Raw genomic sequence first — 57,671 nt, 5'->3', positions numbered from 1 at the left:
TACGCAGCAACTATTCCGCAGTGCCGCTTTCGGTTCCATACGATGCCACGGGTGCCGCGACCACGTGGTGATATCGATCGATATAGATGGCGCGGGCACCCAGGCGTCGCACCAAATCCTGATGATGCGTGCTCATCAAGACCGTCTTACCGGCAGCAACATAGGCCAGTAGAAAGTTGACCACGATGTCGCACGAGTCTTCGTCAAGTCCGTTGGTAGGCTCGTCGAGCACCAGGATATCGGGGTTCATCGACACGATGGCAGCCAGCGCAACGCGCTTCTTTTGCCCGCCCGAAAGCTGATAAGGCGAGGCATCGACCAGATCGGCCACCTGGAACAGCTCCATGGCATCGCGGACGCGGCGCTCGAGCTCGTCTGCCGGCAGCCCCATTTGAGCCGGGCCAAACGCAACTTCCTCGCCGACCGTGGCACAAAAGAGCTGCGCATCGGCGTTTTGGAACACAAAGCCCACGCGCTGATGGAACCGCTGGGCCGTCGCAGAATCCTTGAGATATGCCGCATCGACCGCATGCCCGTCAAACAGATACGTGCCCGCGTCCGCGAGCTCAAGGCCGTTGATAAGGCGCATGATCGTCGTCTTGCCGCAGCCGTTGGGACCCAGCAGGGCAACGAGCTCCCCACGGCCCACCTGCAGCGAAACGCCATCGACCACCGTATGGCCCGCATAGGAAAACACCACGTCGCGAAACTCGATGAGCGGCGTTGTCTCGGCGCCAGCAGCACCGCTCGCGTCCATCGCGTCATTCGTATCGTTTACCAAAACGTCGCCCTTCCCTATTCACATCGACGGATCGACCGCCCGCGCTACAGCACCGCGCACAACACGGCGAGCAGCACCACAACGGCCGCATAAACCGCATCGCGCCAGCCAAAAGAGCTGCGAGCGGGCGTCGGATACGCGCCGGCAAACCCACGGCAAAGCATGGCCTCGTCCATCGCGCGGCTGCATTCCATCGCCTTAATAAAGGTCATGCCCATGATACCCGCGATCGAATCGGTACGCGAAAACCCCTCAGGCGCACGGCCAACGCTGCGCAGCATGACCGATTCGGTCAGATCGTGCGCCGTTCGGCCCAGCACCTCGATGTGCTTGAGCGCCATATCAAACGTAAAGATAACCTCGTCGGGCAGGCGCAGCATCTTGAGCGCCGCCGACATGCGGCTCCACGTGAGGGTCCACGAAACGCCCAGTACCAGCGACACGTTAATGAACGTTTTGAGTGCAATCTTAAGCATGGCACCCGTGGCAGAAGCGCCCAGCAGCAGGGCAGGCAGTGCCAGAACCACGGCAAACCCCGCAGCAGCCAACGCCGGCATAAAGGTAGCGCCCAGCCCGCGTACGGGGCGCACCGCGACCAGCACCAACGCGATCGCCGCCATCAACATGAGGTACAGCGGGCTCTGCGTCAGACACACGCACAGAACGCAGACGAGCATCCCCACCAAACGCACCGGCGCCGAAACGGAAGAAAGGGCGCGGTCGATCATCGACCCGCCCTCGTGTGCGCCGCCGCCCAGGCGAACCCGCTCAAGCAGGCTCGCCAGGTGCAGGACGTTCTGTTGCATTACGCGATGCCGAGCCCCCACGGGCTCATATCGCTCCTCGGCCGCAAGCCAACTAGGCAGCTCGGCTATTGCCATGAGCACCGCTTTCCTTAACCGTCAGCGAGATCAGACGGAATGCGATGGTGAGCACCGCCACGCCAATCACACCGGAAAGGATATACATGGCAGCCTGACCGGCAAAGCCAAGACCCTGCTCCTCGGAATAGGCCTGCAGGTAATCGCCCGTGGGCAGCGCATCGGCAAAGGTCGGGGTATCGAGACCGACCGAAGCCTGCAGGCTGTTGTCACCAGCCTCCTGAACGGCGGTCGCGGCGCCCTCAGCGTCCCACTCACCCCAGGCGTCACCCGTGGCCAGCAGGCCCAGCGGCGTGGCCACGACAAGCACGGCAACCAAGATGAGCGTGGGGACCAGCGAGGTCTTCTTGGCAGCAGCGCCCTCGGACTCCAGCAGGCCGTCGGAAGCCTCGGGGCCGACGATAAAGCTCGGCGCCGTCTTCTTGATAAAGCCGTAGATAGCGGCGGTCGCCACGCCCTCGACCACACCGGCTACCAGCATATGCGGGATCAGCATGGCCGGAATGGAAACGGACAGCGGGAAGGGGCAGTACAGCGGAGCACCCGAGGCGTTGGTGAAGAGCATCGGCTGAATACCAAACTCGATTGCCGCGCACAGGGCCGCCAGGCACAGGCCGACCCAGCCGCTTACGATGGCCGAAACCGAGATGCCCCAGCTCTTGTCGTGCAAACGGCTGTTGAGCGCACGGAACACGATAGCAGCGGCAAACGGCAGCACGAAGGCCATGTTAAAGCAGTTGGCGCCAAAGGACAGGATGCCGCCGTCGCCAAACAGCAGCGCCTGCAGCGCCAGCGCGACCGAGACGGCAATGGCAGCAGCCTCGGGGCCTAGCAGCAGCGCGATGAGCGCGCCACCAACGGCGTGACCAGTGGTACCGCCGGGCAGCGGCACGTTGAACATCATGAGCAAGAAGGAGAATGCGGCGCAGATGCCCAGGAACGCCATGTGCTCGCGATCGAGCGTGGCGCGCACCTTCTTGATGCAGTGAACCCAAACGGGCACCATCGCCACTGCCATGACGGCATCGGTCTGCGGGGACAGATAATTATCTGGAATGTGCATGTACGCCTCCCGGTTGTCGGCGCACGGAATTGCAACGCCGCCTGAATCACCTTGTCAGTGTTACGTATTGTCAGATTCGTAACACGCCGCGGGCTATCATAGCAAAACGGCGCGCTGCCGACAAAGCAGCACGCCGTTATGTAATGCGCGTGTCATATATGCAGGCTCAGCAGTGCCTTATACCGAGCATAGCGGTCACGTAGGACTCGGCGGCAGCCACCGCTGGCCTATACCCAGCGCAAGCCCTATCCGCGGACCTCGCCGTTTACGCCCTTGCACACCTTGGTGACGATCTTCTGGTGCGCCTTCTCGACCTCTTCGCTGGTGAGCGTGTGATCGTCGGAGCGATACGTAAGCGCAAAGGCCATGGACTTCTTGCCCGCTCCGATGCGGATGGGATCGCGGTAGACGTCGAACAGGCGCACGCCCTCGAGCAGCTTGCCGCCGGCGCTGGTAATGCGGCGCTCAAGATCCTCGCAGGTCACGGAGTTATCGACCACGATAGCAAGGTCGTGCTCAACGGCAGGGTACTGCGAGAACTCGCGGTAGTTCTCCTGGTTGCGGGCGCCCTTGATCAGCTTGTCCAGATCGAGCTCAAAGGCAACGACGACCTCATCGATGCCCATCGCCTCGCGCGCCTCGGGGTGAATCTCGCCGACCCAGCCCAGCACGGTGCCGCCGGACAGAACCTCGGCCGCACGACCCGGCTGCAAGAAAGCGTAGCCCTCGCCCTCGACGGGACGGAAGCGGACCTTCTCGATGCGCAACTGGACAAGCAGCTCCTCGACAATGCCCTTGCCAAAGAAGAAGCGCAGCTTGCGGTACTTCGTGTTCCAGGACTGCTCGCTCCACTGGCCCGAGAGCACACCCGCCACGGACTTGGTCTCCTTGGGCAGGCTGGCGTTCTCGCGACCGTGGAACAGGCTGCCGACCTCGTACAGGTGCACGTTGGGCGTGCCGTGGGCCTCGTTATAGGCCACAGACTGCAGCAGACCCGGCAGCAGTGAGCGGCGCATCTCGGTCTGCTCGGCCACCAGCGGGTTCATGAGCACGACGGGGCAGCCGCGGCCCTCGGTGGACATACCGATCTTCTCCAGGTCGCCCGGGGCGGCAAAGCCAAAGGTCGTGGTCTCGTTGAGGCCACAGGCGCGCAGGATCTCGCCGACCTTGCGGGTGAGCTTCTGCTCGCGGGTCAAGCCGCCGATATGGTTCTTGGCAGCCGGGATGGTCGCCGTCACACGGCCCATGCCCCACAGGCGCAGGACCTCCTCGATCAGGTCAATCTCGCGCGGCAGGTCGGGGCGGAAGCTCGGCGGGGTGACCATAAAGTCCTCGCTGTCGCGCTCGACAGTGCAGCCCAGGCGGGTGAGCGAGCGCTCGATAAAGTCGGGCTCGATGTCGGCGCCGCAGATGGCGTGCACGCGGGCCAAGCGCAGCTTGATGCTGTCGATGGTCTTGGGCGCGGGGAACACGTCCACATAGCCGGGGGCGACCTCGCCGCCGGCAATCTCCTCGATGAGCGCGCACGTGACGTTGGCGACGTCCACGCAGCCGGTCTCGTCGACCTGGCGCTCAAAGCGAATGGAGGCATCGGAGATCAGCGACAGGTCGCGGCTGGTGTGCGAGGTGCGACCGGCGTTGAAGCAGGCGCTCTCGACCATCACGTCGACGGTGTCGTCCTCGATCTCGGAATCCATGCCGCCCATAACGCCGGCCAGCGCCACGGGACGCTCGCCGTCGGTGATGAGGCCCATGCCGGCGTCGAGCGTGCGCTCCTCGCCGTCGAGGGTCGTGAACTTCTCGTCCTGTTGGGCGGCGCGAACCACCACGCGGCGATGGCCATCGCGCTCGGCAAAGGTGTCCAGGTCAAAGGCGTGCAGCGGCTGACCGGTGAGCATCATCACATAGTTGGTGATGTCGACGATGTTGTTGTGCGGGCGCACGCCCAGGGCGTTAAGGCGCTTGACCATCCAGTCGGGCGAGGGGCCGACCTTCACGTTGCGCACGATGCGGGCGACATAGCGGTCGCACAGGCCCTCGTCGGCGATCTCGACGGAAAGCTCGTCGTCGGTCGCGCGGCCGGTCTCGGCCTTGATGGCGGGCAGCTCCACGTGGAAATCGCGGTCGAAGATGGCGCCGGTCTCGCGGGCCATGCCGATCATGGACAGGCAGTCGGGGCGGTTGGGCGTGATCTCGCAGTCAAGCACAGTGTCACTCGAGCCCACGTACTCGGCAAACGGCATGCCGCAGGGCGTGTCCTCGGGCAGAATCATGATGCCGGAGTGGTCGCCGCCCAGGCCGAGTTCGCGCGCGGAGCAGTTCATGCCCATGGACACGACGCCGCGAAGCTTGCTCTTCTTGATCTTGACGTCGCCGGGAAGCACGGCGCCGATCATTGCCGTGACGATGTGGTCGCCAGCCTCAAAGTTCTGCGCGCCGCAGACGATCTGCAGCGGGGCGGGGTTGCCGTCGGCGTCGAGATTCTTGTCGCCCACGTCGACCGAGCACACATACATATGGTCGCTATCGGGGTGCGGGGTCTTGGTAAGCACCTTGGCAGTCACCACGTGGTCGAAGGACTCGCCCACGGTGTCGATCGCCTCGACCTCGGTGCCGGTACGGATATATTCGTCCGAAAGGGTCTTGGGATCCTCCGGAATATCGATCATGGTCTTGAGCCAGTCGTAAGAAACGCGCATGTAGCTCTCCTAGTTCTTAATCTCCGCAAAGGAAGGATTATCAAATGAAGACGTTCGCCTTAGGGTTGTCCAGGTGCCCCAGGTTGGCGTGAAAGAGGAGCGACGCGTACTAAAGGTACGCGAGCGACGGTTTGAACGCCAAGATGGGGTGCCTGGGCAAGCCTAAAATTGGTTCAGGAAGCGCATATCGCCAGTCATCAGGGTTCGCAGGTCGGGCAGGTCGTAGCGCAGTGCCGCGACGCGCTCGGCGCCAATACCAAAGGCGAAGCCGGTGTACTTCTCGGGGTCGATGCCGCAGTTGATAAGGACGTTGGGGTCGACCATGCCACAGCCCAAGATCTCAATCCAGCCGCTGTGCTTGCAGAAGTTGCAACCCTTGCCGCCGCACACGTGACAGCTCACGTCCACCTCGCAGGAAGGCTCGGTGAAGGGGAAGAAGTGCGGGCGGTAGCGCGTCTTGCGGTCCTCGCCAAACATGCACTTAACAAAATAGTCGAGCGTGCCCTTAAGATCGCCAAAGGTGATGCCCTCGTCGACGACCAGGCCCTCGATCTGGTTGAACTGCGGCAGGTGGCAGGCATCGGCCGTGTCGGGACGGTAGACGGTGCCCGGGCAGATCATGTAGATGGGCGGCTTTTGCGACTCCATGGTGTGGATCTGCACGCCCGAGGTCTGGGTGCGCAGCAGCACGTCGGACTCGCCGTGGGCGTGAGCCTCGGGGTGCGCGACGCTGCCGGGGTTGTTATCGACCACGTAGAAGGTGTCGCGGGCCGAGCGGCTCGGGTGATCCATGGGGGCGTTGAGCGCGGTGAAGTTGTAGTAGGAGGTGTCGACCATGGGACCGGACTCGACGGTGTAGCCGATGCCGCAGAAGATGTCCTCGGCCTCCTCGATGATCTGCTTGATCAGGTGCTGGTGGCCGACCTGCGGACGGATGCCCGGCAGCGTGATGTCGACGGCCTCGTGCTCGAGTGCGTGCTTGAGGGCGGCGGCCTTCATCTCGGTGGTGCGCTCGTCGAGCATGCCCTCAATCAGCTGGCGCATCTCGTTGGCGCGCTTGCCCATCATGGGACGATCCTCGGGGGCGAGCTTGCCCATCATACGCATCAGGCCAGTGATGCGGCCCTTGCGGCCGAGCAGCTCAACGCGCGCGGCCTCGAGCTTTGCGGCGTCATCGGCGCCTGCGACGAGCTCCTTGGCCTCTTCCTCGAGTTTGACCAGATCATCAATCAGACTCATGTCTTCCCTTTCGTCTCTCGCGCATTCGCTTGCCGGGGCAACCGATGCCGCTTGGCGCTGCGAAAACGCGGCCCGGTTCGGTAACAAAAAACCGCCCTCGGGCATGTACATTGCCCAAGGACGGTTGAATTCCGCGGTACCACCTTGTTTGACCCGGCGGATGTCTGGCCCGCCGAGCCCACTCTGCGCCCCTTGTCGCGAGGCTCACGGCTTCCCTACTGGGGCTTCGCCGCCGCTGGCCGCGCACCCGTTGAGGTTGCTGCTCGGGAGTGAACGCTTGGCCCTTGCCACCGCAGGAAGGCTTGCAGCCCATGACCTTCCCTCTCTTGCCGGCGACGCGGCGGGCAAAACCCTCTCCGTCAACGCATTGGGCTATAGGATAACACATTCTGCGAGCATATCGCCGTGTTCCGTTTTGTTCGTGCTGGGTACAAGGCGGGTAGCTGTGCAAACTGGCCGCGCGCCCACCCGAGGCGCTCGGCTCACGAGATCAAGGATATGGTATGGGAAATAAGCACGATAAGAAGGCCAAGGCCGCAGCGGACAAGACGCCCAAAGGCATAAAGGTCGATAAGGCCGTCAAGAAGCTCCGCAAGCTCGAAGGCAAACTGTGGACCCGCGAGTACCTGCTCAAGATTGCCGAGTTCGACGGCGCAACGATTGCCCCCGCCAACGGCGCCACGGCCCGCGCCGACGCTATGGGCACCCTTGCCGGCGAACATCACAAACTCCTGACCAGCAAAAAGTCCGTTGAGCTCGTGCGCTCTCTCGCGCGTGAGACAGTCGCGGGCGGAAAGATCGACGACCCGCAGCTGCTCGACGAGATCCGCGTGCTCGGCCGCGACCAGCGCGAGGCAAGCGTCATCCCCACCCAGGAGGCCGAGGCCTGGACCAGGCTCACCTGCGAGGCAGACGCCGTGTGGCACAAGGCCAAGACGGCCAATGACTGGGCGAGCTTTGAGCCCTATGTGGATAGAATCGTCGGCCAGCTTAAGCATCAGGCCGAGCTCATGGATCCCAAGCGCGACCCATACGATGTTTGGCTCGACCAGTACGAACGCGGCCTTTCCGCCAAGAGCTTCGACGCGTTTTGCGACGAGGTCAAAGCCACCGTCGTGCCGCTCGTGCACGCCATCGGCGAGCGCGGCCAGCAGCCCGCTGCCGACTTTTTGCATGCCCGCGTGCCCGAGGCCGCCCAGCGCGCCATGAGCTTCGACCTGATGAAGCTCGTCGGCCTGGACCTGGACGACACCACGCTTGCCTTTACCGAGCACCCGTTTAGCGAGGGCTTCTCGGTGGGCGATGCGCGCATCGCGACGCACATCTATGAGAACGACTGCATCTCCAATGTCTACAGCATCATCCACGAGGCCGGTCACGCCATGTACGAGCTGGGCGTCAATCCCGCCTATGCGCGCACCTGCCTGGAGGGCGGCACATCCATGGGCATCCACGAGAGCCAGAGCCGCTTTTTCGAGAACACCGTGGGCCGCAGTCGCGCCTTTATGGGACCGCTGCTCGAGGTACTGCGCCGTCACGCGCCCGAGGTTTACGGCAGCGTGGACGAAGACACGCTCTATCGCGCCGTGAACATCGCGCAGCCGTCGCTGATCCGCACCGAGGCCGACGAGCTCACCTATCCGCTGCATATTATGGTGCGCTACCAGATCGAGCGCATGCTGTTTGCCGGCGAGGCCACGGCCAAGGACATCCCTGCGCTTTGGAACCGCCTTATGGACGAGTACCTGGGCATTCCCGTTCCCGACGACACGCGCGGCTGTCTGCAGGATACACACTGGAGCGGCGGCTCGTTTGGCTACTTCCCCACGTATGCGCTGGGCAGCGCCTACGATGCCATGTTTTTGCCGGCCATGTGCCGCGACGGTGTCGACCTCAATGGCGCCTGTGCGAGCGGCGATTTGGCGCCCGTTCGCGCCTGGCTGGGCGAGCACATTTGGCAGTGGGGCCGCGCCAAGGACGCGCCGGAGCTCATCAAGGGCGCATGCGGCATGGCGTTCGATGCCCGCTACTACTGCAGCTACCTGCAGGACAAGTTCACCACGCTCTACGAGCTGTAAAGCTTAGGCAACACGCCAACGCAAAGGGGCGCCGCAGGATCTATCCGCGGCGCCCCTTTTTTCATCTAAGCCAGAGACCCGGCACTTGGGGCCGTTTGCAGCGTCGAGCCGTTACGCGGTTTGGCAAAACCGCGTAACTACAGGGCCTCCAGTGCGGCGGCGATGCGCTTCATGGCGGCGTCGGCAGCTGCCTGGTCGGGAGCCTCAGCCAGCACGCGAATCACCGATTCGGTTCCGCTCTTGCGCACCAGCACGCGGCCCTCGCCCGCCAGCGATGCCTCGGCCTCGGCGATCGCATTCTGCACGCCCACGTTGCCCAGCGCGGCGTCCTTATCCGCCACGCGCACGGCAACCTGCGCCTGCGGCAGCAGCTTGCACGGAGCCGTGAGCTGCGAGAGCGTCTCGCGCTCGGCACGAATCACTTCCATCACGCGCAGCGAGGTCATAATGCCGTCGCCCGTGCGCTCGATATCGCCAAAGATCGTATGACCCGTCTGCTCGCCGCCCAGGCTGTAGCCGCCCTCGCGCATCTTTGCATACACGTGACGGTCGCCCACGCCGCTGGTCACGGCGCTCAGGCCGGCAAGCTCCAGCGACTTGACCAGGCCAAAGTTGCTGGCAATCGTCGGAACCACGGTACCGCCCGAAAGGCGCCCGTGCTTGTTCAGGTACACGCCGCACACGTACAGGATCTGGTCGCCGTCGACCACACGGCCGCGCTCATCCACGGCCAGGCAGCGGTCGGCATCGCCGTCGTAGGCAAAGCCCACATCCAGGCCCTGCTCAACCACGTGGCGCTGCAGGCGCTCCATATGCGTGGAGCCACAGTCCACATTGATGTTAAAGCCATCGGGCGCGGCGTTGATCACGCGCACGTCGGCGCCCAGCGCGTCGAACACCGGCTTGGCCACCGAGGACGCCGAGCCGTTGGCGCAGTCGATGCCGATCTTGACACCCTGCAACGAAAAGTTCGCACTTGCGATGAGCGAGGCAATATAGCGGTTGCGGCCCTGCATATAGTCCACCGTGGCACCGATCTGGTTGCCCGTGGCCAGCGGCACCTCGCCCTTGCCATCGATATAGTCCTCGATGAGCTCCAGCACGTCCTCGTCCATCTTGAAGCCGTCGCTGTTAACGAGCTTGATGCCGTTATCGCAAAACGGGTTGTGGCTCGCACTGATCATGATGCCGCAATCGAAGCAGCCCTCCACGGTCTGATGCGCCACGCCCGGCGTTGGGATCACGTGCAGCATATATGCGTCCGCACCGCTCGCGACCAGGCCACTCACCAGCGCCGCCTCGAACATGTAGCTCGAACGACGCGTGTCCTTGCCCACGATCACGTGTGCCTTGCGCTCGCGGTTGGCACCGTAATACCAACCCACAAAACGGCCGATCTTATAAGCGTGCTCTACCGTCAGCCCAACGTTGGCCTCGCCGCGAAATCCGTCGGTGCCAAAGTACTTCATAAGAGGTCCTCTCTATAGACAAAGGCGCGCCGCCAAAGCAACGCGCCGCCAGCCCATTATCCTTTAAAGCAACCGCACCCGCTACACCGTGAGGAACATCATCACGATGATCATGGCAAAGCCGATAAGGTCGGTCGGCAAAAACACCGTGCCCAGCATAACGGCGCTGGTAATGGTTGCCGAGACCGGCTCCGCAGTTCCGATAAGACTCGCACGTACAGAACCGATATCCTTGACGCCCTGCATATAGAGCATATACGCCAGGAAAGAGCCTACGATCACAAACACCGCGAGCGCTTCGACGCCGGCAGCATCGAGGGCCGGCATATGAGCCCACGGCTGCACAAAGACGCTCGAAACGGCACCCGCCGTAAGCATAGCTGAGCCCGTAACAATAGGGCTGCCGTATTCGGACAGAATCTTGGCGGGAATCACCGCCATACAGGTGGCGCTGACCGCACACATAAGGCCTGCGACCAGGCCAAGCGGCGATATGCTCAGGCTGGTCGGGTCGCCGCCGGTAGCGATTAAAAAGGTGCCGCCTAGGGCCAACCCAATGCCAACGGCCTCACGCACGCGAGGCATGCGATGGTCGACCACGCAGGTGTAGCCCATAATGATGACCAGTTGCAGGCACTGGAGCACCGTCGCAGTTCCGGCGTTGGTCAGGCGCACGGCCGAAAGATAGCAAAACTGGTTGAACAGCAGGCCAAAGGCGGTAAAGAGCAACAGCTGCTTGCGGTCGGCGGGCGTGGTCCAGAGTTTAACCAGACGCTCGCGATCGCGCGTGACCACCACGGCCATAAAGAGCAGACCGGCGAGAATCTGGCGCACACTCATAAGCCACAGGGTATCAACGTGATAGGTATCGAACAGGAAGCTCGCGCTGGTGCCCGAGAAGCCCCAAAACGAACCGCCCACCAGCGTAGCCAAGACGCCCAATGCCATCTTGCGCGACGACGCATCGTTGAGGCGATCGCGCCATGCACGGCGGGTGCTGCGACTGAGCTCGTCGGTGCCCTCGGGCACATCAATGTTCGATATATCGGTCATCGGCACCGAAGCCCCTGCGCCTTCGACCTGCTCGACACACTCTTTGCTCATTCCACTCCCCCGAAACAGCCTGGAAACAATTCGGCTTACCTTACCACGGCGAAGGCATCAGCTAGAGGCTTGTCCGCTTATCGGTAGGACAATTCCGCAGGCGTCTTTCCATAGCTCGATACCGCAATGGCCTTGCATTATGCGACAGCCAAATCGCGGCAGCAGGCTCTTTTGAAATGGATATAACAAAGCCCCCGAATTCCACAATGTAAGCGATTTTTAAAAATGTTCTTGCCACCGAGTTCAGGCTCCGTTATATTATCCCTTGCGCGCTTGCGCACCCTTGATCGGGCGTTTAGCTCAGGGGGAGAGCGCTTCCCTGACACGGAAGAGGTCAGAAGTTCAAATCTTCTAACGCCCACCAAATGTTCAACCGGTCTACCTGCGGAAATGCGGTAGACCGGTTTCTTGTATATAGCGCTGTATCCCAAATGTATCCCAAAAGGCGGCGCGCGAGCACTCGCTGGAGGCGGCGATGAGGGACATCGCCAGAAACGACCTGGTCATCCTGGACGAGTTCGGCTACGTGCCGCTGGACCTCGACAGCGCGAGGCTGCTGTTCCAGGGGGTGTCGGACTGCTACGAGAGGCACAGCCTGGTCATCACCACAAACATTGAGTTCAGCAAGTGGGGCACGGTCCTGGGGGACGACAAGATGGCGGCGGCGATGATCGACCGCATCGTCCACCACGGCCGCCTGGTCGAGTTCACCGGCGCGAGTCACCGTATGGAGGCGACGCTCATGCTCGGCAAGGCGGTGGGATAGGTTAACGCGGCGTGTTTGCCAAAGTGCTCAATTTGGTCGCGCCACAATGTTCAGCTTGTCGTCGACACAAACAGCGGCTCCCGCGTTTGGCAGCCCCGTGGTCCCAGCGGGCGCGGGGAGACCGAGAAGAGTCAGGGCTCCGCCTCCTTGAGCGCGCCCACGTCGCCCCCGTGTTCGTCGAGAAGGGCACGCGCGGCCTTGACGCTCCGCGCCCCAGCGAGCCTGAGCTCAGTACTCCACGCGCTCGTCGGCTGCTGCGCCCTCCACCGCTTCGATCCCCGAGCGAAGGGCGTCCGCCACCTCTGCCGACCTCGCGTCCTCTTGCCCTTCCGCGAGCTCGACCTTCGCCGCCTCGTCGCCATGAGTCTCACCGTCCATGTATCCTGCTTTCAAATCGCGGCAGGCACAACAAGGCGCCCGCCCAGTTACTCGATACGAGCAGCCTAGACGGGCGTCACAAAGTGGCAGAGGGGCACGACTCTAATGCCAGGCATCTGCTGGTATCATTAGAGTGCAGCATTGGTTATGGGAGAGGGCTTCACATCCCACAGCCAGTCAGACCTAAGTTGGCTTCGTCCTGCTATAGATTGAGGTGAAGGCGATTGACTGATCAACAAAGTGAGACGATCGAGATTTCCGAACAGATTCGCGACAAGAAAAAGGATGTGCGATTCAGCACTCGCGAATACGTTGCGGAATACCTCATCAATAAGTTCAATGCTGATGCATTCTACATTCCGCTTGACTATCAACGGAACTTCGTCTGGACAGACGTTGACTGCAGCTACTTTATTGAGTCTGTGCTAATTGGCCTGCCCATTCCCTACATGTTCTTTGCCGATGCTGAAGATGGCAGAACGGAAATCGTTGATGGAGCGCAAAGGATGAACGCCTTGGTGAACTTTGCCAGAGGCGATTTAACCTTGTGCAATCTAGACATCCTTACATCTGTCAACGGAAAGACCTATTCAGAACTTCCCATAGAAGTACAAAGAAGATTCGATAACGCGAGCTTTCGAGTGGTTTACCTTGAGGAAGGGACCACCTTTGACGTCCGACAGGAGATTTTTCGTCGTATCAATTCATCGGGCAAGCAGCTCAAATCGCAAGAAATTCGCCGTGGCTCCATGGGCGGCGATTTTACAAAACTAGTAAGCGAGCTCTCCAAAGATCCGCTCTTTATAAAACTTGCCCCGTTAAGCGAGACGGCGCGCAAACACTACGATGACATGGAACTTGTCACTCGTTTCTTCGCCTATGCAGACGGCTACCCAGATTTCGAGGGTTACAAAGACCGCGTTGCTAGTTACCTGGATGAATACACGAATCGCATGAACATCGAGCTTGCCGAGTCACCTGACAAGCGCAATGAACTCGTCGCTCGCTTCAAAGAAATGTTGGAATACGTTGAGAAGTGCTTGGGAGACAGGGGTTTCAAAAAGACACCGACAGGAAAAACGACTCCTCATGCGCGTTTCGAAGCTATTGCGGTCGGCGTTGCCGTGGCGTTGTCGGAGGACAAGGACCTTTCGCGCAAAGACATGTCTTGGGTTGATTGCGAAGAGTTCCAGACCCTTGTGCGGTCAGACTCGGCAAACGTAAAGGCCAAGTTGAAAGCTCGCATTGATTTCGTTGCCAACAAGCTGAAGGCGGAGCGGTAAACCTTATGGATTCCAATGACTTTAACTTGGGGTACGAAGAGGTCTACAACGACCGCCTTGGTGAGACCAAGAGCATGATTACGCTCGCGACCCTGCTCGATTCGCTTGACCAAGGTGCAGAGGGCGTGCGCTACAATGCTGTAATGCGAGGAGCGTACGAAATCGCTGAAAAGGCAAATCCCAGTGGCCTGCCCTCATCGACACCAGATGTGACCCTCGTTTCCAGTGTCATCCGCTCCAACGTCAAGCTTATGATCTACAACATCATTGAGTACTCAGTCACTAATCTCATGCAGGCGATTTACGACAGAGTAAAGGACGAGGGTTGCGGCTACGCAGAGGTTTCCGAAAAGCTTCAATCGATTTGGCATCATACCCAAATGTATAACGGGTTGAGCGACCCAAAAGCCAGCAATAGTACTGCCGAGTCCATAAGCAAGAGGTTGCTTGATCATGCTGTTAAAAATAACGTACTTCAATTCAGCGTTCGGAACACCATCGCCGGTGGAAATCTAGATGCAGACAAAATCCTCAAGCTCTTTGATGACCACGGAATATCGATTCATGATGATATAGCGAACTGCAAGAGGGATGAGATTAAGAGCGAGCTTAAAGACATCAAGAATCGACGGAATGACCTAGCTCATGGATCAATTTCGTTTGCAGAAGCAAGCAATCAGGTGACAACATCGGAGCTTGCGGAGCTAGTCAATCATGTTGACTCATTTTTGATGCAGCTCCGCAAGGATGTTTCGACCTACCTCAACGCCGGTGAATATCGGCGCGGTATGACCGAATCAGAAGAGGGCTAGTGTACGCAAGCGGCAATTATGCTTTTGCCAACCGCTTCGCCGAGCTTTGGTGGCACGGCGTTTCCAATATGCCGTGCCACAGCTTTCTTGCTGATCTTCTCGCCAGGCCTAATGAACTTGTAATCCTGCGGGAAGCTCTGCAAGACGGCACCCTCACGCAAGGTTAGGGCTCGATTTTGCTCTGGATGCCCAAACCGGCCCGTACCGTACATATAGAACTGCGTAGTTATAGTTGGGGACGTCTCGTCCCAAGCCATCCTCCCGTAGACCGCAGGGTACGTTTGGCCAGCAGCCTTTTTATGACAATCAAGCCTCAGATCCTCAGGCCAATCTCGCCACGTGCCATTAGGCGTCGAAGCCTTAATGCGCTTCAAGTTTAGTTCTGATAGCGCCGACGCCGTTTGCAGAGAGTCCCCCCTGCAAGAGCCGCCAGCGCTCACGGCAGGCAGCGCACCTATTGCCTGCCGAACCGTAACAGCATGAGCGTTATCATTCGTAGGGTCAATCAAGCTGATGGACCCATTTCTAGAAGCTAGCAGAATCAATCGCCGCCGATGCTGGGGCACACCGTACTCCTCAGCCTTTACGACGCTGTATTCCACCGAGTATCCGGACTCCTTAAGCGTGTTCAAGAAACCAGAGAAGATGCTCTCCTTCTCGAGCTCGGGCACGTTCTCCATGGACACGTAATCTGGCTGCACTTCACGTACAAGCCTCCCAAACTGCGCAAGCAACCCCCAGTCTTTGTGCTTCTCGCGATGCTTCTTGTCCTTGCGGTGCTTCGAGAAGGGCTGGCAAGGAGCGCACCCTACCAAGACTTTGATGTCAAAGTCCTTCAGGAGCTCCTTGACTTCCTCCCCGGTGACCTCGGCGATGTTCTTGCAGATGAACTTGTCCTTGCCGTTGTTCGCATCGTAGGCGTACTGGCAAGAGGAATCGAGGTCAAACCCAGCCACCACATCGATGCCAGCGGTGCGTAAACCGTAGGTCAGGCCCCCGACCCCGCAAAACAAATCCACAGCACCAATGGAGGCGCTCTGAGCCTTATCCTCCGTGGAACTATCAACGCTCATCGCAATCACCCCTTCGGCGTCCTAGAATGACCGTATGCGAGCGTCACAAACTCGAAAAGAATTCAACTCGCTAACTTTATAGATTAGCAGCAATCAGAGGGATTGGAGACCTAAGCTTGAAAACGTCACCGAACGGCTGTTTGCTTCCCGTAAACAGCAGAAGTGCAGGTAAAACGCCTTGGCCTCGATTTGCTTGATCGCCTGCTCCAAGTACGGCAATCCGGAGAGGTCCTGGCCGCCGGAGGCCGTGCAAAGCGCTCCGCTTGTATGGTCGCCCGTACTCTTTCAGCCTGCGTTCGCCGCATGCCAGAAGAGCGTGCCCGCCGTGATCCTACCGCCCTCGTCCACATGCTTGAAGAGCTTGCGGGTAACGGCCTCGTCGTACTTCTCGGGGTCGTGGGAGCACCAGCTAAGGAACGTGTCGTGGTCGCCTCCAGCGGCCTCGTAGCTGATGCCGATGTTCTTCCAAGTCTCGTAGTTCTTGGGCGGCTCCATAGAGAGGAACGCCAAGTCGGCCTTCTCCTTATCGTTCATGCTGGCTCACCCCGCAATCGAGCTGCGAGGCGGCGCTCCCCGTGACCGAGCTGTAAGATGCAGCCACGACAGGCCCCCGGCCTGTCCACTCGCCGCCGGTGGCCCCGCCGCCAAGTATACGGCCACCGGTGTCATTTTCCTTGAATGCTTCCATAGGCATCGCTAGTCCTCAATGCCGAGCATGTCGCAGATTTTCTGCCCGCTGATCGCCCAGGTGCCGCCGATCATCATCGCGGGGAGCGTCCCGTCCGCGCACCACTTCTGGACTTGGCGCAGGCTCCACCCGCCAATCTCGGCCACGTGCTTAGGGGGTCTCGCACACCTTCACGTCCGCGCGCCGGATTTGCGAGCAGCCGAGCGGCTCCTTCCCATGCCCTGTTCTCGCCTTTGTACCGAGCCATTCAGTCACCGCCCTAACCTCTGAGCTACTAATGACGTGTGATCACGGTTAAGACTGTACAAGAGCGAATTGCCGCGTTTAACTGTGGTTATGTAGTGCAGCAGTGGCAAAACTGCTTGACGGCGCGGGACTTCCATTTTGCTTTGCGACTGCTTGGACGGCCAAATTGCTCATTTGCTGACTTATAGCAATGCCCCAACGGCACCGTCGCGTTTGCAACCAGCCGCGGCCAACAGCAAGAACATCAGCAATTCCGTCGGCATGCATCGGACGTCCGCCGCTGGGGTATCCTTGGAGCACATGCACCGCAAGCCGCACAAAGGAGCCGCCATGCGCACCGAGCTCGATGTTCCCTTTTCGCACAAAGACCAGGCCAAGGCCCTGGGCGCCAAGTGGGACCGGGTCAAGAAGATCTGGTACGTGCCCGATGGCGTCAACCCCGAGCCCTTTGCCGCGTGGCTGCCCGGCGTGGATCGTTCCGACCCCAGCGCGCCCTACATCTATCTGGTGCTTGGCAAGCGCGAATGTTGGAAGTGCCACGAGCAGACGACGGTCGCGGCCTTTGGCATTCCGTATCGGGTGGCCGAGGACTCGGGCAGCAAGGCCGCGCCCGGCGCTGCGCCCGCCATGGACGACGCGGGCCACATCGCAATCGACACCGCCCGCGCCAACGCCATAGCCATCGTTCCCGCGCTGGGCTGCGTGCCGGCCGAGATCCGCGACTACCTGCGCGAGCGCTGCGGCTACAAGCCCGTAACGTCGCGCACCACCAAAACCGTATCGCTCGCCAGCACCTGCACCGCCTGTGGCGCGCTGCAAGGCAGCCATTACCTGTTCGAGGAGCCCATGTCGCCGTTTGCGCTCACGGCTATCAACAAGCTGCCCGCGCTGGAGTTCGTGCGCGTGGAAGTCGCCGGCGTCTTTGGCATCCACGCCAGACAGGGCAACTTTGACCAGGCACTTTTTACCTGGGCACGCGACCACCACACCCAGTTCCACAAGCCCCTGTGCGAGGGGATCTACCTGTAAGATATCTTAGGTACCGGCGAGCGCTCCTGGCGGCAAGGTATCGCCCAAAGGCAGAAGCACCCGACAGACAATTAGGTGTCCGCATCGTCATACACGACATCGATACCACAGCCGGGACAGCGTCCGGGGCGCACCAGCATGTGAAGACGGTCTTGTTACAGTCCCAAAATATGCTCCAAATAGCCCTTGTTAAACCAGAACGATTGCCTGGTCATCCAACGTCCGTCGGGCAACTCGTAGGCGTTCCTCGCAATATCGCCGATTTCGGTTCCGTCGGCGAATCTGTACGCAGCTTTTGAGGTATGCGGGCGGACGTGAACGATCGGGTTGTCTGCCATACCGGGCAGGTTGTTGGTCACTTTGAGCTTTCCGCTTGCATCCCGATACGGATTGAGCTCAACGCCCTCGCGAATGACCTTTCGTGTCTCATCCCAACAAGCCTTTGCGGGGCCTTCGATTTCGTTTGCCGGCATTGCCCAGAATAGGCAGCGGTCAAGGCGCCACTCCCCCTCGTGGTCCTCACGGAACACGACAAAGAAGAAACGACTGGTCTCAAGGCGCGCACGGAAGGAAGACGTTTCCCAATCCTCATTGATTAGCTGCTTAAACTCAAACGGAGGGAAGGACATTGCTTGCTCGATGTGCCCCCTCTTATTAACGCGACAAGCGCGGACGTTAATCCCAGCCTTAACGAACTCCTCGGCAGCATTGTTTTTTATGCCGAGCATGCGATAAACGAGTGTCGTCCATTGCGCCTTGTTTCCTGTGTATTCCAAGCCGTACTGCTCCGCAATCTGGCGATCAGTTTCGCCATAGTGTTGCTCGATCAGTCCAGTTACGTAGCTTTCGAAATCAATGGACTCGTCGTCGCCTCGAACGATGCTCTCGCCGATACGCGGGGCACCGAGAACATAGGCGTGAAGCACATAGTCCATGTACGAGCGTTTGAGAGAAAAGGCGCGACGTTTCGCGCGACGGCGTTCGATCTCGCCCGTATCGGTATTGAAGTACTCGTAGTACTGGTCGACCCACATTGTCGCTTCGGTTGCGCCCTTTGTGCAGGCGCCCAAGTAGGTGGTCATGCCCTCCGACAGCTCGTCTGCGCGACCATCCTGAATGTACGAAATGATTTTCTCGTAGTCGGCGCGAATGATTTTCATGTCCTCTTCGGGCAGACGAACCATGACCGCACGCTCAATGCGTTGGTCGTATTTATCGATGGAACGATCTCGGCCGTAGTAAATCAACAGGATATTGCTGAGCTTGGTCTTGAGATGAGAACTGTCGTAGTCGAGCGAAACAGGTCGGTCATAAGGAATCATGGTCAGGACAAGGCGCTCGCCAGCAGACTTCCGGCCGTTCTTGAGCACATCAAAACACGTTGCCTTGAGCTCAACGCCCGCCTCGGGAAAGTCGGGGCGATCGTCACTATTGGCCTTGTAGCCAAAGTAACGTTCTTCGATAAGAGTGCCCATACCGCCTTTGTACTTCTTGGAGCCAAAGTCCTTGGGCGCACTCTCCCCCTCCGGAGCAATACCGAGCTCGAGAATATCGCGGAACGTCATGCCATCGAGATTGGCAGCATAGCGCTCAATACTTGAGGGGTCAGAAAAATCAGTATCGTCAAGCATGCGCTTGAAATCGAGGCGCTTCTTAGACACGGGATACCTCCGAAACTCGCAACTAACCTCATGGTAGTTCAGAGCAACTACTAACGCCCAGAAAATTGAGGTCTTGATTGTCCCCTCGATCGGTTATTGTTGTGACCACCATAACCGGACACAGCAGCGATTGGAGAAACGTGTCTGAGATTAATATTGCCGAGCTTTTTGCGGGCGTCGGTGGATTTCGTTTGGGTCTCGAAGGCTATGCCGACCCTCGCCATCCCGAGTTTTATATGAAGCCCGCCGGCCCCTTCCGCACCATTTGGGCCAATCAGTGGGAGCCGCCCGGAACCAAGGCGCGTCAGTTCGCGGCCCGTTGCTACATGGATCGCTTCGGCAATGATTCCGTCGTCAACGAAGACATCAATAAGGTCCTGGAGCAGGCCGAGGCGAAAGAAATCGAAATCCCCGATGTCCAAATGGTTGTTGGCGGTTTCCCCTGCCAAGACTACTCTGTCGCGCGTCCGCTCAATCAGGCACACGGCATCGAGGGCAAGAAGGGCGTCCTTTGGTGGGACATCTATCACTTCCTCGAAATGAAGAAGCCCAAGTTCGGTCTCTTTGAGAACGTCGACCGCCTGCTCAAGTCGCCCGCGTCTCAACGCGGTCGCGACTTCGCCATCATCCTAAGCTGTCTTGCCGACCTCGACTACACGGTCGAATGGCGCGTGGTCAACTCTGCCGAATACGGTTTCCCCCAGCGTCGCAAGCGTGTTTATATCTTCTGCGAAAAGGACGCTGGCAAGGTTGATCTCGTTAATCGCATGCACAACGGCGTCATGGCTAAAGCCTTCCCCGCCATCTATCCCGACGAGATGTCCGAGCTCGACGTTTTGCCCGACCCCTACGAGAACTCAACTCGTTTTGGCGTCGGCCAAAAGACCTCTCAATTCAAGAATGCTGGCGTCATGCAGGGCTGTCATGTTCTGACCTGCGACTTTGCCGAGGACTATCACGGTGAGCGCCACGTGCTTGGCGACGTGCTTGTCGACGAGGCTGATGTCCCGGAGCAGTTCTACATCTCCGACGAAAAGCTTCCCGACTGGCGCTACCTTAAGGGCAGCAAGCGCGAAGAGCGCACTAACAAAAAGACAGGCTTTACGTACACGTATTCCGAGGGAGCCATGAGCTTCCCGGATGCCACCGACAAGCCGAGCCGCACCATCCTCACAGGAGAAGGCGGCACGGGAGCGAGCCGCTTCAAGCACGTCATCGAATGTCCCGATGGCCGTTTCCGCCGTCTTGTTCCCGACGAGCTCGACCAGCTTCAGGGATTCCCGAAAGGCTGGACCGATACGGGCATGACTGACGGCCATCGAGCCTTCTGCATGGGCAACGCACTCGTCACCGGCGTGCCCCATCGCATTGGCGAAGCTATGGTCGAAGTGTACGGCCTCTAAGGCAAGCAATCCGGAGCCGGCAGTTCACGCTGTCGACCCCGTTTTTCCACCCCACTCCCCTGTATACTGATGTAGCACGTGTTTCATCCGGGCTTGTTGGGCCGGATTGTTCATGGGAGGGTCTTATGGCTGCTTCGAATCCGCCTAAGGGGAGCGTTTCTTCTTCGTCCATCAAGCCGGTAACGCGCAAGGCCGTGCGCTGCCAGCGCGAGGTCGCTTGGCTTGTCACGCAGGCGGCGGGCAGGCTTGTGGCGACCACTCAGGACGTCAATGCGCCTACGCCGAGCTTTGTGTTAGCGACGGCGCTGGATTTTGTGCGCCAATTGGAGCTTGCCGAACAGGATGCCAGCGGCCACCTCGACTACCAAAATGTTATGGCGCCCGACCTGCAAACGTTCTGCCACATGGCCAAGTTGCCCGCCGCGCCCAATGCGCTTTCGGACGCAGGCTACATGTTTACGCTTTCGGGCGCGGACCTTATCCGCGACATCTATGCATACTGCAGCGAGCTCGCCGAACGCCACGTCTTTGACGCGGCTGAAGTCAAACCGGGATATGTCATCAAACTGGTTCTTAGGCTGTTCTTGATGGACGGGTTCGGGGCCATGCCGGCGTAAGCCGAGTCTTTAGCATCACCGTTGACTGAGCAACAACCGCTTTATCTTAGTGGGCGCCAATTGAGGGTCGATTATTGGTTCGCCTCGTCCACTAACGCATTTATTCCACGCGCTCTGACAATCGATACTTGCGGTTGCGGCTCGTCGCCGGCGCCGTGGGCTCAAGCTCGCCTTGAGCAATGAGCGCGTTGACGCGCGACCTAACCTGGGAAATTGTAAGCCCCGTGCGTTCTGCCAGCTCACGCGTCCCCAGCTCGCCGTAGTGTTTGAGTGCCGTCACAATTAAGCCCCCGCCATGATCGACCGGCTCGATCTTTGAACGGTAAAGTACGACCTTGAACCGATCGAACCCCGGGCAGAACAGGGGCTCGGCCAGACCATGCGCGCGCATGGCATCGATCATCATCGGGATGCCCGAGCCATTGCCCTCAGCCGGCGAACCTGCGCCATCCGGCAGCGGGACAATCGACATGAGTTTCACGAGCGTCGCGTTACGGCATCGGGAGCTGCCGTCAAACAAGTTCTCGCGAGTCTTTCCCCCGTAAAGGCCGCCAGGATTCGTCACCTCGACACGATCGTCAAAGACGTCGACGGCAATCGATTGTCCACAGAACCGATCCCCGTATTCTCGATGGATTACGGCGTTGGCGATTGCCTCGCGCAGAACATCCTCGGGAATCTCCAGCGAGTCGACACGCGAGACGCCTTGGACGGTCGAGGTTCGCCGCAAATTCTTGGCGACGGCCGCGACAGCATCCGAAATCATCTCGCCTAGGGTGCCCTCGCAGACTGTGCGGTCCATAAACCTTAGTGGCCCCGCAGCTCCCTTTTGAGTTCCCATGTGGACAGCCACATCAATGAAGAGCTTGGGATAGAACTGCTGAGGGTAAACGCCCGCGGCAAGGAGGCCGGCCTTGGTAACATTGCCCTGGAAGTCGAGGAAATTCAGACGCTCCATCTTTGTCTTCTTGTCCGCCGCACCGCGCATCGCTCGAGACGTCAACGAATAGGCACGATCTATCGTACGGTCGACCAGCGTCTCGTCGAGATCGTCCGCGCCCGCGCCCACCACCGCGTCGCGATCGCTCGGAGTCGCTCGACCGTATGACGCCAATGCGAGCACCTCGGTCGATGAAAGCGGCACATCTTTGTCATCGATGCGCTTGTAGCTGCCACCCTGGGCGCCCCGCTCTATGACATAGCAAGGCTTGCTCGACGGGTCGAGCTCCTCAATCGTGATGACCAGAACCACGGTGCCCTGGAGCTCCACGCGCTCAATGGTGTATTTGGGCGGATTGGCCAGCTTTCCGCGACCGCCGGCATCGCCCATGCCTGACACAAATTGGTTGAGCACTTTCTCGGTCTCGAAGTTCTCAACCGGGACAAAACCTGCGCGCTCACTCACTCCGAGCACGATGATTCCGCCGGCAGTGTTCGCGAATGCGCTCACCGTTTCCCACACGTCGCGGGAAAGCGTCGTGGCGCTCTCCTTCACTTCGACGTTAAGATCATCCGAGCCCATACGCCTTAAAGACTCAAGCAAACCGGTCAGCTCGTTTTCGTTCATCTGCACGTCCTTTCGCTCGGTCCTGCGGAGAATGCCGCGGATAGATTTCCCTCGTCTCTCAGTTATCTCTCGTAATTATCTCTCATCTATCTCTCTATCTCTCGGCTTAGAGATAGAGAGATAGATGAGAGATGGAATGTCTACCATTTGCTTCATTTATACATATTTTTGCTGGTAGAACAATCGGTATTGAGACAATACCATGATTGCCTGCCTCTTTACTGCTCAGTTATCTCTCATATTTTTCTCTCATCTTCCTGTCATCTCTCATATTAGAGACGAATGAGAGACGAGAGATACGCGAGTGATGGACGAACGAGGATTTTCGGACGGTCGGATATCGAGAGTGGATATTTGGACGGTTTTTGGGGCTTTTGCGGCAGATTCCGTCCAAATATCCACTCTCGTTCAATTTGCGTCCAAATATCCACTCTCGTCAGTCCGATTTTCCACGCCCGTTCGGTCGGCGTCCGAAAATCCACGCTCGTGTGTCCGAATTTCCACTCTCGTTCGACAGGCGACCAGGACGCATCGACTTCCCATCGGTATAACCGCCAGTTCGCCGCAGAACCGCAGCCCCATATGGGTATACTCTCGAGGATTCGACTCGATTCGCCCCCGCTGGGGCGTCAAAGGAGACTGCATATGCCCACCACCTCAACCGACCCGCGCGCCGCTGCCGCCGCGCTGCTGGTGCCCGGCACCACCTGCCACGGCTTTGCCGTCGAGCGCTGCGAGACCGTGCCCGAGCTCGACTCGGACGCTTACGTGCTGCGCCACACCGCCTCGGGCGCTCGCCTGCTGTACCTGGCGTGCGACGACGAAAACAAGGCCTTTGCCATTGGATTTAAGACGCCGCCGGCCGATTCCACCGGCGTGTTCCATATTCTTGAGCACTCGGTGCTGTGCGGATCGGCCAAGTTCCCCGTCAAGGAACCATTTGTCGACCTGATCAAGAGCTCCATGCAGACGTTCCTCAACGCCATGACCTACCCCGACAAGACCATCTACCCCGTTGCCACCACCAACGAGCAGGACCTGTACAACCTGATGGACGTGTACCTGGACGCGGTGTTCAACCCGGCCATCTACACCAAGCCGACCATTTTTGAGCAGGAGGGCTGGCACTACGAGCTGGACCTGCCGGAGGGCGCCGAGGGCGAGGGCGACGACAGCTCCGCGAGCCTGCGCGAGGGCACGCTGCGCTATAACGGCGTGGTGTTCAACGAGATGAAGGGCGCGCTGTCCGACCCCATGAGCGTGCTGGACGATGCTGTTAACGCCGCGCTCTATCCCGACACCGCCTATGCGCACGAGAGCGGCGGCGATCCGCGCGCGATTCCCGCGCTCACCTACGAGCAGTTCCTGGACACGCACGCGCGCCACTACAATCCTTCCAACTCCTACATCACGCTCTATGGCGATCTGGACGTGGACCGCGCCCTGGCCTTTTTGGACGAGCGCTATCTGTCGCAGCCGAGCGCCGCGAGCCGCCGCATGGACGCAGCCGTTGCCGCCGGCGAGGACCCGTCCACGCTGGCGCCCAATCCGCTGGGCGTGCAAGCGCCCGTGACCTGCGAGTATAAGCGCGTCGAGATGGCTACCACGCCCGAAAACGCCCTGGTGGGCCTGGGCTTGGTGCTGGGCAGTGCGCTCGACCGCAAGCGCACGATCGCGGCGGACATCCTGTTCGAGGCGCTGCTGGGCTCCAACGAAGCGCCGGTTAAGAAGGCCATTCTGGCCGCCGGCCTGGGCGGCAACGTGGTGAGCTACACCGCGGCCGAGAGCCTGCAGCCCTACGAGCTCATCATGCTGCAAAATGCGCAGCCCGGCGTAGCGCGCGAGCTGCGCCGCGTGTTCCAGGACGCCTGTCGCGACCTGTGTGAGCACGGCGTTCCGCGCGAGCGCCTGGAGGCCATCATCAGCAGCAACGAATACGACCTGCGCCAGCGCGACTACGGTATCGCCGACGGCGTGGCCATTGCGTGCGACGCGCTGAGCACGTGGCTCTACGATGACGACGCTGCGACGCTGGCACTCAAGTACGGCCCGGTGTACGAGGAGCTGCGTGGCGAGCTGGACGGCAGCTATTTTGAGGACCTGCTGCGCGAGCTGGTGCTGCAGAACGACCACATGGCGCTGGTCGAGCTGGTGCCGGTGGACGCCGCCGAGGGTTCGGAGGGTGCCGAAGCCGCCGAGCTAGTAGCCAAGCGCGACGCCATGACCGATGCCGAGCTGGCCGACGTGGTCGAGCGCACGGCTGCGCTGCGTGCCGCGCAGGAGGCCGAGGACACACCCGAGGCCAAGGCCACGCTGCCGCGCCTGCGCGTGTCAGACATTGGCGAGGCGCGCCCCGAGCCGCCGCTGGTCGTGGACACGGCTGCGCCCATCCCCTGCCTGCGCCATGGCGTCCCCACCAACCGCCTGGCCTACGCCATGCAGTATTTCGACCTGAGCTGCGTCGCGTTTGAGGACCTGCCCTATGTGACGCTGCTCTGTCGCCTGCTCAAACAGCTGCCCACGAGCGAGCACTCGGCCGAGGAGCTCGACAACTTGCTCGCCGGCAAGCTGGGCTTTTTGAGCTTTACGACCGAGGTCATGACGCAGCCCGACGTGGACGGCGTGCGCCCCTATCTGCTGGTAAGCGCCGGTGCCCTGTCCGAGAAGATCGATGCGCTGGCGAGCCTGCCGCGCGAGGTGTGGTCGAGCACGCTGCTGGCGGATGCCGACGCTGACCGCGTACGCGACGTGCTCACGCAGATTCGCATTGGGCTTGAGCAGGGCTTTATCAACAACGGTCACTCGGCGGCGCTCGGTCGCGCGATGAGCTACAGCTCACCTTCGGCCGTAGTGCGCGAGCAGCTTTCGGGCGTGGACTTCTACTTGTTCCTGCGCGATCTGCTCGACCACTTTGACGAGCGCCTGGACGGCCTGCGTGCCAAGCTTGCCGAGCTGGCAGGCCGCATCTTTGTGGCCGACGGCTGCCTGGCGAGCTTTACCGGCAGCGATGAAGACTTTAACGCATACTGGGCCGCCGCGGGCGACCTGGGGCTGGACGCTGGCGACAGCGCCGATGCCGGCCGCGACGCGCTCGTGGTGCCGACGCCGTGCGACCGCCACGAGGCTTTTGTTATCCCCAGTGACATCTGCTTTGCGGCAAGCGCGTGCGACCCGCGTCGCTTGGGGCTCGACGTGACAGGCGCCTGGGCGGTTGCCGCCAACGCACTCTCCTACGACTACCTGTGGAACGAGATCCGCGTGAAGGGCGGCGCGTACGGCTGCGGATTCCGCGCGGCCGGCGAGCGTCAGACGGCGTTCTACACCTACCGCGACCCGGCGATCGACCCCTCGATTGAGCGCGTTGCGCACGCAGGCGAATGGCTCGGCAGCTTTGAGCCCAACGAGGCCGCCTTTGAGGGCTTTATCGTGAGCTGCGTGAGCGGCATGGACGCGCCGGTGAAGCCGTATGCGCTCACCAAGCGGCGCAACACGACCTACCTGGCCGGGCTCGATCCGCACGCGCGCGAGGAGCGTCGCGCCCAGATGCTCGCCGCCACGCCCGGTGAGCTGCGCTCGCTCGGCGCCGATGTGACGCGCATTGCGGCTGCCTCGCCCACCTGCGTCTTTGGCGGACGCGACGTCATCGCCAAGAGCAACGCCGGCTTCAACGTCATCGACCTGCTGGGCTAACGCACAAAGGTAGATTTTTGGGATATGCCTGAAAATCTACCTTTTCTTTTGCCGCTGCTTGGGCGGGGCAGCTCAGCCCATCCCACCAGTTTGTCCCGATCTGTAACGCCAAGGCGGCAATATTGGCTCCAGATGTTATAAATCGAGACGTTTTCGGATGACGCCGGCCCTTTGTCTCAATCTGTAATATCTGGAGCCGATTTTGCCGAGCTACTGTTACAGATCGAGACAAACCGCCGCAAACACCCGCCCTTCGTCAAAACCGCCACGAAGGTGTCCATGAACTGCCCCCTTTGCGATGGTTTATGTGGTGGTTTGGGTGTTTGCCCAGATAAAACCTGCCAAAATAAACCTGTCCCTTTTTGGCAGGTTTGCTAGAGGAGGTTGGGATGGACAAGGCCGAGTTGCGGAAGGCGGTGATTGCTCGGCGCGACGCTCTTGATTTGGATGTGCGGGCAGCGAAGTCTGCCGTTATCTGTGCGCGGCTTGTTGAGCTGTTGGATCACTTGGGTACCGCAGCGCCGCACACCGTTGCCGTCTATGCCGCGATGGGTTCCGAGGTCGACCCAGCCGCGTTTGCCGCTGCGGCCGCCAAACACGGCTGGCGCGTGGCCTATCCGTGCATGTTCTCGGCAACAGACGCCGCAGCTTGTGGCCAGCGCATGTGCATGCGGGCAGTTGCCGCCGACGATGCGTCCGCGGCGCCGTTTATCGCCCACCCCACGCGGGCCTTCGCGGCCACAGACATCGACAGCGGCCGCTTCCCTATCGTGCCTGCCGAGGCTCTCGACATGATTATCGTGCCGCTCGTAGCATTCGACCGCGCCGGCGCGCGCCTGGGCTACGGCGGCGGCTGCTATGACCGCTACCTGCCCATGCTCTCGTCCGCATGTCAAATCATCGGCATAGCCTTTGACGAGCAGCGTGTCGGCCACGTTCCCACCGACGCCCACGACCTGCCGCTACCCCACATCATCAGCGCCTGATCGCCGCTGTATCGCACCCGCAAGTTGAGCGTGGAAAATCTCCCACTTTGAGCCCCCTTACGAGCCAAAAACGGGAGATTATCCACGCTCATTCAACAAGCGTCCAAAAATCCACGCTCGTGTGTCCGAAAATCCACGCTTAACCAATGCGCGTCCAGATTTCCACACTCGTCCGTCCGGATTTCCACGCTCGTGCGGCTCAACGCTCTGCAACCGCCTCAGCACACACGCGGCACGCCGGCAACCTTGAGTTTGCGATCGAGCTTTGACGGGTCCCTCAGATCATCCCAGCACAAGCGCACGATCTTACAGTTATCAAGTAGCGAAAGCCTCGACTCGCGCTGACGCTCATCAAATTGCGCCTTTGCGAGCTTGCCCTCCTCCGCCGCCTTCTCGCTTTTAACGAATCCGTCGAACTCACCGATAATCAGCCGGTCGCCCACGCGCCACAAGTAGTCAACGCGATATGGCCGTCCCGGCTCAACTGGGTCGAACAGCTCAACTTGCAGCTCCGGCGTCTGCCAGCCGCGCTCAATCATCAGCGCGCGTGCCTTGGACTCGCCACCGCTTTCCGACAGGCCATCGGCACACCGCGCAACCCTGCGCGCCGTCACAACACCGCGACGATTCAGGCCAAGCTTGTCGACCATCTCAACGAGATGCTCCTTTGACAACAGCCGCTCATGAAGCGCCGAGTCCGCAATGATCAGTCCCTCGACAAACGACGCATCGACCAGGCAATCCGCAATCGTCTGATCGATATCGGTCACGGCAATATCCATCTGGATTGCCCGCGTTTGACGAGCATAACGATGTCGAATCACCTGAGAGCCCGGCGTCGTCGATTGCGCCGGCGCCGCGGCGATATGGATGTGCTTCAAATTGGCATGCGAAACCGAAAGGCCATAGATAACAGCCGCCGTATAGGAGCAAAACGTCCAGTCGGGATGCTTTTGCGCAAGGGCCCGCACCCGGTGCAGATAACGCTGCCGAAACTTGAGCTCGGACCAATAATCCGGACGCGCATACAGCCCCGGCATGACCGCCTCTAGACTTCCCGCCGCCACCCGCCGCTCAATCTGCTTTGCCTCCGCCGCCGTGCGTGCGTACACGCAGCTCAGCTGCTGTTCGCATGCTTTAATGTGGCTTGTAAGTCTTTGATTCGCCGTCATGTTTCCCATGTCGCCTCCCAACTCTTGGAACGGCGCAAACGTACCAGACGGTTTCATGCGAAGTCTGACCAAATGCTGTCCAGGCGCTGACCAAATGCTTGACGGTTTTGGACGTTTTAGGCTGATGACTTATATCTGCAGGTAGAAGCCTTACCGAGAGGTCCCTGTCTCCACATTTAGATGCCTGTGTCCATCGGATTATCAGAAAGAAAAACCCGTCGAGATACGAGACTACGCCGAATGCGACTTGGTCTCTTCACGCACCGTCTCTTAGCCGAGCCATCGGCATCTACATACCTAAAAAAATGAGCGTGGATAATCTCCCGCTTTGAGCCCGTTCCTCGGACAAAAATGGGAGATTATCCACGCTCGATTTGTAAACGTCCGAAAATCCACGCTCGTGTGTCCGGATATCCTCACTCGTCACGTCACGGCAGCAGCCACAGCCGTAGCCTAGTGCTCCTCGCCGGCGCGGGCCAGGTCGTAGGGCGTGGTCTGGTAGACGTAGTAGTTGAGCCAGTTGGTGTAGAACAGCTGAGCCTGGCTGCGCCAGACGTTGCGCGGCTCGGCGGTGGGGTCGTCACCCGGGAAGTAATGCGCCGGCACCTGAGGGTTGAGCCCGCGCTTAACGTCGCGCTCGTACTCCAGACGCAACGTGTCGGTATCGTACTCGGGGTGACCAAATACAAAGAAGCGACGGCTGTCGGTCGACTTGACGATGTACAGGCCCACCTCGTCTGACACGGCCACGACCTCAAGCTGCGGCTCGGCCTCCACGTCCTCACGGCGCACATCGGTGTTGCGCGAATGCACGGCATAGAAACGGTCGTCAAAGCCGCGAACCAGCGGGCTTTGCGGCTTCACCAGATAATGCTCAAACACGCCACTCGCCTTTGCCGGCAGGTCGTACTTCTGGATACCGTAATGATGGTAGAGCCCCGCCTGCGCGCCCCAACAAATGTGCAGCGTGGAGTGCACGTGCGTGGTAGACCAGTCCATGATCTGGCAGAGTTCGGGCCAGTAGTCGACCTCCTCGAACGGCATCTGCTCCACCGGCGCGCCCGTGATGATCAGGCCGTCGTAGTGGATGTCGCGGATGTCGTCGAACGTGCGGTAAAACGTCTCCAGGTGGCCGGCGCTCACATGCGTGGCCTCGTGCGTCTTGGTGCGCAGCAGGTCCACCTCCACCTGCAGCGGCGTGTTGGAGAGCTTGCGCATGATCTGCGTCTCGGTGGCGATCTTGGTGGGCATGAGGTTGAGAATGAGCACGCGCAGCGGGCGGATGTCCTGATGCAGTGCGCGGTACTCGGTCATGACAAAGATGTTCTCGCTCTCGAGCTGCGCGGCGGCAGGGAGGGCGTCGGGAATGCGAATGGGCATGGATGCTCCTTACGAGTCAGTTGCAGCTATGGTACAACGACCGGCCCCATCCGAGCGAGCACATCACCCAGCGATGCCGTCAGCGGCCCAAATCACCCCAAAAGTAGAGATTAGGGCATGTCCCAAAAATCTACGGCGCTTTAGTCTAGCAAAGTGGCAGCTGGACGCTACAATGGTTCGACGCGAAAAACTCGGCCGAAAGGATACTCATATGTACCAGACGCGTAAGATCGGTGTGGTCGGCCAGGGCCACGTAGGAGCACATGTCGCCAACAGCCTGCTTATGCAGGGCATTGCCGACGAGCTGTACCTGTGCGATATCAACGAGGCCAAGGTGACGTCCGAGGTCCAGGACCTGCGCGACTCCCTTTCGTTTGTCCCGTATAACACCAAGATCGTCAACTGCTACGACCACTTCGAGGAGCTGGCCTGCTGCGACGTCATCGTCAACGCCGCCGGCAAGGTCGCGCTGGCCGCCGGCAACCGCGACGGCGAGCTGTTCTTTACCACCGACGCCGCCCGCACCTTTGCCAAGCGCATCGTCGACGCCGGCTTCGACGGCATCTTTGTGAGCATCTCCAACCCCTGCGACGTCGTGTGCACCGAGCTGTGGCACCTGACCGGCTACGATCCCAAGAAGATCATCGGCTCGGGCTGCGGCCTGGACTCCGCCCGCCTGCGCACCGAGATCTCCAAGAAGGTCGGCGTGAGCCCCAAGTCCATCGACGCCTACATGATCGGCGAGCACGGCTTTAGCCAGCTGGCTGCCTTTAAGGCTGCGACCATCGCCGGCAAGAGCCTCAACGAGCTTCAGGCCGAGAACCCCGACAAGTACGCCTTCGACCACATGGAGGTCGAGGAGCTCGCGCGCAAGGGCGGCTATGTGACCTACCAGGGCAAGCAGTGCACCGAGTACGCCGTCGCCAACTCCGCCGCGCGCGTCTGCGCCGCCGTGCTGCACAACGAGCACGCCGTGCTTTCCGCCTCCACGCTCATGACCGGCCAGTATGGCGAGGAGGGCATCTTTACCTCCCTGCCGTGCGTGATCGGCGCCGGGGGCGTCGAGGAGGTCTACACGCTCGACCTGTCCGAGTACGAGCTCGAGGGCTTCCACAAGAGCTGCCAGCACATCCGCGACAACATCGCCCAGCTCGACTGGTGGGACGCCGAGGCCTACGACGCAAAGTAGGCCGCTGGCTGCCGCAACCTTGCGAATCTAAACGCGATGCCAAGCGGGCCGCGCCGGAAATCCCCGGCGCGGCCCGCTTTTTTGACTCACGCAGTGCCCTTGCGAATCGAAGGTGAATACTTTTCCCGGTGCCTAGTACTGCTCGATGCCCATGTAGCGACGGACCTCGGGGCTGTGGTCGAACACCTTGCCGCGGGCGGCGCGCAGCTCGCAGCTCATCGCATAGAAGAAGATCGGCTCCAGGAACGAACGCACGCTGGCGGGCACCTCGCCCACGCCGTACTCGAGCGCATCGAGCACCATAACCGTATCGGTGTGCGTGTTGAGGAACGCAAGTGCACGCTCCTCCATGGGACGGCACTCGCCCGATCCGAGCTGTACAAAGTAGAACACGCCGGGCTCGGTGGCTTCGAACGGGCCGTGGAAGTACTCGCCGGAGTGGATATAGCAGCAGTGCTGCCACTGCATCTCCATGAGCGAGCAGATGGCCATAGCGTAGGTCTGGCTAAAGTTGGGGCCGGATCCCAGGATATAGAAGAACTTGTGCTGCTGGCAGAGCTCGGCAAAGCGATCGCCCAGCTCGGCGTTGACCTTCTCGCGGGCAGCGGGCAGCAGGGCATCCATCTGCTTAAGGCCGGCGTACATGTCGGCGAGTGCCTCGTAACCCTCCTGCTGGTCGAGCAGTTCGGCAGCGATCAGAGCGCCGATGCCCTGCGGCACCTCGGCCTGCGGCACGCCCTCGCCCCACGGATAGACCCAGGTAGTCCACTTGCCGTTATCGATCTTGGAGCCTTCGCAGTCGGTCATGGCCACGACCTCGGCGCCGGCTGCCAGCGCCATCTCGCAGCCGTCGACGACCTCCTGCGTGTTGCCGCTGTGGCTGCAGGCGATGACGAGCGACTTCTCGCCAAGACTCTTGGGAGCCATCAGGCAAAACTCGCGCGCCGTGTAGACCGTCGAGGTAAACGTGGTTGCCTCGCGCTTGAGCAGCTCGTTGGCCGGCATCAGGTCGATCATCGAACCGCCGCAGGCGATCCAAAAGACGTTCTCAATCTTGCCCTTGCGCTCGATAATTTCCTGAATCAGATCGTGTGCGTTCATGGTGATGCCCCTTCTTGTGTGGCGGTTTTGAACGACGTCAGCTCGTACCTGCGGTCGTTCTATGTTGTCCTATTTATAGCACGCATGACGACGCCCGTGAAGCCATCTCACCAAATTTGTTCTATATCGTTCTATCTGTGGACGTTAGATGTCGAACACGTAGCGCGAACCCACGATCTTTTGGCGTCCGAGCAGCAAGGGCCGCTCGTCCTCATCGGTAAAGTACGCCTCCATATAGAAGAGCGGCTCACCGACCGGCACCTCCAGCAGCGAGGCCGCCTGAGCATCGGCAAGCGCAATCTCCACAGTACAGGGGTCGGACTTGAGCGGCGCGCGGCCCGAATGCTCGGCAACGAGCGCAAAGATGGAATTGTCCGTGAGATCCTTGTCGGCAAGCGTCTGCAGATAGGGATGGTCAGCCAGCACAAAAGCGTTGTTTTCGAGCATGACGGGCACGCCGTCTGCCGTGCGCACGCGCTCGACAACGATGAGCTCGCAGCCGGGTTCCACCCCAAAAAACGCCGCGTCCTCGCGCGTCGCCGCAACCACCGTGCGCGACACCAGGCGTGCTCCGGCCGCCATGTCGTTGGCAGCGCAACCCTCGGAAAAGCTCTGAACGTCACCCTTCTGGACAATCTTGCGCTTAAGCTTGGGCGCACACACAAACGTGCCCCTCCCCTGCTGGCGGTTGAGATACCCCGCGCGCGACAGCTCCTCGATGGCGCGGCGCACGGTGATGCGTCCCACGCCGTAGTACTTCGCGAGCTCCATCTCGGAAGGAATGCGCGAGCCGGATGCGTACACGCCACGCGCGATCTCACCTTTTAGGTCGTCCATAACCTGCTGGTACAGCGGCACGGCGGACACCTCAGTGCGCTCGGTTTTATTGTCGGATGCCATCGTTATGCTCCATTCCGTGCATGCTCGGACTCAAATTCTTCAATCGCCGCCATAAACTGCTCGCCAAAGGCGTCGGCCTTTTTCTCGCCGATGCCGTTGACCTGGATAAGCTCGTCGAGCGTCTGCGGGCGCAGGCGGCACAGACCGCGCAGGGCCTTGTCGGAGAAGACCATGTACGGCGCCATCTCCAGCTCGGTCGAAATCTCCTTGCGCAGGGCACGCAGGCGCTCGAACAGCTCGACATCGTCACCCACGCGCGGGCGCTGATCCAGCTCGGCCTCCTCGCGCAGCAGATCAACCGCACGGCGGGCACGGGCCGAGGCCTTGCGCTTGGACGCGCGACGCTTAACGGTAAAGGCAAACGCCTCGTCCTCGACCTCGCCGGCGCGCGGGCCCAGCCCCACGACCGGGTACTGCCCCTGCGAGGTAGCCAGATAACCGCGGCCGTACAGCTGGCCGATGATGTCCTTGATGCGCCCGACCGATTCGCTCGACAGCTCACCATAGCCGCGGTCCTCGTCCAGATGCATCTGGCGAATGCGCTCGGTGTTGCCGCCGTGAAGCACGTCGGCGATGAGCGACTTGCCAAAGCGCATGGGTCGCGTGGCCACATAGCGCACGGCAGCGCGGGCCATATCGGTGACGTCCTCGACCTCGAACTGCGTGAGGCAGTTGCTGCAGTTGCCGCAGCCCTCGGCCTCGTCCGTGGCGGTGCCGCCCGTACCGGCCGCGACATGCTCGGCCGCGGCCTCGTCGCCAAAGTAGCGCAGCATGTATTCGCGCAAGCAGCCGGTGGTATTGCAGTAGCCCTCCATCTGGCTGAGCAGGCGATATCGATTCTGGAGCGCCCACGCGCGCTGCTCGTCGTCGAGCGCCTCGTCGGCAGCATCGCCGCGGTCGATCAGAAAGCGGCGCATGCGAAAATCGTTACCGTTCCACAGCAGGTGGCAGCTGGCCGGGTCGCCGTCGCGGCCAGCGCGGCCAGCCTCCTGGTAGTAGGCCTCGATACTCTCGGGCACGTTGTTGTGAATTACGTAGCGCACGTTGGGTTTGTCGATGCCCATGCCAAAGGCGTTGGTGGCAACCATCACCTGGATATCGTCGTCGATAAAGGCGCGCTGGCTTTGGCGGCGGGCGTCGTTGCCCATGCCGGCATGGTAACGGCCAACGCGAATGTCACTGGGGCCCAGCGCCTCGGCAAGCTCACCTGCCAGCGCATCGACGGTCTTGCGGGTCGAGCAATACACGATGCCGCTCTCGCCCGAATGCGCGATCACATAGTCGCGCACCCACGCGGCCTTGGCTTTGTCGCCCATCTCCTCGCAGCCAAAGTAGAGGTTCTTGCGATCGAAGCCCGTCACCACCGTCGCGGGGTTTTGCAGGCCGAGCATCTGCTGGATGTCCGCACGCACGCGCTCGGTTGCCGTAGCGGTAAAGGCCGCCACAATGGGACGCTGCGGAAGCGATTCGATGAACTCGCGAATCTGCAGGTAGGCGGGGCGAAAATCCTGGCCCCATTGGCTCACGCAGTGCGCCTCGTCAATGGCCACGAGCGGCACGCCGATGCCGCCGTCGGCCGCGGCCTCCTGTGCAAAGGTTAAAAAGCGTGGCTCGAGCAGGCGCTCGGGCGCCACGTACATAAGCTGGTAGCGGCCCTCGCACGCCCGCTTGAGCACGGTGTTTTGCTGAGCCGGGGTAAGGCTGGAGTTGAGATAGCTGGGTCGCGCACCCGCCGCAAGCAGCGCACGGGTCTGGTCCTCCATAAGCGACAGCAGCGGACTCACCACAAAGGTGATGCCGGGCAGCATGAGCGCGGGCACCTGGTAGCAAATGGACTTGCCGGCGCCCGTGGGCATAACGCCCAGCGCATCGCGACCGGCAAGGATCGCATCGACCATGCGGTCCTGTCCCGGGCGAAACGAGGTGTAGCCAAAATAGGCGCCGAGCGTGTCGAGCGCCATCTGCTGCATGCTATCGGCCATGGTTTCCTAACGTTCAAGTCATCTGCCGCCGATTATACGCCGCCACGCGGACCGGTGCCGCGCCGCTGCCGGCCACGGGCGATGCAATCCGAAGGGAACGAGCGCGGATTTTTGGACACTTTCCGGATGAGCGTGGATAATCTCCCACTTTGAGCACGCCGTTGAGCCAAAAACGGGAGATTATCCACGCTCATTCTGCAAATTGCCGCTCTGGCGGGCTTGCAGCGTCGAGCCGTTGCGCGGTTTGGAAAACCGCGCAACTAGAGCTACATGACCATGACGTAGCGCGATCCCACGTAGTACTGCTTACCCATCAGGACCGGCTCATCGTTGGGACCGGTAAAGCCGGCGCGCAGGTTGAGCAGCGGATCATGCGGGGCAATGTCCAGCTCGGCCGCCTGCTCGGCATTAGCTCGAACGGCCTCGACCGTACGGTAGCCAACCGAGACAATCGGGATTCCGCCAACACGCTCGACCTCGGCAAAAATCGACTTGTCCTCAAGATCGGCCGTCAACAGCTCACGGTAGGCATCAAACGGCACAAAGATGTTCTCCTCAAAGATGGGCTCGCCGTCGGCCGTACGCACGCGCTTGATATGCAGCAGCAGCGCATCCTTCTGCAGGCCAAAGAACTCCATCTCGTTTTGGCGCGCCGGAACGATCTGGCGATCGATCACATGCGCACCGGCCTTCATGCCGTTGTTGGCACACAGCGCGGTAAACGTCTGCAGCGTCGAGGCGTGAAACTGGCGATTGATGTGCGGCGTGGAAACAAAGGTGCCGCGGCCCTGCTGCTTAACCAGGTAGCCATCGGAGCACAACTCCTCGACGGCGCGGCGCACCGTAATTCGGCTCACGTCGTACTGCTCGGCTAGCTCAAGCTCGGACGGAATACGCTCCTTGGGTGCATAAACACCTTTCTCGATCGCATCTTTGATTTCGTCATAAATCTGCTGGTAAAGCGGTGCATTTTTGGGTGCAGGCATATCTGATCACTCTTATCGAAATATCGAAATAACTAATACGTATATAACGTCTAGTTTCATATTATCTCATATTGATAAAACGATACACCATCCCTACCAAAAAGCGACAGCTTCATTTTGGTAGGTTTTATCTGGGCGAACGAAAGTCCCTCGAAAGCAACGGGGCTTTCGAGGGGCTCATGCGGAAGGGTTGCGCCGGGCCGGCAAAATGCCAATACCCTACTTGCCGTCGTCCTGCTGCAGGCTGTCCTGCTCGCTGAGGCGCGCCTGCCTGCTGGCCATGCGCGCGGGCTTGTCGGGATCGGGTACGGCCGTGGGCATGGGCTCGTCGACATGACCGCCCCACCAGCCGCCCACAAAGTTGAGCGTGTGGAACACGTTGATCACGGCACCGGGATCAATGTCGCACACCAGCTTGATAATGTCCTGGCTCTCGTAGGTCGAGACAACGGCGTGCAGCAGGTACATCTTTTCGCGGCTGTATCCGCCGATGACCTCGGCACAGCTAATGCCGTGCTGAAAATGGTCAACATAGGCGGTCATGACCTCGTCTGCCTTGCGCGTCGTGATCTGCAGCGTCACGCGGTCGTAGCGACGATAGAAACTGTCGATGGTCTTGGTCGAAATAAACTGGAACACGATGGAGTACGCCGCATTGTCCCAGCCAAACATAAAGCCAAAGATCGCCAGGATAAAGCAGTTGAAACCAAAGATGACGCCCCAGATAGTCTTGCCCGTGTGGTTGGAGACCCACAGCGCGATAAAGTCGGTGCCGCCGGTGGATGCGCCGGACTTTAGCGCGATGGCAGCGCCCAGACCCGAGACCACGCCGCCAAAAATGATGAGCATGATCTTGTCGCCCAAAAACGGAGCAAAGTGAAAGATGTTGAGGAACAGCGATGAGAGCACGACCTGCATCATCGAGAAGATGACGAAGCGCTTGCTGATGCCGCTCCAGCATAGGAGCGCCACGGGGATGTTGAGCGCAAGCATACCGAGCGAGATGTCGATGTGGACGCCGCCCAGCGAGGTAACGCGATCGAGTAGGACCGCGACGCCGGTGAGACCGCTCGGAAGCAGGTCGGCGGGTTGAATGAACGCCTGGATCAGAAATGTCTGGAGAACGGCAGAAATGGTGACCGCCACGGCGGTGATGGCGCGGCGGACGATGGTGAGGCGGCCGAGCACGAGCACGCGATCCGTGAGCTGTTCGATGGCGTTCGCCACGTAGGCTCCCTTCGAAGGCAGATGTAGTTGTGGGGCATGCCCGCGATTGTAGCATGGAGCGTGCGGGGGCGCTTCAATTCACCCTCTCTCGACAACCAAAACGGGACCAGCAACCCCCACGACCAAAGGGCTAAATTCCAAGTGAGTAGACTTTTTACGATCTGCCGAGCACACCCAAAACAGCCACCTCTGTGACCTGCGGTTTTACAAAGGAAGATATGCATTGTGCTCGGCCTGCGCCAAAAAGTCTACTCACTTAGCCCGAATCGAAGCCAAACGAATCAAAATCGAAACCAAATTGAGCCAGTCCACCGCAAAAAACGTTTGAACCCGTGCTTCTCGCGGCGGATTGACATTACAAAGCGGCCAAAATGTCGGTCAGATTATCGATAACGGCATCGGCTCGCGATTGGTCGAGGTTGACGCCCTCGTGCGGACGCAGTGCCAGGACGCGGGCGCCGGAGCGCTTACCGGCCTCGATGCCCAAAGGCGAGTCCTCGATAACCAGGCACTCGGTAGGCTCCACCCCCAGCGCCTCCATGGCACGCAGGTAGATCTCGGGGTCGGGCTTAAACGCACTGCACTCGTGACCGCTGATGGTGTAGTCCAGCACGTCGGCAATACCGGCAATCTCCACTAGCTCGTCGATCAGCTCGCGATAGGACGAGCTCGCGATGGCGCACTTCACGCCGCGCTCGTGCAGCTCACGCATCACCGGCTCCGTCTGCTCGTTGAGAAGCTCGGCATACGGAACGGGGTGGTCCGGGCTATAAACCTGCTTGTACTCCACGCGCAGGCGCTCGCGCAGCTCAACATCGTCGGGCACCAGCGCCTTCCAGATGGCGGGCTCGTTAGACCCCGAAAGATCGGGGATCTCGTCAAAGTGGAAGCCCTTCTCTTCCATAAATGCCACGCGGCGACGGTTGTAGAACCACTCGGTATCGACCAGCACGCCGTCCATGTCAAACAGCACTGCCTTGATCATACGCATCTCCTTTCGATAGCAAAAAAAGGGGACGGGGCGCAAACCCCATCCCCTCTCAATCAACCCGTAAGGTCTACTTACTTGTGATTAGTAGGAAAGCTTCCACATGTAGCGACGCATGGTCAGCGGGTGCTGACGGGCCTCGGCGATCTGGTTGCCGTACTCACGCATAACGGCGAGGTGCAGCAGCGGGTTGAAGTAGGTGATGACGCTCGCGGGCACGGCGTCAGCCAGGCCGTAGTCCTTGGAGTCGATCAGAGCGACCTTGGCGCCCATGCGCTCAAGGAAGGTGAGGGCGCGGGCGTCCATCGGACGGGTAGCGCCATCGGACATGAAGAAGACGTAGGGCTTACCCTCGGTGGAAACCTCGAACGGGCCGTGGAAGTACTCGCCGGTGTTGTAGGCGGCGGCGTCGATCCACTGCATCTCGGTGAACAGGAAGGCGGCGTGAGAGTAAGCCATCTTCTCGGAGGCGCCGGAAGCCATGAAGTAGATCATCTTGTCGTCCTTGAAGTCCTCGGCGAACTTCTTGGCGAGCTTCTTGCAGTGCTGAGCGGCGTTCTCGCAGAGATCGAAGACGTTGGTGAGGCCGGTGATCATGTCCTCGTAGTGGTCATAGCCCTCGGTCTGCTGAAGGATCTCGACAGCAAGAGCGATGGCGTAGCCGGGCTTCTCGCACTTGGCAGCGAAGTTGGCGTGGAAGCCGTGAACGATGACGTAGTCAGCGTCGACGGTCAGAGCGGAGCCAGCCTTGTTGGTGAGGGAGACGACCGGGCAGTTGTGCTTCTTGGCGGTCTTGTTGGCCTCGACGGTCTCGGGCGTGGAGCCACCGAGGGAGCAGGTGATCACGAAGGTGTGCTCGTTGACCCAGGAGGGCGTGTCGTAGTTGAACTCGTTAGCGGTGAAGATCTGAACGTTCAGCTTGTCCGTGTTGTTGGCCAGGAAGTACTTGGCGGGGTAAAGGTCGGACATGGAAGCGCCGCAGCCGACGAAGGCGACGCTGTGGATCTCGTGGTTGGACAGGACGTCAGCGACGATCTGCTTAGGGAGGTTAAGGTCGATCTCGTACATCTGACACATTCCTTTCGATTTTTGCGGCGCCACATTGCCGGGCGCTCGCAGGGTTACCGTGATTTGGACCGAGTCGCCGGCCCGTTGAGGATGTGACAAAGGAACTGTCCCTTTGACACATTTAGGGATGGAAGCCTGCCTGGGGTATGGGATGCCAGGCAGGCCCCCGGGGGAAAACGATTAGGCGCTTGGTCGCGACTAGGCCAGGATGCCGGCCGCGGAGAGGGCGATGCCGCCCACGATGGCGATCACGAGAAGCCAACCGGTGTTGACGTTCTTCTTGATGAGCCAGTACATAAGGCCAGTGAGGCCAAGGGAAATCATCTGGGGCATCATGCCATCCAGGATGTCCTGAATCACGACGGTGCCGTCAGCGAACTGCAGCGGGGTGGTGGCGCCGATCAGCGTGGCGATCATGCCGCCCACGGACATAAGACCCACGATGCCGCAGACATACATGAGCTTCTCCATGAGGTCGCCGCCCTGAAGCTTGCTCAGGTACTCGTGGCCGCCCTGATAGCCCATCTTGGCTGCGAACCAAGTAATCAGCACGGAGGGGACGATGGAGATGAGAAGGGCCAGGATTGGGCCCATGATGGAGCCCTGCTGAGCCAGCTGAACGCCCAAGCCAAAGGCGATAACGCGGATGGTGCCCTGGAAGAAGGAGTCACCGATGCCGGAAAGCGGGCCCATAAGGGAGGTCTTGACCGCGTTAATCGAATCGGGGTTGAAGTTCTCGGGATCCTTGGCGTACTCCTCCTCCATGGAGGCAGCGAGGCCCAGGATGAAAGCGCTCGTCTGCGGGGTGCAGTTGTAGAACGCCATGTGACGGTGGTAAGCCTCTTTCTTAGCAGCAAGCTGCTTGGGGTCGGACTCGTCCGGATAGAGGCGATCGAGCGTGGGAACCATTCCGTAGAGGAAGCCCATGTTCATCTGACGCTCGTAGTTCCAAGAGGCCTGGATGGCCCAGGAGCGCCAGAAGAACTGGCTGACCTTCTTGTTCAGGGACACGTCCTTGGTTGCGGTTGCCATAGTGTGTTCCTCCTTAGTCTTCGTCGTCTTCGAGCGGATCGTAGTCGGAATCGACACCGGCGGCTGCATGGGAACCGTTGAACTTGAAGCCCATGAAGACGACAGCCAGGCACACACCGATCAGAGCGACCGCAATGACGGACAGGTTGAGGTAAGCGGCGAGCAGGAAACCGATGAACAGGAACGGAGTCATACCCTTCTTGATCATCATGGTGAGTAGCAGGGCCAAGCCGTAGGCGGTCATGATCTTGGTCGAAACGTTAAGACCAGTGGACAGCCACTCGGGAACCATGTTGACGATGGCCTGAACCAGGTCGGTGCCAACAAAGACGGCGAGGAAGATCGGCAGGAAGTACATGATGGCGTACAAACCGGAGCCGGCGCAGATGTGCATACGGTAGGCGGTCTTGAACTTTCCGTTATCAATCGCGTTATCTGCCACATGGGTGAGGACGGCGATGATGGAACGGAACACGATGCCGAGGAGCTGACCCAGGACGGCGACCGGGATGGCGATCGTCATGGCGGTCTCGGCGGAAGCATCGGTCAGGCACGCAAAGGCAGCGGCCACGATGCCGCCCAGGACCATATCGGGCGGAACGGCGGCGCCGACCTGCACCAGGCCCATGGACACGAGCTCGACGGCGGCACCGACGGCAAGACCGGTGGGCACATCGCCCAGCAGCAGACCGACGAGCGTAGCGCCAACGAGGGGCTGCTCGAAGTTAAGACGACCGAGCAGGCGAGAGTCCCACATGCAGAACACGCCGACGAGGCCGACGAGCACCGCACTGATGAACGTATTCATACCCTTCTCCTTTCAGTCAGGCAAAAGCCTGGTTGATTACAGCTTGGCGTCGATGTCGACGCTCTGATACGTAGGGGTCTGCTGGACGTAGAGCTTGATGCCCATATCGAGCAGCTGGTTGACGTCGGCCTTCTGGGTGGCGTCGAGGAAGACGGAGCTGTCCTTGCCGCCAATCTGATCGGCACCGTCGTGGTTGGCGGTGGCGCCCAGGTTGATGGCGTCGAGCTTGTAGCCCTGGCAGAACTGCAGCATCTCGGCCGTGTTGCCAAAGACGAACATGACGCGCTCACCGAGGGTGTTGAGCTTGTCCATCTTGGCGAGGGCACGCTCGACGGTGAAGACGTTCAGGCGCACGCCCTGGGGCTTGGCCAGCTTAAGAGCGCCCTTCTTGATGTCATCGTTGGCGGCAGCGTTGTCGACGACGATGATGCGCTCGGCCTGGACCTTTGTGGTCCAGGTAAAGACGACCTGGCCGTGCAGCAGACGGTAGTCAAGACGTGCGAGGACGATCTTGGCGGGACCGGAGCTGTGACGGGGCGCCTTGCCCTTCTTGGCGGGAGCCGCGGGGGCAGCCTCGACCGGGGCGTTGGGGTTGGTCAGACCGGTGCGGGCCTCGTTGATGAGGGCTGCGAGCTCGGCACCCTTGACGGGGACGGGGCTCATAGCAAGCGTGAGCGCCAGCGGGATGTTGAAACCACTGACAACCGTGAACTTCGTGCCGTTCTTGGAAAGCTCGACCATGTTGTTGTTGACCGAGCTGCCGAGCATATCGGTCAGCACATAGACGGTGTCGTCCGCGTTGAACGTGGCGATCATGGCGTCCACCTTATTGGTGATGGGCTCCTTGTCGTCACGAGCAAGCGACACGACGTGGACGTTCGACACGTCGCCGAGAACCATCTCGAGCGTGTCTTTGGCGCCTGCGGCCAGGCCGCCATGAGATGCGAGAATGATCTGATTCATCTTGCCTCCTCCTTTTCGTTATGGTCATTATAACGTCTTATACGTTGCTTATATTGCTAATTAGTATAAAGACCGTTCGCGGGTGATAATCGACCGTTGACGGGTTTAACGTACTTGAAACGTTGGGGCTGGATAGGCCGGCGCTGGCTGGATAACCCCAGGTCAGACGCCGCACACAATCCTCTATCGCACGAAGTACCAGGGGCTTTCCTGCACGGTGGGTTCCAGCGCAATGCCGGTGCGCTCCTTAAACAGATCCATGTCCTGCGATTTTTCGGTCCACCACGCATTGGGCTTAAAGGTCATGCTCTCAATGACATGACCGACAAACACACTGTTGCGCAGCTTGGAGAAGTCGGTGTTCATAATCAGGATGGACGCGAGCACCAGCACGATGCCCAGGACTTTGATCGCGCCGGCGGGCTCGGCATAGACACCAATGCCCACCAGTACGGTGACGACCGTCTCGAATGACATTACGACGGGAACTTTCGACGTCTCGAGCCCCATGGATAGACCCTGCATATATAAGATATAAGCCACGGCCGTGGGGATGAGTCCAAAGCCAAGGAACAGCAGCAGCAGCTGTGGCGACATTGCCGCGGCGACATCCGGCCACGGAGCCGCGATAGCCGCCATAACCGCACCGCCAAAAACAAAGCCCCAAAACGTGACAGCCAGCGGGTGGACCGTCTTGGTTGCTATTCGGCTAAACACCGCGAGCGACGCACCGCAAAGGCCTGCAATCACGCCCGACGTGACGCCCCAAACCGAAAAATGAAAACCGGAAAGGTCGCCATTGGTCACCGCAAGCACGCAGCCAACGATGTTAAAGACAATGGCAACGAGCTTGTTGGGGGTCACGTCCTCGCGATAAAGCACGCGGCCGAGCATGACGCCAAACACCGGCGAGGTGTAGAGCAGCACCGAGGCCGTAGACATACCCACCTCGCGCATGCACTCGTAATAGCAGGTGTTGGCGGCGGCTAAACCGACGATACCGACCAGCGCGCAGGGGACGAGCTCTTTGGGGCTTGCCTTGAATAGCGTCAGGGGACCCTGAGCCACGGTAGACCCCTCACCCGGACGGCAGCCCATAAACATCAGGACCGGCGCCAAGATAAGCGCTCCGACCAACAAGCGAAAGGCCGCCATGCTCTGAGACGAAACGCCCATGGCCGCAATGCCGTTTACAAAGATTCCGATGCTGCCCCACATAAGCGCGGCGATCAGCACCAGCACATAGCCCAGATTGCTTTTCTTCAACGCAGCCTCCTCGGTATTGTTTCCAATATGTTTCATACTACGTTATAGTCGTTATATACATTTTTCAAGACACAAATCGCCAAACGGAAAAATCTGCTCGCCCACACACTCATTGGGTAGTCATTGGGGACGCACTTAAATGACTAGTCGTTGGGGACGTTCCTGAATGACTAGTCGTTTAAGAACGTCCCCAACAACTAGGACTTGGCGGTTGCGGTGAAATAGTTCCTAAATAGAGGCTTCAAGCCCCCAAACAGGAACTATTCCACCGCAACTTATGGGGACATCGAGCTGTTAGGCCGCTCTATCCCCTAGTAGTCAAGCTTCCACATGTAGCGGCGCGTCATGTAGTCCTTGTGGGTGACGGCAGAGAGCGCACGCATGTACACGTTGTTGAGGATCGGGGCAAAGATCAGGTGGTTGAAGTACTCGCTCACGCTGTCCTTGATGTCGTTGAGGCCGAGCTCCTTGGCGTCGAGCTGATAGACGCGCTCGCCACCGTACTGGTTGACGAAGCGGATGCCGCGCTCGTCGTTGCAGCGGCTGCGGCCGACGCTGATGAGCTGGAACAGCGAGGTGCGCTTGTCCAGGATCTCGAAGGGGCCGTGGAAGAAGTCGCAGGTGTTGATGGTGCAGGAGTCGATCTGCAGCATCTCCTGCACGTTGCAGATGCTAAAGACGTAGGCGGCACCAAAGAGCGGGCCCTGGGCCATGACGTTAATGCAGGGCTTGTCGGCGTTCTGCTCGGCCCACTTGGCAGCGAGCGGACGGGTGTACTCGACGGCCTTGCGATAGATGGGATCGATCAGGTCGAAGGCGGCCATAGCGGTCTCGTACTCGGCATAGCCCTCGGTCTGCTGCGTGAGCTCCATGGCGATCATGGTCACGACGGCGGAGTTGGTACGGCCCATGCAGGACTCGTCGACGGCCAGGCTGTCGTACTGGATCTTGTAGTCGCAGACCTCGGTGAGGCCGGACTCGTCAACATAGATGGCGATGGTGCTGGCGCCGTGGTCCTTGGCGACCTGGGCGGCGACGATGGTCTCCTTGGTGCCGCGCATGGACACGACGACGGCCAAGGTGTTCTCGTTGACGTAGGCAGGGGTTGCGTGCACGAACTCGTTGCTGGTGTAGCTGGAGCTCACGACCTGCGTGGCCTCGTGCTCCATAAAGTACTGGGCAGGATAGTTGCCGCCGTTGGATCCGCCGGCGCCAATCCACACGACGCGCTTGATACCGCCCTTGTCCGCCTTGTCAGCCAAAACCTGGGAGACGACGTCCTTAACCTGTTCCTGAGTAGTCATCGTGCATCAGCCTTTCTTCTCGTTTGATGCTCTCGATGGCATACAAGTTACATACATGTTTTGGTTATGTCGACTAGTTGTATGCTATATTTGTCTTAGAAATTTTGCTGATGCGGTTTTCGATAACTGGATACCAGCGGTTTTGTTGTTGTATTGAATACATGCTTGATTAGATACGCATGCAAGTTAGATACAGGTTGATCGCATGAACGCTTCATCTAAAAAGAGACTGACCCAATACGAGCGCTTGGCGGGCATACTGCGCGACCGCATCGCCTCCGGCACCTACGCACGTGGAGACAAGCTGCCGTCCGAGATGGAACTCATGGACGAATCGGGTCTGTCGCGCAGCACCGTGCGCCATGCCCTTAAGGTACTAGCTGATGAGGGCCTGGTTCGCACCGAGCGCGGGCGCGGCGCCTTTGTGGCCGACACGCCGGCGCTCCACGAGAACAACCTGGTGTTTTCGAGCTATACGGCACAGGTCCAGGGTCAGGGCATGAAGCCCACCACGCGCACGGTGGACTCGGGCTTTGCCAAGGCCGCGGGCAATGCTGCCAAGTTCTTCGATGTCACCGTGGGCAGCAAGCTCGTCAAACTTGTCCGTCTGCGTTATCTGGACGATGCGCCGCTGTGCCTGGAGACTACCTATCTACCACCGAGCTTTGAAGCACTCATCGATCGCGATATCAATGGTTCGCTCTACGCGATGCTGCGCCAAGAATTCCATCGCGCGCCGGCACAGGGGCATAAGACCTTTGAGGTGTGCTACGCCTCGCAAAACGAGGCGTTTTTGCTCAACGTCAAGCGCGGGCAGGCGCTGATCCTGATCACCGACTACGTCTACGACACCGACGGCCGCCCGCTCCATGTCTCCAAGCGCATCCAGCGCACCGACCGCGCCAAATACACCGAGCCCATCGGCTAACCAATCGAAAACCACCACAAAGGTGCCTGTCCCCATTGTGGTGGTTTTAGGCAAGGAGGTCGGGGAACCAGGTTGGCTTAGGTTGGTTAGGGACGCGCTCGGCCAGGACCAACTCCATCCAGCACATGTCGTACCAGCGGCCGAACTTTTGGGCGCAGCGGTCGAAGGCGCCCACCAGGCGATATCCCATATGGGCATGGAAATCCTGGCTGTTGTGCGTCAGGTACTCGTCGTCCTTGTCGTGCGGCACGGCGATGAGGGCGCACATGTTGGTGATGCCCATCGCGACCAGGCATTGCTTGAGCGCGTCGTGCAACTTGCGGCCCAGCCCGCCGTGGCGCACGTCGCGCGCCAGGTAGATCGATGTCTCGACCGACCAGTCATATGCCTCGCGGCTGTTAAGCGGACTCACGTAGGCATAGCCTACCGGACGCCCGTCCAACTCCATCACCAAATATGGATAGCGCTTGAGCGTACGCTCGATGCGCGCGGCGAACTCCTCAACGCTCGGCACCTCGTATTCGCAGGTAATCGCCGTCTGGCGCACATACGGCTCATAGATGGCAAGCAACGCCGGCGCATCATCGGGCGTCGCCAGGCGAATCGTCGGCTCGGACATCTCGGTCATACAACCCTTCTCCCTCAAAAACAAAGGACACCTTGCGCCAAACCCAAGCGCAAGGCGGCCCCTCGTCATTACATCAGGCTACAGGACAGCCGCCAACGCGTCGATGTCCTCCTGCGTCGTGGCCCAGCTGGTGCAAAAACGCACCACCGTGTGGGTCTCGTCGTACTTTTCCCAGTACTCAATCGAGGCATGCTCGCGAATGCGGGTCATGTCCTCGTTGGGCAGAATCACGAACTGCTGGTTGGTCGGCGTCTCCAAGAAGAACTGGTAGCCGCGCTCGTGCAGCACGCGACGCAGTGCCTGAGCGGTCTCAATCGCCTGGCGACCAATCTCAAAATACAGGCCATCGGTAAAAAGAGCCTCGAACTGCACGCCCGTCAGGCGGCCCTTGGCCAGCAGCGCGCCGTGCTGCTTAATACGCGGAATGGGATGCGCCGGAGCGTGCATGCCGCAAAACACCACGGCCTCGCCGCACAGAGCGCCGCACTTGGTGCCGCCGATGTAGAACACGTCGCACAGCTGTGCCAGCTCGGGCAGGGTAATGTCGCACTCATCGGCCGCCAGCGCATAGGCCAGGCGGGCGCCATCCACAAACAGCGGAATCTCGCGCTTCTGGCACACTGCGTGAATCGCCGCGAGCTCGGCCTTGGAGTACAGCGTACCGTACTCGGTCGATAGGCTCACGTACACGGCGCCCGGAAACACCGTGTGCTCGTAGCTCTCGTTTTCGTAGAACACCTGGATATAGTTCTCCAGATCCTCGGCGTGCATCTTGCCCTCGTAGCCAGGGATGGTGAGCACCTTGTGGCCGCCAAACTCGATGGCGCCCGCCTCGTGGCAGGCGACGTGGCCGGTCTCGGCAGCAACGACGCCCTCGTACGGCGCGAGCAGCATGTCGATCACCGTCGCGTTGGCCTGCGTGCCGCCCACCAGAAAAAACACGTCGGCATCGGGGGCCTGACAGGCCTCGCGGATAAGCTGCTTGGCACGCTCGGTGTGCGCATCGGTACCGTAGCCGGGCTGCGGCTCCATATTGGTGTCGACGAGCGCCTGCAGCACTGCCGGATGTGCGCCGTGGGAATAGTCGTTGTTAAACGCGAGCATGGCAATCCTCTCTTACCGGGTATCGGCCAGATGATTCAAACGGAGCTATTGTACGCCGCTGGGATAGGCAATGCGCGCGGCAAGGCACTCAAGTGCCAGTACCAGAGCAAAACCGCAGCTCACGTCACTCAAAAAGTGCGCTCCGATCACGATGCGGCCAAACGCGACGAGCGCCGCGACCACAGCCGCCGTCCAAAAGACCACACGACGGCGCGACGGCTTTTCCTTAAAGGCCGTCGCGGGAAGCCCAGCGAGCATAAGGCCGATCGCCGCGTGCGCCGTGTGTCCGCTCGCAAACGACTTAAAGCCGTCCTTGACTACACCGGCGGCAATATAGGCCCACTTGTCGGGGTTGCCAATCACCCACCACGGCTGAAACTCGAGTCCCTGCGTCACCTCGATCACGCGCATGCGCGGGCGCGACCACAGCGGCTTGACGATCACGTTGAGGATAATGGCCTGAGCGACCCACACGGCAAGCACCATCAGCGCCCAGCGCGTGAGCTCGTCGGGCTCGGTCGTGCGCGTGAGGCGATAGACGATAAGGTTGGCAGCGATGACTAGCACAAACGTCAGCACCAACTGAACCGCGATGAGTTTGCCGCCAACCCGCAGGGACGAAACGATCTCGTAGCCGGCCAGGCCAATGTTGACGAGGATGCCGAGCACGGCGAGCCATTTGCTCCCCCTGGAATCGGGACGCACCGCGCGCACGAGCATAACGCCCGCGATGCTCGCCGTCAGCTCGAACGGCAGCTCGCCGGCGGCCTCGATAAAGCGACCGTACATGCTGCCGATATTGAACAGCGCGCTCGAGATCTGATAATCGAAGAAGCTGCCCACGCCCAGACAAAGGGCAAGGATAACCGCGATAGCAGCGGCGTCTTTCTTGTAGATGTACCCGAACATGCTTTCCTTTCGATGGGGCTGGAATCAACCTGCAACGTGGCGGGACAAAGATGACTTCGTCCCGCCACGCCTCCTACTTGTTAGTCGTCGTCGCTGGCACCCAGCTGTTGCAGCAGCATGAGCGCCGCCGCCACGGGACCGGTGCCGTCGTTGGCGTCGAGGCCACGACCCAGGCCGCTGCCCGCACCGGCGCCCGCCTTGTAGGGCACCGACAGCTTGCGGCTCTTGGGGAAGTTCACCGCACCATAGCGGGTCTTAAGCTCAAAGGCCACCTTCTTGGGCACGTCGACGCCCAAGAAGGTGATGCGGCCGCCACTGAGCGTGACGCTCTCGAGCCCCAGGCGCTCGCCGCGAATGCGGATGCGCGCGCGATTGAACAGGTTGAGCCCTGCCAGCGGCAGCTCGCCATGCGCAGCCTCGGTCTCCTCCTGCACCTCATCGATGCTCTCCAGGTCCTCGGCCGCTGCGAGCTTACGGTACACGAGCACGCGCTGATCCACCGCCGGCAGGTACTCCTCGGACAAGAAGTAATCGGCCGGCAGGTTAATGCCCACGCTCGCCGCCTCCACGCCGGCATCGTCATCGCCGCGCGCCTCGGCCACGGCCTGGCCCAGCATCTGCGTAAACAGGTCAAAGCCCACGCTCGACAGGTTGCCGTGCTGCTCGGCGCCCATAAGCGAGCCGGCGCCGCGGATCTCCAGGTCGCGCATGGCGATGCGCATACCGCTGCCCAGGTCCTGGAACTCGGAAAGTGCGGTCAGGCGCGCCGTCGCCTCCTCGGTGAGCGGCAGCTCGCCCGGGAACATAAAGTACGCGTAGGCCTGCGTGGCAGAACGGCCCACACGGCCCTTGAGCTGGTAGAGCTGCGCCAGGCCAAGGCGCTGCGAATCCTCGATGATCAGCGTGTTGGCGGTCGCGTTGTCGATGCCGCTCTCCACGATGGTCGTGGCGATGAGCACGTCGATCTTTTTGGTCGCGAACTCAATCATCACGTCCTCGACCTCGCGCGGGCTCATCTTGCCGTGCGCCACGCCCACGCGCGCCTCGGGCGCGGCCTCGTGCACGCGCGCCACGGCGTCGTCGATGGTCTTGACGCGGTTGGACACGTAGTACACCTGTCCGCCGCGGCCCACCTCCAGGCGAATCGCCGCGCTCACCACGTCGGGATCGTACTCCCCCACGTGCACGATCACGGGACGACGCCCGGTCGGTGGTGTGGTGATCAGGCTCATGTCGCGCACGCCGCTCGTGGCCATCTGCATGGTTCGCGGAATCGGCGTTGCCGAAAGCGTGAGCACGTCAATCTGCTCGCGCAGGTTCTTGAGCTGCTCCTTGTGCTGCACGCCAAAGCGCTGCTCCTCGTCGATGATCACCAGGCCCAGGTTCTTGGGGTTCACATCGGCCGAAAGCAGACGGTGCGTGCCAATAAGCACATCGATCGTGCCCTCGGCAAACGCCTTGAGCGCGCGCTTCTGCTGCGCCGGCGTGCGGAAGCGGCTGAGCACCTCGACCTCAAGGCCAAACGGGGCAAAGCGCTCAAAGAACGTCTCGTAGTGCTGCTGGGCAAGAATGGTCGTGGGGCAAAGCACCATGACCTGGCGGCCGGAGTCCACGCACTTAAACGCCGCGCGCAGGGCGACCTCGGTCTTGCCAAAGCCCACGTCGCCGCACAGCAGGCGGTCCATGGGCTTGGGCGCTTCCATGTCGGCCTTAATATCGGCGATGGCCTCCAGCTGGTCGCGCGTCTCGTCGTAAGGAAAGCTCTCCTCCATCTCGATCTGCTCGGGCGTGTCGGGCGGGCAGGCGATACCGGTAATCGAAGAGCGGCGCGTATACAGATCGACCAGGTCAAACGCCAGCTTTTTGGCGTTCTTGCGCGCCTTGTTGGTGGCACGCGTCCAGTCGGCGGTGTTGAGCCTGGTCAGGCGCGGCTTGTCGCCGTCGGGGCCAACATAGCGTGTGATGCGGTCGACCTGCTCGAGTGGCACGTAAAGCTTGTCGCCGTCGGCATATTCCAGCAAGAAGTAGTCGCGCTCCTTGCCGCCCACTTCCTGGCGCGCGATCTCGCTAAAGAGCGCGATGCCGTGGGTGGCGTGCACCACGTAGTCGCCTGGCTTAAACGGGAACGTGATCTGCGTAATGTCCACCTTGCGGCGGCTGCGCGCGCGGTTGGCGTCCATGCGGGCGTTGAGGTCGGCGATCGAGAACACGGCCAGGTTGGCATCGGGTACCACCACGCCCTGCGGCAGGGCAGCATCGACAAAAGTCACGCGTCCGCGCGAGATGGTGGGCACGGCGGCGCCGGCGGCAGCTTGGGCGGCGCCCGCCTCGAGCGAGCGAGCGTTGAGCGCGTCGGCGCGGCGCTCGCGAATTGCAGCATGAGCATCCTGGCGGGCAGCACGATCGGCAGAATCTGCCGCTGCCACGCGCACGTGGTCGCCAATGACGCCGGCGTTTTCGGGCGCTGCCGTCAGCGACTCCTCAAAGGTAATGCCCTCGTCGCCAAAGGTGAGCTCCATCGACTCGCGCGCACCGCGGTCGGGAATGGCAAACACGCAGGCGTAGCGCTTGCCCACGACTTCCTGAACGCGCGTCATAAAGCGGTTGTCCGAACCCGCAATGGCCGGCTGCTCAATCTTGAGCTCTGCCGTAACCGCGCCGCCGGCGCGAATCAGGCTCACATAGTTCAAGCGCTGCTGGGCACCAAAATCGAGTTGTTGGGCGCGCACGTACAAGCCATCCAGTCGGTCAACCCCCGCCTCGCCGGCACGGGCCTCGATATCCTCGTAGGCACGCAGGCAGTCGTCGAACAGCGAGCGCGGCTCGGACAGAACCACGAGCGCCTTGCCGCTCACGTGCGCCAGCGGGCTCACGGTCTGGCCGTACATCACCGGCAAAAAGCGGTCGAGCTCGGGCGTGACGATGCGCGCATCCACCATCTCGAGCAGCGCCGCCAGCTTGCTGTCGTCCTGGCTAGCGCGATAGAGCGCCACGTGCATGTTGTGGACAGCTTCGTCGGTCAGTGCCAACTCGCGACACGGGAAGATCTCGATACTGTCCTCGTTGCCGATGGTTTGGCCCGTGGAGCTCACCATGCGGCGGATGCGGTCGATCTCGTCGCCGAAGAACTCGATGCGCACGGGCGCCTTCTCCTGCGCGGGGAATACCTCGACGGTGTCACCGTGCACGCGGAACAGGCCGGGCGCATCGGCGGCACTTGCATTGGTGTAGCCCATGCCCACCAGGCGCTGCGGCACCTCGTCAAAAGGAATCTCCTCGCCCACCGCAAAAGTGGTGGACTCCCAATAGCGACTCTCGACCGGCGGCACGCAACGCAGCAGCGCGCGGGCCGAGGCGACCACGATGCAGTTGTCGCCGCGCACGATGCGCCCCAGAGCCTCGCAGCGCTGCGCCACCACGGCGTCGTCGGGCGCCTGTTCGCGCCACGGATAGTCCTTGCGCTCGGGAAAACGGCACACATGCGCCAGGCCCACGTAGGCGGCAAGGCTGCGCGCGGCGCGATCGGCCGCGTCCTCGCCGCTCACAATGTAGACCGTCGGGCGCGGGCGACGCGCAAACTGGGCGGCCGCCATAAGCGTACGGCCCGACTGCGACACGGCCAGCGTCACGTCCTCGCCGGCATCGAGTCCGGCCTCGACGGTTTGCAAGGCCTCGGCAGTGTAGAGCTGCGCGGCTATACGGTGAATGAGCATGCTGTTCCTCCGGCATTGCAACGCCAAAAGCCCGCCGGGGCAAGCTCGGCGGGTCGTTCGTCAAAGTTTATTAACGTTTATGGTACCGCACGGCCCCGTGACCAAAAGCCAAAGCGACATCATGCCAAATGTTGCCCACAACGGTCTTACTAACGCGTTTTCCCAGCTTATTAATCCGCTCTCCGCTTTTTGATTTGCTGTCTTCCGGCAGCGATTTACACCGTCCGCGCCCCCTGGCGAGCATTTCGAGCTGCAAAGCGCCTATAATTGACCATGCTTACGTATTCAATGTCACTTTTGAGGAGGGGGGGGGTAAAAACAAATGGCCGATACTCCATCTTGTGCATTGTACGCCGGGCTTAAGTCACTCGGTCGCATCAACAACGGTAACGCCGCGCAAATTCTCATGGCCGGCAACGCCCGTTACGGTGGACGCCTCATCTCCGAACGCTTGACGGTCCCGTCGTTTATCTCGCGCGAAATCGTTCACGCCAAACCCGGTGACCTTCCCGAGCCGCTGTTTAAGCCCTTTGAACAAAGTGCGCGCCAGATACTCAACCTCATCATGCAAAACCGAGGCTCCGACCCCCAATCGCTGAGCAAGGTCGCTAAACGCTATATGGAATCGTGCGTCCCAGACATGCAGGATGCCCTTACCAATTGCGGCGTCGACGGCATGCTCTTTAGAAACGGCGTCGAGCGCATTGAGACCGCTAACGATAGCGACATTAAAGATCGCCTCTACATCCACTTGGTCTTTTTTATCGTTACCGGCTGTCTTGGCGACCCCGCCCGCGCCATAGAATACACCGAGTCGTTTGTGTCCGACCAGATGCTCTCGACGCTCGGCACCGTCGAGACAACCGTCACCTCGTTTTTCTCGGCTGCCGCACGCCCTACGGGAGATATTCGCCTGGGCCTGCTGCGCGTTGTGGGCAACTCGGCGCGTCCGCCGCTGCGCCCCCTATCCATGGATCCGACGGGCAGCATTATCGGATCGCTGACGGGCGACGAAAACGCCATCACTGACGTCGATTCCGATGTCTCGCGCCAGCACCTGCGCGTTTGGCTGCAAGATGGGCGTTGGTTTGCGCAGGGCCTCGACTCCACCAACGGATCGTTTTTGATCTCGGGCGTCGACCGCTGCCGCCAGCCTATCGAGCCGGCCCGCCGTGACCGCCCCGCCAACTTTGCCAACACCCCCGTCGAGATTCACAACGGAGATACGCTCTGCTTGGGTGCCACGACGCGCTTCTTGGTCATCCGCATCACCGACTAGCCCGCGCACACATTATCGACGCACAAGGTGCCGTTATTTGCATCAACCCATGCAAATAACGGCACCTTTTCAATTAAGTCAACGGTTGCGCTACCTTTTCGCTAACATCACCGTTATGCATTTTCTTTTCGAAAGGATCGCCCCGTGACGTATGACACGGACATGAGTATCATCGCGTTGTCCCCCTTTGAACCAAACGCATTGTTTGCGACCTCCGAAGACCCCGATACCATTCGCCGCTTTACCACCCTGCTGGATTGCGGGGCAGTCGACGGAGGTTCCCACCATCTTCGCAAGGTCGCCAACACCGAGGGCGAGACCTTTGCACTCAAAACGCTGTGGCCTCTCGATAGCCGCGAAGAAAACGGCCCCGCCGTCACCCCTTCGGGCATCAAGACGCTCACCGAGGAATATCGCAATCTTGCGGCCGTCTCCCTGTTGAGCGGTTTTGCCAAAACCTATGGCTACGGCTACACCGGCAACACGCCGGCCATCCTTATGGAGTGGATCGAGGGCCTGCCCCTTCGCGATGCCGTGGCAGAGCTAACCGACCCCGCCGATGGCGGCCACATTCCCGCCAACACCGTCGCCGCCATCGGAAAACGCCTGGGAGAGATTCTCCTGGGCGCCCAAAAGCTCGATGCGCCGTTTGCGCACCGCGACATCTCGCTGCGCAATATCATCATTCGCACGACGCGCCGGCCCCTTGCCCAGCAAATTGCGCACTGCAGCTTCGACCTTTGCCTGGTCGATTTGGGCAGCTCCAGCATCAAGCGCTCGGACCCTTCGTTTACCATGTCCACCGGCATCTGGCGCAACGGCACCCCTGAGTTCGCCCCGCCCGAGATGCTCTCCAACGACATCCCCGAGCTGGCGCCGCTTCGCACGTCGCCCAGCATCGATACATATGAGCTCTGCAGCGTGCTCTACACGCTCTATGCCGGTCACACGCCATATCGCCTAAACGAGCATATGGACCAGTCACCCTACCTGTACAAGATCGAGCACGAGCCCGAGCCACTTGAGGCGCGTTTGCCCGGCGACCAAAAGCTTGTCGATGTCATCATGAGCGGCATCCATAACGAGCAGTCCCAGCGCGCGCCGTTGTCCACAATTGTCGGCAAGCTCGATGCCTGGATTAAAGACATCGATTTTGAGCCGCGTACGCCGCTGCCCACCCCGATTGGCTTTAGCCAACAACCGAAGCCTTCCGGCTCCGACAAGGCTCAGACGCGCCACCCTGTCATCTCGCGTCGCGCCGCGCTCGCGCTCGGCGGCGTCTGCGTTGCCGGCATCGTAGCTTCTGCCCTTGCCACGGGGTGCTGGGGGCTCATCGACCTTGCGCACGGCATTAAGCCGTCACTCGACGATTACACCTGGGAAGAACTCGCCCTGATCTCCCGCAAAATACAAGAGACATCTTCCAACAAAAAGGCGCTCGAGATTGCCGAAACCTACCACCTGGTAAACAGCAAGCAGTCCCTCGAAAACGAGAACACCAAGACCGTCAGGCTTTCCGACGGGGTGACCAAGGCACAAGTCCAGATCGTGGGCTTTAAGGCAGACACGCTCACCGATGACGGCCTCCCCGCTGGCATCACCTTTATGTTCCGTACCCCCATCGCCATGCGCGCCGTAAATGACAGCGCCGCGATGGGTGGCTGGGAGCAATCGTCGCTTCGCGAATGGTTGGCGGACAAGGGCATGGCTACGCTGCCCGACGATCTCCGTAATCAGATCCGCTCGGTGCGAAAGCTCACCAACAACACCGGCGGCACCAAAGACGCCTCCAGCATCACCGCCACCGATGACAAGCTGTGGCTGCCGTCCATGAGCGAGCTGTGCGGCTATCAGGCGCCTGAAACGTTCGCAGACGGCTACGGATACCTTTCTGACCTCTACAGCGGAGAAGGCGAACAGTACCAGCTCTATCGCGAGCAGAGCGTAAGCAGTCTGACCACCAACGACGCCATGATCCGCACCGTCGCCGGCAAAAAGATCTGCTACTGGGAGCGCACCCCCAGCGCCGACTGCAGCGAGGGCGCCAACTCGACGTACTTTAACCGCGTTGGAAAAGACGGCGACGTGTTTAGCTGGGCAACGCCTGGAAACGATCCGGACCAAATGACCTATGTCCTGCCCGGCTTTTGCATCTAACACCTTCCCCGGATACCAGAAAGGAGCCTTGCATCATGCGTGCGGAAACACCTTCCGAGGTGCTCTTTGATTTCCTTAAGTGCGACCTGCAGATCAATAATCGCGAAGCGGCGCGCATCTTGATTTCGGACAAGCCGATGGGCTCCAAACCGGCCCCAAGGTTTCGCATTACCGAAAAGACGTTCCTATCGCGACGCGTGGTGCACGTCGTTCCGGGTACCGACAAGATCGACTCCGAGATGTTTGCCGATTTTTCGCAGAGCGTCCAGAACTTGGCCGCCGCTGTAAAAATCGGCGGCGGCAGCAGTCCAGCGGCCGCCAACGCTCGCCAGCAAGCCATTACGGCGCATGCCCTCGAGCGCATGGCAACGTCGCTCGAACACTGGGAGCTCGATGGTTCCATCCTGCGCAATATCTTTGACCGCATCGCCGTCATGCCGGGCCTCAAGCAAAGCGACCGGCGCCTTTTGGAACTCCTTGCGCTAACGGTCTGTGGATGCCTGGCCGATCCCAATGCCGCCGCCTCCGAAGTCAAAAACTTTGCCATCACACAGCTAGCCCAGACCTTTGGCACGCTCGAGACCACCGAGGTCGTCCAGGCGCAGGATACCAACCACAAGGTCAACGAGCCTCCTGCAAAACTGGGGCTGCTCAGGCTTGCGAAAGACGGCTCGGCCTTGCCGCCGATCTATCCCTTGAGCCTCGATCCCGAGGGCACGGTTCTAGGCTCGTTCGCACACGACCGAAACAGCATCACCAACGTGGGTCCCGATGTATCCCGCCGGCACCTGCGTGTAGCGTTTTCTAACGGCACATGGCTCGCAAGCGGCCTTCGCTCCACCAATGGAACGGTGCTGGTGACACACAGTGGCGCGACCACCGTTATCGAAAAGCCGCGCTCGCTGCGCACCGCCGATGACGAGGACAAGCAGATTCCCATCCACGACGGCGACCTGCTCAAGCTGGGCTCCTCGACCGAGTTTTTGGTGCTGAAGATCTCCTCGAACGTACGCGCACTGGCCTAGGACCGAGCTGGCACAATAAGAATCAACAAAAAAGAGCGCCGCTGCATATATCGCAGCGGCGCTCTTTTCCATGACGTGGACATCTAAAAACGGATGTAGGAGCCGACAAAACTCACGCAAGATAATTCAAACATAAAAGCCGCGTGGGGGTCGGGTCCCCACGCGGCTATCAGGTTTGGGCTAATTAAGCCCGGAAGTAAACACTAGAAGTGATTAGTGCTCGCGACGCTTGGTCATGTACATGCCCACAGCGACAGCCACGGCGCCGGTAAGGGCGGCAGCGGAGGTCACAACAAAGGTCGGGTCACCAGTGGTAGGAAGGGCAGCGGCGTTCTTCTTGGCCTTAGCCTCGTCCTTCTTGTCAGCAGCAACCTGCTTCTTGCCATCATCCTTCTTCAAAGAATCGGACTTGGGGGTCTTAGCGGTGAAGAAGGCGTAGACAGTGGTGTCCTCGGTGATAGGAGTAGAGAAGTCAAACTTCTTGAAGGACTCCTTGGAAGAAGACCAGCCGACAAAGTTGAAGCCATCAACGGAAGGATCGCTGGGCTGAGCAACAGTCTTGCCGTCCTCGACCTCAACAGTGGTGGTGGAACCATCAACATAGAAATTGACCTTGTGGGTCTGGACAGCAGGCGTCTCGTTCTTGGTCCACTGGGCGTAGAACGTCACGTGGTCGCCGCCGCCCTGGACGGGCTTGCTGAAGTCGACCGGGTCGGTACCCTTGGAGTCATAGGTCCAGCCGGCGAAGGTGTAGCCCTCGCGGGTCGGGGCCAGGGGCTGGCGGGCGACGCCGTCGCCGTCGGTCACGCCCTGGAGCGTCTCGTTGCCGTCGAAGAATACACCACCGTTGGCGAAGTAGAGGACGTCCTTGACGTTCTCGTCAGCGCCCTTATCCTTGGTCCACTGGGCGTAGAACGTCACATGGTCGCCGCCGCCCTGGACGGGCTTGCTGAAGTCGACCGGGTCGGTACCCTTGGAGTCATAGGTCCAGCCGGCGAAGGTGTAGCCCTCGCGGGTCGGGGCCAGGGGCTGGCGGGCGACGCCGTCGC

46 protein-coding genes and 1 tRNA gene are annotated in these 57,671 nt (G+C 60.4%); 15 read left to right on the top strand and 32 right to left on the bottom strand.

Annotated elements, in window-relative coordinates:
* Window positions 1-10: 10 nt before the first annotated feature.
* From V2391_RS05470 to pheS, 5 genes are all read right to left on the bottom strand, one after another.
* Window positions 11-781 carry an energy-coupling factor ABC transporter ATP-binding protein gene (locus tag V2391_RS05470; RefSeq protein ID WP_329738514.1) on the bottom strand — a complete coding sequence of 257 codons (771 nt, stop codon included), beginning with the start codon at window positions 779-781 and terminating at the stop codon, window positions 11-13.
* A 44-nt stretch (window positions 782-825) separates the two neighbouring features.
* The gene (locus V2391_RS05465) at window positions 826-1,662 is read right to left on the bottom strand and encodes an energy-coupling factor transporter transmembrane component T family protein (RefSeq protein WP_329738513.1); all 837 of its coding nucleotides are present in this window, start codon (window positions 1,660-1,662) and stop codon (window positions 826-828) included.
* A complete protein-coding gene (cbiM, locus tag V2391_RS05460) occupies window positions 1,640-2,725 on the bottom strand; it encodes a cobalt transporter CbiM (RefSeq protein WP_329738512.1) in 1,086 nt (361 codons plus the stop codon). The genes V2391_RS05465 and cbiM overlap by 23 nt, the downstream gene beginning before the upstream one ends.
* 245 nt (window positions 2,726-2,970) lie before the next feature.
* A complete protein-coding gene (gene pheT / locus V2391_RS05455) occupies window positions 2,971-5,424 on the bottom strand; it encodes a phenylalanine--tRNA ligase subunit beta (RefSeq protein WP_329738511.1) in 2,454 nt (817 codons plus the stop codon).
* 162 nt (window positions 5,425-5,586) lie between these two features.
* The gene (gene pheS, locus V2391_RS05450; protein WP_329738510.1) at window positions 5,587-6,663 is read right to left on the bottom strand and encodes a phenylalanine--tRNA ligase subunit alpha; all 1,077 of its coding nucleotides are present in this window, start codon (window positions 6,661-6,663) and stop codon (window positions 5,587-5,589) included.
* A 503-nt stretch (window positions 6,664-7,166) separates the two neighbouring features.
* Between pheS and V2391_RS05445 the strand changes: the two genes are divergently transcribed.
* Window positions 7,167-8,741, top strand: a complete 1,575-nt coding sequence (locus tag V2391_RS05445) for a carboxypeptidase M32 (RefSeq protein ID WP_329738509.1) — start codon at window positions 7,167-7,169, stop codon at window positions 8,739-8,741.
* 137 nt (window positions 8,742-8,878) lie between these two features.
* On the opposite strand, the gene glmM is transcribed toward V2391_RS05445, so the two are convergent.
* Window positions 8,879-10,210 (bottom strand): phosphoglucosamine mutase, encoded by a 1,332-nt coding sequence (glmM, locus tag V2391_RS05440; protein WP_329738508.1) that lies wholly within the window; start codon window positions 10,208-10,210, stop codon window positions 8,879-8,881.
* Between the two features lie 81 nt (window positions 10,211-10,291).
* Window positions 10,292-11,314, bottom strand: coding sequence for a DMT family transporter (locus tag V2391_RS05435; protein WP_329738507.1), 1,023 nt, complete (start codon window positions 11,312-11,314; stop codon window positions 10,292-10,294).
* Between the two features lie 289 nt (window positions 11,315-11,603).
* On the opposite strand from V2391_RS05435, the gene V2391_RS05430 reads away from it, so the two are divergent.
* Together V2391_RS05430 and V2391_RS05425 are read left to right on the top strand one after the other, a co-directional pair.
* Window positions 11,604-11,678 (top strand) — tRNA-Val (locus V2391_RS05430).
* Window positions 11,679-11,738: 60 nt separating this feature from the next.
* Complete coding sequence (locus V2391_RS05425; RefSeq protein ID WP_117765506.1) at window positions 11,739-12,080, top strand: ATP-binding protein; 342 nt, start codon at window positions 11,739-11,741, stop codon at window positions 12,078-12,080.
* 228 nt (window positions 12,081-12,308) lie between these two features.
* On the opposite strand, the gene V2391_RS05420 is transcribed toward V2391_RS05425, so the two are convergent.
* Window positions 12,309-12,458, bottom strand: a complete 150-nt coding sequence (locus V2391_RS05420; protein ID WP_175406107.1) for a hypothetical protein — start codon at window positions 12,456-12,458, stop codon at window positions 12,309-12,311.
* A 224-nt stretch (window positions 12,459-12,682) separates the two neighbouring features.
* On the opposite strand from V2391_RS05420, the gene V2391_RS05415 reads away from it, so the two are divergent.
* Together V2391_RS05415 and V2391_RS05410 are read left to right on the top strand one after the other, a co-directional pair.
* Window positions 12,683-13,741 (top strand): DUF262 domain-containing protein, encoded by a 1,059-nt coding sequence (locus V2391_RS05415; RefSeq protein ID WP_138113938.1) that lies wholly within the window; start codon window positions 12,683-12,685, stop codon window positions 13,739-13,741.
* Window positions 13,742-13,746: 5 nt separating this feature from the next.
* A complete protein-coding gene (locus tag V2391_RS05410; protein WP_138113936.1) occupies window positions 13,747-14,553 on the top strand; it encodes an MAE_28990/MAE_18760 family HEPN-like nuclease in 807 nt (268 codons plus the stop codon).
* Here V2391_RS05410 and V2391_RS05405 read toward each other — a convergent pair.
* From V2391_RS05405 to V2391_RS05395, 3 genes are all read right to left on the bottom strand, one after another.
* The gene (locus V2391_RS05405; RefSeq protein ID WP_117765512.1) at window positions 14,550-15,626 is read right to left on the bottom strand and encodes a DNA cytosine methyltransferase; all 1,077 of its coding nucleotides are present in this window, start codon (window positions 15,624-15,626) and stop codon (window positions 14,550-14,552) included. The two genes, V2391_RS05410 and V2391_RS05405, sit on opposite strands and share 4 nt — an antisense overlap.
* A 285-nt stretch (window positions 15,627-15,911) precedes the next feature.
* The gene (locus tag V2391_RS05400) at window positions 15,912-16,160 is read right to left on the bottom strand and encodes a PriCT-2 domain-containing protein (RefSeq protein WP_138113934.1); all 249 of its coding nucleotides are present in this window, start codon (window positions 16,158-16,160) and stop codon (window positions 15,912-15,914) included.
* 162 nt (window positions 16,161-16,322) lie between these two features.
* Entirely contained in the window at window positions 16,323-16,460 is a 138-nt protein-coding gene (locus V2391_RS05395; RefSeq protein WP_138113932.1) for a helix-turn-helix domain-containing protein, read from the bottom strand.
* A 430-nt stretch (window positions 16,461-16,890) separates the two neighbouring features.
* Between V2391_RS05395 and V2391_RS05390 the strand changes: the two genes are divergently transcribed.
* Window positions 16,891-17,589 carry a DUF5710 domain-containing protein gene (locus V2391_RS05390; RefSeq protein WP_138113930.1) on the top strand — a complete coding sequence of 233 codons (699 nt, stop codon included), beginning with the start codon at window positions 16,891-16,893 and terminating at the stop codon, window positions 17,587-17,589.
* 155 nt (window positions 17,590-17,744) lie between these two features.
* Here V2391_RS05390 and V2391_RS05385 read toward each other — a convergent pair whose 3' ends face one another.
* Window positions 17,745-19,250, bottom strand: a complete 1,506-nt coding sequence (locus V2391_RS05385) for a Sau3AI family type II restriction endonuclease (protein WP_138113928.1) — start codon at window positions 19,248-19,250, stop codon at window positions 17,745-17,747.
* A 140-nt stretch (window positions 19,251-19,390) separates the two neighbouring features.
* Here V2391_RS05385 and dcm point away from each other — a divergent pair, with 140 nt between their 5' ends.
* Both dcm and V2391_RS05375 read left to right on the top strand, forming a co-directional pair.
* On the top strand, window positions 19,391-20,653 hold the full coding sequence (gene dcm / locus V2391_RS05380; RefSeq protein ID WP_138113926.1) for a DNA (cytosine-5-)-methyltransferase: 1,263 nt from the start codon (window positions 19,391-19,393) through the stop codon (window positions 20,651-20,653).
* Window positions 20,654-20,778: 125 nt separating this feature from the next.
* The gene (locus V2391_RS05375; RefSeq protein ID WP_138113924.1) at window positions 20,779-21,270 is read left to right on the top strand and encodes a hypothetical protein; all 492 of its coding nucleotides are present in this window, start codon (window positions 20,779-20,781) and stop codon (window positions 21,268-21,270) included.
* Window positions 21,271-21,370: 100 nt separating this feature from the next.
* On the opposite strand, the gene V2391_RS05370 is transcribed toward V2391_RS05375, so the two are convergent.
* Entirely contained in the window at window positions 21,371-22,837 is a 1,467-nt protein-coding gene (locus tag V2391_RS05370) for an ATP-binding protein (protein ID WP_329738506.1), read from the bottom strand.
* 645 nt (window positions 22,838-23,482) lie between these two features.
* Here V2391_RS05370 and V2391_RS05365 point away from each other — a divergent pair.
* Both V2391_RS05365 and V2391_RS05360 read left to right on the top strand, forming a co-directional pair.
* Window positions 23,483-26,527 (top strand): insulinase family protein, encoded by a 3,045-nt coding sequence (locus tag V2391_RS05365; protein ID WP_329738505.1) that lies wholly within the window; start codon window positions 23,483-23,485, stop codon window positions 26,525-26,527.
* 389 nt (window positions 26,528-26,916) lie between these two features.
* A complete protein-coding gene (locus tag V2391_RS05360; protein ID WP_195624903.1) occupies window positions 26,917-27,513 on the top strand; it encodes a 5-formyltetrahydrofolate cyclo-ligase in 597 nt (198 codons plus the stop codon).
* Between the two features lie 218 nt (window positions 27,514-27,731).
* Here V2391_RS05360 and V2391_RS05355 read toward each other — a convergent pair whose 3' ends face one another.
* Together V2391_RS05355 and metA are read right to left on the bottom strand one after the other, a co-directional pair.
* Window positions 27,732-28,694, bottom strand: coding sequence for a hypothetical protein (locus V2391_RS05355; protein ID WP_329738504.1), 963 nt, complete (start codon window positions 28,692-28,694; stop codon window positions 27,732-27,734).
* A 444-nt stretch (window positions 28,695-29,138) separates the two neighbouring features.
* Window positions 29,139-30,065: a homoserine O-acetyltransferase MetA gene (gene metA, locus V2391_RS05350; protein ID WP_006235124.1), complete on the bottom strand. Its 927-nt coding sequence runs from the start codon at window positions 30,063-30,065 to the stop codon at window positions 29,139-29,141.
* A gap of 211 nt (window positions 30,066-30,276) precedes the next feature.
* Here metA and V2391_RS05345 point away from each other — a divergent pair, with 211 nt between their 5' ends.
* Window positions 30,277-31,254, top strand: coding sequence for an L-lactate dehydrogenase (locus V2391_RS05345; protein ID WP_329738503.1), 978 nt, complete (start codon window positions 30,277-30,279; stop codon window positions 31,252-31,254).
* Window positions 31,255-31,386: 132 nt separating this feature from the next.
* Here the strand turns inward: V2391_RS05345 and V2391_RS05340 are convergent, their stop codons facing one another.
* The 12 genes from V2391_RS05340 to V2391_RS05285 form a co-directional block, all read right to left on the bottom strand.
* Window positions 31,387-32,355 (bottom strand): SIS domain-containing protein, encoded by a 969-nt coding sequence (locus tag V2391_RS05340; RefSeq protein WP_329738502.1) that lies wholly within the window; start codon window positions 32,353-32,355, stop codon window positions 31,387-31,389.
* Window positions 32,356-32,499: 144 nt separating this feature from the next.
* Window positions 32,500-33,255 carry a GntR family transcriptional regulator gene (locus V2391_RS05335; protein ID WP_329738501.1) on the bottom strand — a complete coding sequence of 252 codons (756 nt, stop codon included), beginning with the start codon at window positions 33,253-33,255 and terminating at the stop codon, window positions 32,500-32,502.
* Between the two features lie 2 nt (window positions 33,256-33,257).
* Window positions 33,258-35,237, bottom strand: a complete 1,980-nt coding sequence (locus V2391_RS05330) for a RecQ family ATP-dependent DNA helicase (RefSeq protein WP_329738500.1) — start codon at window positions 35,235-35,237, stop codon at window positions 33,258-33,260.
* A gap of 266 nt (window positions 35,238-35,503) precedes the next feature.
* Window positions 35,504-36,223 (bottom strand): GntR family transcriptional regulator, encoded by a 720-nt coding sequence (locus V2391_RS05325; RefSeq protein ID WP_329738499.1) that lies wholly within the window; start codon window positions 36,221-36,223, stop codon window positions 35,504-35,506.
* 219 nt (window positions 36,224-36,442) lie between these two features.
* Window positions 36,443-37,450, bottom strand: a complete 1,008-nt coding sequence (locus V2391_RS05320; protein ID WP_118450051.1) for a YitT family protein — start codon at window positions 37,448-37,450, stop codon at window positions 36,443-36,445.
* A 355-nt stretch (window positions 37,451-37,805) separates the two neighbouring features.
* The gene (locus tag V2391_RS05315) at window positions 37,806-38,435 is read right to left on the bottom strand and encodes an HAD family hydrolase (protein WP_329738498.1); all 630 of its coding nucleotides are present in this window, start codon (window positions 38,433-38,435) and stop codon (window positions 37,806-37,808) included.
* Between the two features lie 87 nt (window positions 38,436-38,522).
* Complete coding sequence (locus V2391_RS05310; RefSeq protein ID WP_329738497.1) at window positions 38,523-39,506, bottom strand: SIS domain-containing protein; 984 nt, start codon at window positions 39,504-39,506, stop codon at window positions 38,523-38,525.
* Window positions 39,507-39,704: 198 nt separating this feature from the next.
* Entirely contained in the window at window positions 39,705-40,538 is an 834-nt protein-coding gene (locus V2391_RS05305) for a PTS system mannose/fructose/sorbose family transporter subunit IID (protein ID WP_329738496.1), read from the bottom strand.
* A 13-nt stretch (window positions 40,539-40,551) separates the two neighbouring features.
* The gene (locus tag V2391_RS05300; protein ID WP_195246997.1) at window positions 40,552-41,346 is read right to left on the bottom strand and encodes a PTS mannose/fructose/sorbose/N-acetylgalactosamine transporter subunit IIC; all 795 of its coding nucleotides are present in this window, start codon (window positions 41,344-41,346) and stop codon (window positions 40,552-40,554) included.
* Between the two features lie 36 nt (window positions 41,347-41,382).
* Complete coding sequence (locus V2391_RS05295) at window positions 41,383-42,309, bottom strand: PTS mannose/fructose/sorbose transporter subunit IIAB (protein WP_329738495.1); 927 nt, start codon at window positions 42,307-42,309, stop codon at window positions 41,383-41,385.
* Between the two features lie 183 nt (window positions 42,310-42,492).
* A complete protein-coding gene (locus V2391_RS05290; protein ID WP_329738494.1) occupies window positions 42,493-43,575 on the bottom strand; it encodes a DMT family transporter in 1,083 nt (360 codons plus the stop codon).
* A gap of 311 nt (window positions 43,576-43,886) precedes the next feature.
* Entirely contained in the window at window positions 43,887-44,879 is a 993-nt protein-coding gene (locus tag V2391_RS05285) for an SIS domain-containing protein (RefSeq protein ID WP_117736870.1), read from the bottom strand.
* Window positions 44,880-45,084: 205 nt separating this feature from the next.
* Here V2391_RS05285 and V2391_RS05280 point away from each other — a divergent pair, with 205 nt between their 5' ends.
* Window positions 45,085-45,807, top strand: a complete 723-nt coding sequence (locus V2391_RS05280; RefSeq protein WP_329738493.1) for a GntR family transcriptional regulator — start codon at window positions 45,085-45,087, stop codon at window positions 45,805-45,807.
* 46 nt (window positions 45,808-45,853) lie between these two features.
* Here V2391_RS05280 and V2391_RS05275 read toward each other — a convergent pair whose 3' ends face one another.
* The 4 genes from V2391_RS05275 to mfd all read right to left on the bottom strand — a co-directional run bounded on the left by V2391_RS05275 (window position 45,854) and on the right by mfd (window position 52,161).
* Complete coding sequence (locus V2391_RS05275) at window positions 45,854-46,435, bottom strand: GNAT family N-acetyltransferase (RefSeq protein WP_329738492.1); 582 nt, start codon at window positions 46,433-46,435, stop codon at window positions 45,854-45,856.
* A 78-nt stretch (window positions 46,436-46,513) separates the two neighbouring features.
* Window positions 46,514-47,539, bottom strand: coding sequence for a threonine aldolase family protein (locus tag V2391_RS05270; RefSeq protein ID WP_329738491.1), 1,026 nt, complete (start codon window positions 47,537-47,539; stop codon window positions 46,514-46,516).
* 45 nt (window positions 47,540-47,584) lie between these two features.
* Window positions 47,585-48,448 carry a phosphatase PAP2 family protein gene (locus V2391_RS05265; protein ID WP_329738490.1) on the bottom strand — a complete coding sequence of 288 codons (864 nt, stop codon included), beginning with the start codon at window positions 48,446-48,448 and terminating at the stop codon, window positions 47,585-47,587.
* An 80-nt stretch (window positions 48,449-48,528) separates the two neighbouring features.
* Complete coding sequence (gene mfd / locus V2391_RS05260) at window positions 48,529-52,161, bottom strand: transcription-repair coupling factor (RefSeq protein WP_329738489.1); 3,633 nt, start codon at window positions 52,159-52,161, stop codon at window positions 48,529-48,531.
* Between the two features lie 322 nt (window positions 52,162-52,483).
* On the opposite strand from mfd, the gene V2391_RS05255 reads away from it, so the two are divergent.
* From V2391_RS05255 to V2391_RS05245, 3 genes are all read left to right on the top strand, one after another.
* Window positions 52,484-53,440, top strand: a complete 957-nt coding sequence (locus V2391_RS05255; RefSeq protein ID WP_329738488.1) for an FHA domain-containing protein — start codon at window positions 52,484-52,486, stop codon at window positions 53,438-53,440.
* A 144-nt stretch (window positions 53,441-53,584) separates the two neighbouring features.
* A complete protein-coding gene (locus V2391_RS05250; protein ID WP_329738487.1) occupies window positions 53,585-55,597 on the top strand; it encodes a DUF6273 domain-containing protein in 2,013 nt (670 codons plus the stop codon).
* A gap of 35 nt (window positions 55,598-55,632) precedes the next feature.
* Window positions 55,633-56,622 (top strand): FHA domain-containing protein, encoded by a 990-nt coding sequence (locus tag V2391_RS05245; RefSeq protein ID WP_329738486.1) that lies wholly within the window; start codon window positions 55,633-55,635, stop codon window positions 56,620-56,622.
* Window positions 56,623-56,835: 213 nt separating this feature from the next.
* On the opposite strand, the gene V2391_RS05240 is transcribed toward V2391_RS05245, so the two are convergent.
* A partial coding sequence (locus tag V2391_RS05240) for an InlB B-repeat-containing protein (protein WP_329738485.1) occupies window positions 56,836-57,671 on the bottom strand: 836 nt, incomplete at its 5' end.

It is taken from the genome of Collinsella sp. CM84Y_54, from assembly GCF_036317945.1.
Taxonomy (GTDB): Bacteria; Actinomycetota; Coriobacteriia; order Coriobacteriales; family Coriobacteriaceae; genus Collinsella.
Note: the sequence above shows the minus strand (reverse complement) of the source record. Positions and strands in the feature narration are given on the sequence as shown.

What these genes read in the sequence shown, in the direction of transcription:
- cbiM (WP_329738512.1), bottom strand. Translation starts at nt 2,725, where the DNA reads ATGCACATTCCAGATAATTATCTGTCCCCGCAGACCGATGCCGTCATG.
- V2391_RS05300 (WP_195246997.1), bottom strand. Translation starts at nt 41,346, where the DNA reads ATGAATACGTTCATCAGTGCGGTGCTCGTCGGCCTCGTCGGCGTGTTC.
- V2391_RS05400 (WP_138113934.1), bottom strand. Translation starts at nt 16,160, where the DNA reads ATGAACGATAAGGAGAAGGCCGACTTGGCGTTCCTCTCTATGGAGCCG.
- V2391_RS05340 (WP_329738502.1), bottom strand. Translation starts at nt 32,355, where the DNA reads ATGAACGCACACGATCTGATTCAGGAAATTATCGAGCGCAAGGGCAAG.
- V2391_RS05405 (WP_117765512.1), bottom strand. Translation starts at nt 15,626, where the DNA reads ATGAGCGTTGATAGTTCCACGGAGGATAAGGCTCAGAGCGCCTCCATT.
- V2391_RS05255 (WP_329738488.1), top strand. Translation starts at nt 52,484, where the DNA reads ATGGCCGATACTCCATCTTGTGCATTGTACGCCGGGCTTAAGTCACTC.
- V2391_RS05355 (WP_329738504.1), bottom strand. Translation starts at nt 28,694, where the DNA reads ATGGGAAACATGACGGCGAATCAAAGACTTACAAGCCACATTAAAGCA.
- V2391_RS05465 (WP_329738513.1), bottom strand. Translation starts at nt 1,662, where the DNA reads ATGGCAATAGCCGAGCTGCCTAGTTGGCTTGCGGCCGAGGAGCGATAT.
- mfd (WP_329738489.1), bottom strand. Translation starts at nt 52,161, where the DNA reads ATGCTCATTCACCGTATAGCCGCGCAGCTCTACACTGCCGAGGCCTTG.
- V2391_RS05410 (WP_138113936.1), top strand. Translation starts at nt 13,747, where the DNA reads ATGGATTCCAATGACTTTAACTTGGGGTACGAAGAGGTCTACAACGAC.
- V2391_RS05330 (WP_329738500.1), bottom strand. Translation starts at nt 35,237, where the DNA reads ATGGCCGATAGCATGCAGCAGATGGCGCTCGACACGCTCGGCGCCTAT.
- pheT (WP_329738511.1), bottom strand. Translation starts at nt 5,424, where the DNA reads ATGCGCGTTTCTTACGACTGGCTCAAGACCATGATCGATATTCCGGAG.
- V2391_RS05390 (WP_138113930.1), top strand. Translation starts at nt 16,891, where the DNA reads ATGCGCACCGAGCTCGATGTTCCCTTTTCGCACAAAGACCAGGCCAAG.
- V2391_RS05280 (WP_329738493.1), top strand. Translation starts at nt 45,085, where the DNA reads ATGAACGCTTCATCTAAAAAGAGACTGACCCAATACGAGCGCTTGGCG.
- V2391_RS05285 (WP_117736870.1), bottom strand. Translation starts at nt 44,879, where the DNA reads ATGACTACTCAGGAACAGGTTAAGGACGTCGTCTCCCAGGTTTTGGCT.
- V2391_RS05325 (WP_329738499.1), bottom strand. Translation starts at nt 36,223, where the DNA reads ATGCCTGCACCCAAAAATGCACCGCTTTACCAGCAGATTTATGACGAA.
- V2391_RS05265 (WP_329738490.1), bottom strand. Translation starts at nt 48,448, where the DNA reads ATGTTCGGGTACATCTACAAGAAAGACGCCGCTGCTATCGCGGTTATC.
- V2391_RS05315 (WP_329738498.1), bottom strand. Translation starts at nt 38,435, where the DNA reads ATGATCAAGGCAGTGCTGTTTGACATGGACGGCGTGCTGGTCGATACC.
- V2391_RS05275 (WP_329738492.1), bottom strand. Translation starts at nt 46,435, where the DNA reads ATGACCGAGATGTCCGAGCCGACGATTCGCCTGGCGACGCCCGATGAT.
- V2391_RS05310 (WP_329738497.1), bottom strand. Translation starts at nt 39,506, where the DNA reads ATGTACGAGATCGACCTTAACCTCCCTAAGCAGATCGTCGCTGACGTC.
- pheS (WP_329738510.1), bottom strand. Translation starts at nt 6,663, where the DNA reads ATGAGTCTGATTGATGATCTGGTCAAACTCGAGGAAGAGGCCAAGGAG.
- V2391_RS05360 (WP_195624903.1), top strand. Translation starts at nt 26,917, where the DNA reads ATGGACAAGGCCGAGTTGCGGAAGGCGGTGATTGCTCGGCGCGACGCT.
- V2391_RS05345 (WP_329738503.1), top strand. Translation starts at nt 30,277, where the DNA reads ATGTACCAGACGCGTAAGATCGGTGTGGTCGGCCAGGGCCACGTAGGA.
- V2391_RS05365 (WP_329738505.1), top strand. Translation starts at nt 23,483, where the DNA reads ATGCCCACCACCTCAACCGACCCGCGCGCCGCTGCCGCCGCGCTGCTG.
- V2391_RS05445 (WP_329738509.1), top strand. Translation starts at nt 7,167, where the DNA reads ATGGGAAATAAGCACGATAAGAAGGCCAAGGCCGCAGCGGACAAGACG.
- glmM (WP_329738508.1), bottom strand. Translation starts at nt 10,210, where the DNA reads ATGAAGTACTTTGGCACCGACGGATTTCGCGGCGAGGCCAACGTTGGG.
- V2391_RS05420 (WP_175406107.1), bottom strand. Translation starts at nt 12,458, where the DNA reads ATGGACGGTGAGACTCATGGCGACGAGGCGGCGAAGGTCGAGCTCGCG.
- V2391_RS05335 (WP_329738501.1), bottom strand. Translation starts at nt 33,255, where the DNA reads ATGGCATCCGACAATAAAACCGAGCGCACTGAGGTGTCCGCCGTGCCG.
- V2391_RS05270 (WP_329738491.1), bottom strand. Translation starts at nt 47,539, where the DNA reads ATGCTCGCGTTTAACAACGACTATTCCCACGGCGCACATCCGGCAGTG.
- V2391_RS05375 (WP_138113924.1), top strand. Translation starts at nt 20,779, where the DNA reads ATGGCTGCTTCGAATCCGCCTAAGGGGAGCGTTTCTTCTTCGTCCATC.
- metA (WP_006235124.1), bottom strand. Translation starts at nt 30,065, where the DNA reads ATGCCCATTCGCATTCCCGACGCCCTCCCTGCCGCCGCGCAGCTCGAG.
- V2391_RS05370 (WP_329738506.1), bottom strand. Translation starts at nt 22,837, where the DNA reads ATGAACGAAAACGAGCTGACCGGTTTGCTTGAGTCTTTAAGGCGTATG.
- V2391_RS05245 (WP_329738486.1), top strand. Translation starts at nt 55,633, where the DNA reads ATGCGTGCGGAAACACCTTCCGAGGTGCTCTTTGATTTCCTTAAGTGC.
- V2391_RS05295 (WP_329738495.1), bottom strand. Translation starts at nt 42,309, where the DNA reads ATGAATCAGATCATTCTCGCATCTCATGGCGGCCTGGCCGCAGGCGCC.
- V2391_RS05435 (WP_329738507.1), bottom strand. Translation starts at nt 11,314, where the DNA reads ATGAGCAAAGAGTGTGTCGAGCAGGTCGAAGGCGCAGGGGCTTCGGTG.
- V2391_RS05305 (WP_329738496.1), bottom strand. Translation starts at nt 40,538, where the DNA reads ATGGCAACCGCAACCAAGGACGTGTCCCTGAACAAGAAGGTCAGCCAG.